The following is a 57,671-nucleotide window of genomic DNA, read 5'->3' on the forward strand; positions in this document are numbered from 1 at the left end:
GCCTTAGAAGACGGTGATCTGATTATTTCGCACCCGTTCCAGTGGCGTTATCTTGGCCAATTATGGCCGGACCTGACCAGTCAGGTTGAGGGGGTGACGTCCACCGCGCCCTGCCCGGAAGCCACCGCCGCGTTGCTGCGGGAACGCGGTCTAACGCGGCTGACGGAAGTTTATGGTTCTTCCGAATCGGGAGGTTTGGGTGCCCGCGATCAACACGGAACCGCCTACCAACTTTTTCCGTATTGGCGGCCCGCGGACGATGGCGATGACCCGTTGCTGATCCGAACCCTACCGGATGGCACAGGGATCGAAGTTGAAGCATCCGACCTCCTCGAGTGGGAAACATCGGAACGGTTTCACGTCGTAGGCCGTCGGGACGGAGCGGTCCAGGTCGGTGGGCACAATGTGTTTCCGGTGGCGGTGGCGCGCATCCTCCTGGAGCATCCCGAGGTGGCCAATTGCGCGGTTCGCTTGATGAAACCGGAGGAAGGAACGCGTCTCAAAGCCTTCATCGTTCCGGCCGAGGATCGCGATCTCAACGGCTTACCGGCCAGGCTCCATGCCTGGTGCGCAAGGGAATTGCGCGCGCCGCAACGACCGACCCACTTTCGGTTGGGACCCGCGCTCCCGCGCACGGCCATGGGTAAAGCGGCGGATTGGTCGATTGATTGAGGTGGAGGGGGGTCCGGTTGGGCATGGTGTGGAACCCGTCATTTATCAGGATAAAAGGATTTTGATGATGCGGGTGGAGCGAGCGGTCCTTGGTTACTGGATCCCGACGCGGATGAAGCCGTAACTTCGATGGATGGATTGGTGGTGACGGTTCACCAAAAAACTTCATCCCCAACCATCCAAAACAAAAATGGCCGATCTCCATCGCGGAGATCGGCGCTAAATGGGTGAGGAAAAGCATGAATCTGCTTTACGCTCTTTCCGTTCCTTTGTCTCGTCAGTTCGAATCAGCGATGTGACTCGTCCTGCTATTAGGTAAAGCGCGAAAGCGAAAGAAATCCGCCTAACTTTTTTCGATTTTTTTTGGGTGCACCATGAAAAAAGGCGCCGGATCGGCGCCTTGTGTCTTGTTTAACGATTTGGAAATGGGTTGTTTGCCTCTGCTGGGCGCGCCTTAGGGTGCGCCCGATTTTTAATTGGGCAGGGTATAGGTATAAGAGGCATCCAAGCCGAGGGGAATGCCGAGACCCCAGTAAATCAACAGGAAGATACTCCAGGTCACCATGTAACAAACGGTGAAGGGCAGCATCAGTGATACCAAGGTGCCGATACCCGTGTGTTTGACGTATTTCTGGCAGTACACAACAACCAGTGGGAAGTACGGCATGAGCGGCGTAATAATATTGGAGCAGGAATCGCCGACGCGGTAGGCTGCTTGAGCCAAGTCCGGTGAGATGCCGACGTTCATCAGGATGGGCACGAAGATCGGACCGAGCAGGGCCCATTTGGCCGAAGCCGAACCAACCGCCAAGTTAACCAGCGCGGTGAGGATGATGATACCCACGATGGTGAACTGGGGGGGGGAGGTTGAGGGCTTTGAGACCGGCCGCGCCTTTCAGTGCGAGCAAGGCGCCGATGTTGGACTGTTTGAAGGCTTCCAGGAAGAGGGCACAGAAAAAGGCCATGACAATATAGTAGGTCATGGTGTCCATCGACTTTTTCATGGCCATGATGAAATCGGTCGAGTTCTTGAACGTGCCGGCCATGAAGCCGAAAACCACGCCGGGGATGACGAAAAAGACAAAGATCAGCGGGACAATCATGCGCATCAGTGGGGCGGCGAAGTTGGTAAGGCTGCCCTCTGGATCGCGCATGACCGAGTCCTCGGGGAGCGACAGGGCGATCAGGGCGACGATGCCCAGAATCAAAGCGGCCGTGCCCGCGAAGAAGGCGGTGTTTTCTTTGCTGGAAAGGGGTTCGATTTTGGCGGGTGGTTCGGCGTCGTCGTCAATCGGCGTGTGCGAGGCCAGACGGGGTTCGATGATTTTGTCGGTCAGGAACCAGCCGACGAGGATGATCACGATGCTGCTGGCACCGGTGAAGAACCAGTTGTTGAGCGGGTTGATGGCGATGTCGGCTTCCACGATGCGGGCCGCCGATTGGGTGAAACTCTGCAGCATCGGATCAATGCCGGAGGGGATCGGGTTGGCGCTAAAACCGCCGGAAACACCGGCGAAGGCGGCCACAATTCCGGCCAGCGGGTGGCGTCCGGCGGTGTAGTAGATCACGCCGCCGAGGGGAATGACCAGTACGTAACCGGCGTCGGTGGCGGTGTGGCTGAGAATGGCGACAAAAATCAGGACGGGGGTGAGCAGACCCTTGGGGGTGAAGCTCAACAATTTTTTCAGACCGGCGTTGATGTAGCCCGAGTGTTCGGCCACGCCGACCCCGAGCATGGCGACCAACACGATGCCGAGTGGGGCAAAGCTGGTGAAGGTGGTGACCATGCCGGTCATGAAACTCACCAGCGAGGTGCTGGACAACAGGTTTTTGATTTCAAGCGGTGCTTGCGTTTGGGGGTTGATTTCGGTGAAGCTGACCCCGGAAAGCAGGAACGAGAGAATCCAGGTAATGATCAAGCTGATCAAAAAGAGGATGGCGGGATCGGGCAGTTTGTTGCCTAACCATTCGATGGTGTCGAGAAAGCGCGCGAGGGCGCCGGATTGCTGGGCTTGCTGTTGATCGTTGCTCATGGGCAAAGTGTCCCCTACATATAAAAGATGAATGGAGCGGTGCCGCGGCCTCAGGTTGGGGCACGTCGTTGAAAAGCGAGGGCGGTCGATGGTCGCTGGTGGGATCGACCGCGTCGCTCCGCGCAAAGAATCGCGGGACGCGGGAAGCTGGGCGCACGCCGAATGGATCGCTCGAGACAAGGGGCCGGTTCCAACAATCACAAGTGCTTGGGCCGGCGCCGGTCCAGACGTTACCCATTCGTAACAAAAGTCCGGTTATCGCTTGTTGCGCGCTCGTCGCGGGGTCGGGGGCCGAAATCGTCGCCCTTGCCGTGCCGCGAAACGAGGTGCAAGAAGTGAGGGTACGGTCCTGGGAAACTCGCAAGCAGGTATTGCAACGCGCGAGGGTTTTCTCGGAACCCGCTCGCCTGTAGGGGCGTTTCATCCCGCGCCGGTCTGATGCGACCAAAACACCATGCTTTACCAGAATCACCGGCACCCAGTCTAACAGAGCGTTTCGCGTTCGGGCAATCTTCGCCCTAAGTTTCGTGCATCCGAGGCGGAGAAAGTGGGCGATGCGCAAAAAAACGGCTGAAGGGGCCAAAATATTCCCTGATTTTCGCCTCCATAACGACCAAATCACGATTTCTCACAAGTTTTTTTGATTTCTTACTGAACCTTTGCGGGGGGGAGCCCGTTAGAGACTCACAGGTGGTGAAGGAACTCTGTGGAGGCAAAAGCGTGAAAAAGCTTTTTATTGGGTTAGCAGTTTTATCCCTAGTTGGTGGCGCGGCATTCATTACATTGCATCAACCGGTCAATGCCAAAGACAAGGGTGAGGGCAAAAACGACGAGAAAAAAGAAAAAAAAGAAGTGGTCTACTCGGTTGAATTCTACAACGTAGCACCACGGGACATGCGCACCTATGTAACCAGTACCGCGGCATTACAAGCCGACCGTCAGGTCGATATTTTTCCCAAGGCCGCCGGTCAAATTCAAAAGTTAAGCGTCGAAGAGGGTCAGAAGGTCCATGCCGGTGACGTTCTGGTGGGCCTCGACGGCGATGACGCCCGGCTCCAGTTGAACCAAGCGACGGTGAACCTCAAGCGCGCCAAGTCTGATTTTGAACGGATCCGCGCAACCTACGAGCGCAAGTTGGTTTCCACGGAAGAGTTTGAAGCCAAAAAGTTTGAACTGGACCGCATGGAAGCCGAATACAACTCGGCCAAACACAAGTTGGAAATCACCCAGGTGATCGCACCATTTGACGGCACCATCGTGAACCGTTTTGTCGAACTCGGCCAAACCGTTCAGCCCAGCGAAAAGCTGTTTACCCTCGCCGCCTTGGAGCCACTGGAAGCCGAGGTGTTTCTGCCCGAGCGCAAAGTGGGCGACTTGGCCGCCGGCCAAGACGTGAACTTTTCCCGCGACGATTCGTTTGAAAACCTGTTCCAGGGTCGTGTCGACCGCGTTTCCCCGGTTGTAGACCGCGAAACCGGTACGGTAAAGGTCACCCTTTCCGTTCCCAACGCGCCCAGCTTTGCGCGTCCCGGCACCTACACCCACTTGCGCATCGTGACCGCGACCAAGACGGCCGAGGCGGTAATCCCCAAGAAAGCGCTGGTTTACGACAGCCGCCAGTTGACCTACGTGTTCCTCACGTACTTGGATGAAGAAAATGCCGCACAAACGCGTGTGAAAAAGATTGTGGTCAAAACCGGCATCGAAGAAGACGGCATGGTGGAAATCATCGACGGTCTAAACGTCGGCGACCAAATCGTCTTAACCGGTAAAGATTCGTTGAAGGACGGTTTGTTGGTGCGCGATCCCTCATTGAACGCCAACGCGAGTAACTAGTCTTTTTTTACCCCCGCGGAGTCCCCTTAAGCCCGGCCTGGAGGCCCTCGCGGCCTCCACCGGCACCCGACTTCCGCCCGGTGTCTTGACACCGCGAGCCCGATCACGAATCATTGAACCAACTTCTCCCGCACACAACACAACCATCCGCACCGGTTGCGTCGCTTGCCACGGCCTTATCCGCGCGGAAGACTTGCGTCTGGAGCCCTGCCAGGATGTTTCGCGAGTGCAAAATTGCTGATCCACACCTTCGTCGGATCCCCCTTTTGCCGTCGTGAACCCTTGTTGGTTGTCGCTTCAGCGAGGATTCTCGGAGCACCCTCATGAATATCATTGGTATGTCCATTAAGCGACCGGTGACCGCTTGCATGATTACCATCGGCGTTGCCGCCTTCGGTTTGATCAGCTTGATGAAATTGCCGATTAACCTGTTGCCGGACCTTTCCTATCCCACCTTGACCTTGGAGACCCGTTACCCGGGTGCCGCGCCCGAGGAAGTGGAATACTTGATCACCCGCCCGATTGAAGAAGCGGTTGCCGTGATTCCCAACGTTAAACGGATTTCCAGTTCCTCCAAACCGGAGTTGTCCCAGGTGACCCTGGAGTTTAACTGGGGCCGCAAGATGGATTTTGCCATCTTGGATGTTTCCAAAAAGGTCGATCTGCTGCGCTTCCCGGAAGGCATCGAGAAACCGCGCATTTTGCGTTACGACCCTAACCAGGATCCGATCCTCAAAATCTCGGCAACCTCGCCGGAAATGACCCTGGCCGAGTTGCGGTATTTCTGCGAGGAAGATCTCAAAAAACGCTTGGAAGGCATCGGCGGTTTGGCCTCGGTTGAAGTGGCCGGCGGCCGCGAAGAGATTATCCAGGTTGAACTGGATGAGGCCGAGCTCAAACGTTTTGGGATTTCTATTGAAGAAGTGAAACGCCGCCTGACGGAAGAGAACGTCAACCGCGCCGGCGGTTCCTTGTACGAAAACGAGGCTCGCTTCCTGGTGCGGACCCTCAACGAATTCGGTTCCCTTGACGACATTGGCAACACCATCGTCAGCCGCAAGGACGACCGCCGCATTTACCTGCGCGAAATCGCGAAAATCACCGTGGGCCACAAGGACCTCGACCATATCGCCCGGATCGACGGCAGCGAAGGCGTTTCGCTCGCCTTTTATAAAGAAGGCGACGCCAATACCGTGACCGTCAGCCGCTCCTTGCGCAAGGCAATCGACAAAGAACAGGAGAAGTTGGGCGAAAAAGTGGCCCTGACCACCACCTTCGTCGGCGCCACCTTTATTGAACAAGCCGTTAACGAGGTCATGTCCAACGCGATCATCGGCGGCATCATCGCCATCTTCGTCCTGCTGTTTTTCCTGCGTGACGTGCGCGGTACCATCATCGTTGGTTTCTCGATTCCTGTCTCGGTCATGGCCTGTTTCTTCCTGATGATGCAGTTTGATGTCAGCATGAACATCATGAGTCTCGGCGGTTTGGCGCTCGGGATCGGGATGCTGGTGGATAACTCGATTGTTGTGCTTGAGTCGATTTTTGTACGGCGTTCCATGGGTGACGACCCCGCCCAGGCCGCCGAAAAAGGCGCCTCAATTGTGAGCGGCGCCGTTGTCGCTTCAACCCTGACCACCGTCGTGGTGTTCCTGCCGATTGTGTTTATCGAAGGGATTGGCGGCCAGTTGTTCCGCGATTTGGGCATGACCGTAACCTTCGCGCTCGTCGCCTCCTTGGTTGTGTCGCTGACCCTGATGCCGACCCTGTTCAATCTGTTCCATAAGTTTTCCAAGAAAAAACCCGCCAAAACCGATGTCAACCCCGAGGACGAGGTCGAAATCGGCATGTTCTCCGGCAACCTTTACTCCAAGTTTCTGACCGCCGCCTTGCGGTTCCGTTACCTGGTGATTATTGCCGTCATTTTGCTGATGGTACAAATCGGCGGCATCTATAAGTCTATGCGTTTCAACCTCGTACCCGAAATGAGTCAGGGCGACTACTACATTTTGGCCGAGATGGAAGAAGGCACGCCGATTAATACCACCGACCGTGTGGCCGGTTGGATCGAACAACAGATCATGCAAGAAGAAGGGGTGAAGGTCGTGTTCTCCAGCGTCGGCGAGTTCAACCAAGGCGTTGAAACCCGTACCGGCGAGAACCTGGCCCAGGTCAACTTTTCCCTGAAAGCCGACGAGCAGGTGCCCGAGGCCGTGCTCAACCGTATTCGCGAGCGTTTGGACGGCGGACCCACCTTCAAATACCAGGTCGGCACGCCCAGTTACTTCACCTTTAAAACACCGATTGAAGTTGAGCTTTACAACGAGAACCAAAAAGAACTGGAGCGCGCCAACCAGGCGATGCTCAAGGCCATGGGCGAGATTCCGCAAATCAAAGATGTGCGCACCACCGTGGCCGAGGGCAACCCCGAGGTTCGCATCGTGTTCAACCGCGACACCATGTCGAAACTGGGTCTGTCCATCGCGGAAGTCTCCAACATGATCCGCGACAAAATTCAGGGCGCCACCCCGACCCGTTTTGTGCGCAGTGGTCGCGATCTCGACATTATGGTGCGGCTGCGTGAAGCGGACCGCGAGAACCTCAGCGGCATCGATACCCTCGCGGTCGGCTATCGCGAAAACCGCCCCATTTACCTGTCCAGTGTTGCCGAGGTGATTCACGATGTCGGCCCCGCCCAAATCAAACGCATTTCCCAAAAACGGGCCGCCGTCATCTCAGCCGGTGTGACCGGCGGCGACCTGAAACGTGTCGCCGCCAACCTCGCCCCGCTGAAAGCGCAAGTTGAAGCCGCGGTGCCCGGCACCGTGATCGATATCGGCGGTCAAAACAAGGAAATGGACGAATCCTTTAAGTCGATGATGCAGATGATCGCCCTGGCCGTCTTTTTGGTGTACCTGGTTATGGCCTCTCAATTTGAATCCCTGGGTCACCCCTTCCTGATTCTCTTCACCATCCCCATCGGCATCGGCGGCGGCTTGGTCGCCCTCTACCTGGCCGATATGGAAATCAGCGTGATCGCCCTGATTGGTTTGGTGATGTTGGCCGGGATCGTGGTCAACAACGCCATCGTCCTAATCGACTACATCAACCAAATAAGGCGCAAGGGCAGCGGGGTTTACGAGGCGATTATCATCGCGGGCAACCGCCGCATGCGACCGATCTTTATGACCACCGCCACCACCGTGCTCGGTTTGATTCCCATGGCGTTGGGCCTCGGTAGCGGCGCCGAAATGCGCGCCCCGCTGGCGATTGCCGTCATCGGTGGTCTGGTCTTCTCAACCGTGCTTACCCTGGTCATCATCCCCGTGGTTTACGGCGCGGTCACGCCCGGCCTAAAGATACCGGGGCGCGCCGCGGGAAAGACTGAGCGGGAGGTTGCGGCATGAAGCTCTGGGACTTATCCGTCAAAAAACCGGTCACCGTCCTGATGGCCATCGTGTGCCTGCTGGTCCTCGGCGGCATTTCACTACAACGGCTTAAACTGGCCTTTTTGCCCAAGGTCGACTTTCCCGGCATCTGGGTGATGGCAAGTTACCCCAACTATAACCCGCTGATCCTCGAACGCGAGGTCACCAAAAAGCTTGAAGAGGGCTTGTCCACCATCAAAGGGGTGCGCAAGGTTTCCTCCTCAACCAGTGCCGACAACGTGCGGGTCCGGCTCGAATTTGACTGGGGCATGGAACTGGATCTGGTGCGCTTGGAGGTCGGTCTCAAGCTGGAGGAAATCAAACCCGAGTTGATGGAGGGTTTGCGGTTTATCGAGATCCACAGTTTTAATACCGACGAAATCCCGGTGATCCAGGGCCGGATCTCCGCGCCGGGGATTGACCTGTCCGAGAACTACGATTTGCTGGAAAAACACATTCAGCAGAAAATCGAGCGCATCCCCGGTGTCGCCAAGGTTGAATTGGGTGGGGTACTCCCCAAGGAAGTATCCATTGACCTGCGCCTCGACAAAATCAAGGAACACGATGTGGATGTCGGTGAGGTGGTGCGCAACCTCTCCCGTGACAACCTCAACCTTTCCGCCGGGAAAGTCCACGCCAACGGCCTAACCTACAACATTCGCGGTCAAGGCAAGATCGTGGATCTCGAACAGTTCGGTGAAACCCGCGTCAACGCGCAGGGGATGCGGCTCAAGGATATTGCCGAGATCTATTACGAGGAACCACCGATTGGTTACAAGCGCCACCTCGACGGTGCCGCCGCCCTTGCCATTGAAGTTTATAAAGAAAGCAACGCCAACACCGTGGACGTCTCAACCCAGGTCAACCACATCATCAATACCGAAATTGCCGAGGATCCCGTTTTGGACGGCATCACCCTGCTGGTCTGGGGTGACCAGGGCGAAGATATCACCAGTGGTTTGCAAGGTCTGACCGAGGCCGGTTATTACGGTGCCTTTTTCGCCGTGTTTGTTCTGTTTTTGTTCCTGCGCCGCCTCGATGCAACCTTGGTGGTGGCCACCGCCATTCCCATCTCCATTGTCGGTTCCTTTTTGTTCCTGTACGCCTTTGGGTTCACCCTCAACATTCTGACCATGATGGGCTTGATGTTGGCCGTGGGGATGTTGGTTGATAACGCCGTTGTGGTGTTGGAATCGATTTACCAAAAGTATATGGACGGGCTTGACCCCGTCGAAGCAACCCGTGAGGGGACCCGCGAGGTTATCGTGGCGCTGATTGCGGCGACCATGACCACCGTGATTGTGTTTTTGTCCTTGGTATTTGCCGACGACAACGAGTTGGGTGTTTGGCTTTCGTCCATCGGCTTAACCATCTGCATTACCTTGGGTTTGTCGCTGCTGGTTTCCACCACCGCGATTCCCTTGTTCGCTTCCAAGCTGTTGGGCAAACACCGCGGTAAGGAGCAGGTTAAAAACCCCTTTTTCATGAAGTACTATGCGGGGATTCTGAACTGGAGCCTTCGTCATCCCATTATGACCGCGATCGGTATGATTGTCATCATCCTCTCCGTAGGTTTTCCCGCCACCCAGCTCGACCGCTTCAAAGGGACCTCTGGTAAAACCAACCGATTGTTCTTTCGCTACGAGTACCAGGATTACTTCTTTTTGTCTGAGTCGGAAAAGGTCGTTAACCAGGTGGAGGCATTCCTCGAAACCAAACGCGAGGAATGGGAAGTGGAGTCGATTTATTCCTACATGGAAGCCAATGTTGGACAGACCACCATTAACTTCGAAGACGAGCACATGCCGGTTGAGCGGTTCCGCGAAATTCGCAAGCAGTTGCGCGAGGAACTGCCGGATATCGCCGGGGTCAAATTCCTGATTGGGGATGATGACGAGGAAGGCGGTATGGCGATTCGCGTGCAGTTGTTCGGTACCGAAACCGAAATCCTCAAGGAAACCGGTGAGCGGGTTGCCGCGCTGATGCGGGACATCGAGGGTCTAGAAGACATTCGCAACGGCGAGAAAGCCAACCAAAAAGAATTGCGTGTGACCATTGACCGCGAGAAAGCCAACGAGTTGGGGGTCACCCCGGCTCAGGTTGCCGAGACCTTTGGGTTCACCCTTCGCTACCAGTATTTGCCGCGTTTTCAGGTGGGCGAGCGCGAGACCGATGTGACCTTTGGTCTGAGTATTAAAGACCGCGCCTACATTCACCAAGTCGAGCAGATTCCCATGGGCCAAGGTGTGCGCCTGGGTTCGATTGCCAAGTTTGAGTTTGTGGATCGCCCCGATTCCATTCGACGCGTTGATCGCAAAGCCCACCACGTGGTGCGTGCGACCTACGAGGGCAAGAGTCCCCAGGAAGCTTGGGATGCGATTGAAGCCCGGCTGGACAACTTCGATTTTCCCGCCGGCGTAACTTGGTCCAAAAGCAACCGTTTGATCGAAGACGAGCAGGAAATGAATGACTTGGCCATTAACGTCCTGCTGGCGTTGTTACTGGTTTACCTGGTTATGGCCAGCTTGTTCGAGTCACTGATCCAACCGCTGATGATTTTTTCAACCATTGTTTTTAGCTTGGTGGGCGTGGGCTGGTGCCTGTTCCTGACCCAAACCGAGTTTCAGGTGATGGCGGGGATTGGGGTACTGATCCTCATCGGCATTGTGGTCAACAACGGCATCATTATGATGGACCGCATCAACCAATACACGGAAAAGGGGTGGGTGTTGAAAGAAGCGGTTCGTCAGGGCGCGCTCGACCGGATTCGTCCGATTCTGATGACCGCCTCGACCACCATCATTGGTTTGATCCCCATGGCTGTCGGTAATTCATCCCTGGGTGGCGGTTACTACTTCCCCCTGGCGCGGACGGTCATCGGCGGTTTGGCTTCGTCCACCCTGTTGACCTTGGTTGGGTTGCCGCTGATCATTCTGACCACCGCTTGGGTTTGGAAAATCACCAAACGTGCGGCCGGCCTGTTTGCCCAATTCGTCGTGCGCCAATACCGCAAATTTGTGCCTCGCAAACCCGAGTTGCCCACGCCGGCAGCCTAACCGCCGCCGACACCGAAAAAGAAAAAGGGTCCTCACACCGAGGACCCTTTTTCCTTTGAGGCGTTGTTTGAACGGTTGTGACCGAGGTTTTTCACGCCTCGGTCAGCGATGTGTTTTATTCCACCGTAACCGTGGTTGTGCGGATTTCGCCGCTGAAATACAGGGTAATGGTGGCTGTACCGCGACCGCGTGCCGTGAGCTTGCCGCGGCCATCGACCGTGACCACATTGCGGTTGGATGAAGACCACCAGGTGTTGCGATCATATTTGGCTTCGTTAAGGACGCCGTAGGAATAGCTGCTGCGCCCTCGCCGTCCCACGGCCTGAACCCTGAGGGTTTTGGTTTGCCCCAGGCTCAAGGTGGTTCGTGACAAAGAATAACCGACCAATTGGCGACTGTGGTTGGGTCGGAAACTCACCAACAGGGAGCGGCCGTTGTGTTTCCGGTTCTCACCGCGATAGGTGACGTAATGGAGGTGGGTGTTGTTGGTATTGCCGGTAGCGCCGATAAAACCGAGCCGTGTTTGTTCCGTGACGCGGTCTCCCACGCGGACGTTGAGCTGACTTGCGTGCAGGTAACCCGCCCACCATCGATCAGAGGAGGTGCCGTGTTCGATCAGCAGCGCATAGCCGTTTCTGCTAGAGGGAGATACCGTTCCGTGGTACTTCACCACCGTGCCCGCGCCCGCCGCGAAGAACGGCATGCCGGAGTCCATGTCGCGGCCGGCGTTGCGCACATTGAGGTTGATATCGACCGCATGAGTATCGTCGGCGCCGCCAATGCCTCGGCCGGGCGCGTGGTAACCGGAGCGGTGTTCCCAAAAACCCCAGGGCCCGCTGGTTTGGTTGGAGCTTCCGGTTAACAGGTTATACCGGCCCATAATCGGGGTTTTGGGAGAAGGTGTGGCGCGTTTCGCGGCCTCTTCCTGAACCAGGACCAAACCATCGGCATCCAGAGTTTGGTGACCAAGGAGGATCCGCGCCCGGTTGTGGTCAACCGCATACAGGGAAAGCTGCATGGGTTGATCGGTGTCGAGGTCATGGTGGTTAAGTTGGAGAAAGTTTTGATCGAGCTCCCAAAATGCACCCGTGTTGCTCTCGGCTTCGTAATGGGACACACAGGAATCATCGATTTGGTCGCAGGCGACCCGGTCGAAAATCAAGAGGACAGCATCGTTTTCGGCATCGTAAGCGGCCTTAAAAGGACCGGTTGCGAATAGATCGTCGGCGGGAACGATGCGCGCGTCAGCGAAAAGTTCAGGCTGGGCTTGGGTAGGAAGCGGTGCGATAAAAACGGACAGGGCAAGCGTAAGTGTCAGCATTAAATGCTCCTTAGGGTTGGTGTGTTTGGCGAGGACACCAGATCAAGGGACCGAGGACTGACCGGTCATGCCGTCATGGCCACCACTTTACGGGAAGGGCGCGAGTCGACCTATAGCCCAAAGGGGCTAAACTCCGCCGACGCCAAAAAAGAAAAGGGACCCCACGGCGAGGTCCCTCTGTTGATTTCGATTCATTGTGTTGTTCGGCGGGGCGATGGTTCGGTGACCGCCCCGCCGCGTCTCCGACCTAAGCTGGGCGCGTTATCGCGCTTTTTAGCTTTTATTCGCGCACGTAGGTGAACATGTACCCGCGATTCTTTTGGGATTGGTTCGATTCGCTCGTTTCGTCGGGTGTTTTGATCGAGGACACCGAGGAATCGTCGCGATGTTCCCAGGAACCGCTGTTGGGATTCACCGTTAAGGCCGTGTAGTGACCTGAGTTGAGCGAGGCGCCCTCGTGATTGACGACCGCTTTTAGGCTATACCAAACATTGTTGATTTGCATGCGTTGCGGCGCCTCCACCTCGTGGTCGTCCTTCTCCAGACCGTCACCGCGTCGCAAGGTAAAGGTGACCGCCGGCGGCGTACCTTGGACAGTGAGGGTTCGGTTCGCCCGTGATTCAATGACGCCCTGGTTATGATTTGCACGTACCCCGTCAATGGTTTCCTGATCTTGGAAGGCGTCGAAGGCGTCCTCTAAATCATCGATTTCGCCGTGTCGATTGCGGATCGGCAACTCAATGATCGGGTCCATTTGGTTCTGTACCATGCGGCCGTTTACCAGGTCGGTGTGGTCCACGGTATTGAGGTTTGGTTTTTGAACCGCCTGGTCGAGGTGGGGGGTGAAGTCGGTGACAATGCGTTGGTTCAACGACATGCTGTTGTTGGGATCGAACAGCGGAATCAACTTGCGGAAAATCACCTCGTTGGGATCCTGTTGTGCGGTGCGCGCGGTTTGGCCCATGCGCATCGCGGCCAAGGACGGCGCCGGCAACAGGTGGTAGCGGTCCATGGTGGCCAGTAAGTCGTTGATCGTATCGCGGTCAACGGAACGGCCCGCGCGGACGTCTTCCATGATCGCCCAGACCTTGGGACCGATATTTTGTACCGCGGCCCACTGGGTTGGTTTACCCACATAGTTGACTTGATTGAAGTTCTGGGGATTGAACAACTGACGGTAGGGTTCCACCGAGGACAACATGTTCAGCCCCGCCGCCAAATAACAGCTGTTGCCGGTGTTGTGGATACCGGTTTGGGTGACCTTGCTTGTTTTCTCCAGGGATTGGGTTTTTCCTCGGAAATGAACCCCAGATTGGTAGAACTTGGAACTCTGCGATTTCGAGCTGGATTTGGCCTGCACAATTTGCAGCTTGGCGTAGTCCTGCTCGCGCCGCGGCAGGCTGTCCAGCCGTTTTTGTGTTTCCTTGCTGATCTTGCCATTGGTGCGGAATTCCTTTTGGCCTTTGGTGATCAAGCTGTTCAGATCCTGGGAAAAGAGCCGGATCATGCCGTCAAAGGCCTGGCGGGCGGCCTTGCCGTCGAGCTTGGCGGCGGCGGTACCAAAGGTTTTGCTCAAGGCGTTCCATTTGGACAGGTTACTTGAATCAGCCATAAAGCCCTGACGCGATTTGATGCTTTTGCCGATGTCCTGCAAGGCCAAGCTGAGTTGGTCCTTCAATTCGGTTTTAGAACCCTGGATGGCGCGGTCCAAGGTGGCGATGATATCGACCAAAGCCTTGGGTGGGTTGGTTTTGGGCAGCAGCGCGGCCAAGCCGTCGCGGTAGTCCATCAGTTCCATCTGGTAACCGGGCATCGCCGTTTTGAGGTGGCTGGTTTTCCCGATTTTGAAGTTGTAATCGTTGAGGATGGTGCCGATGCGGTTCTTCATGGGGCCGAGAATGCGGCGCGCCTCTTTTTGGACGCCTTTTTTGTCTTTGAATGCCGTATCGATGTTGGCTTGCAGGTCGCGCAAGCCTTTTCGTAATTGGTAACGCTGTTCCAAAAGTTCCTGGGTCTGAAGCGATAACTTGGTTTCCTTCGGCCAGGCCCGACCGACGATGGGGAGATCCTCGTCGCGAGAAAATTCGATGAGCGGGGCTTCCCTGGGTAAACTGTCGATTTGTTCCTCGCGAAGTTCGTCGAAGTTTTCACTAATCTCCTGCGAAATCCGCGCTTGCGTGGCCCATGGACCCACGTAGTCGTTGATGAAGTCGTCCCGTGAAACCTTTTTGGGTTGGTGTTTGTTACAGAAGTTGTCGACCAGCAGTTTTCGCGATTGTTTGTTTCCCCAATCCACACCGTCCGGCAAGTACTCTTCGTTACCCGTATGGTACGCGTAGATGGTCAACAGCTCGTCGGCACGGTCTTTGTAACTGGACTTTTCAATGAAGCCGACATCTTGCAACTTGGCTTCCAACTCTTTGATGGTTTTGTCGGGTACGCCTTGGTTGCGCAAGTGTTGGGCGTCCGGCTTGTTCTTCCCACCTGAGGTGGCCCAGGGTTTGAGGAAGGCTTGCAGGTCCTTCTGTTTGATGCCCTTGAGTAGGAACTTCTCGAGCAAATCAGTCCGTTTTTTGTCGAGTTTTTTGCCTTTGGGCAGACGCTCCTTTTTGAACAATACACTTTCATCGTTGGCCAGAATCGCGTAGAGCTTGCGGGCGTCGGAAGAGGGGACCACCTCGGTGAAGATGTCGATGCCGGGGATGTTGGCGTCGGGCACACCCAGTTTCATGCGCAGGTCGGAGACCGGCACCACGTCGCCCCAGTTCTTGGGTTGCTTGTCGAGCGGGCCGTCGGTGTAGGTTTTCAGGGAGCCGGGCAGCGCGTGCTGACGCAGCTTTTCCAGCGAGCGTGGGTTGACGATGCCGTATTGGTTGGCTTCGTAGTGCTTGTCGACGCTCATGTCCTTGCCGGAACCTTTGGAGTTATGCTCGGTGATACAGTCGGCCGAAATTTCGTTGGCGATGTGGAGCGGCACCAAAAAAGAACGAATCAGCGGTTGGTTCTGGTGCCCTTTGATATTGCCCTGGCGGCTGTAGTTCTCCAGCCATTTGACCTGGCGATGCGGTCGACCCATACTGACCCAAAGCGTTCCTTCATCGTCTTTTTTGTTACCGGTATGAATCAAAATGCGGCCGTCTTCGTCTTGGCCGACGTCTTTAAAGCTTGGTTTTGATGAGGTTAAGGCGTCGCCATACACGGACATGTAGATTGGGGTGTAGGGTTCCTTGCCGATCATAACCACCTCGGCGATGCCGCGGTTCATCACGTGTTCGTCGTCATCGCCTGCCTTACTGGGCCCCAAATAACCCCAGCCGGGTGCGCCTACTTGGCGATCTTGGGTGTCGATAATGTCGTGGGCCTTTTCCCTGACGAATTTGGGGAAGTAACCCGGTAATCCATTCACCTGCTCGCGCAATTCGTTGAGGATCGCCTGGCGTTGTTTGCCCTCGTAGGGACCCAGCATTTTGTTGAGATGGTGTTCCAGTTTGCGCGGAAAGGTCTTGTCTTTGATGAGCGCAATGCGATCACGCGGGGCATTGGCGATAATTTGGCGGAATTCCTGTTTCATGGGTTTCAGAAATTCTTTGTCGGTTGCCTTGATGACCTGCTTGATGGTGGTGCTGGAAAGTGGCTGCGACTTGTTTTGGTTGAGGTGGTAGCGTTTGATGATGCGGTTGGCTAATTTATCGCCGTAGTCCTGCTTGAGGGCTTTGATGAAATCGTTGCGCACCGCGCGGTTCTGCGATTTGATGTCGCTCTGAACACCGCGGTTGTCATAAAAGCTGACGAAATACTGGCCCCAGGTACCCTTGGGTCGTGATGCTAAATTGCCGTTTTCATTGACGATACGGCTCGATGAAGTATTCATTACTTTGCGAAATGCACTCATATTGACAGTCATAGTGTGGCTCCTTCCTGTGAAATGGGTCGCGGCGATCAGGCCATGAATTTGGGATTGAACATGCCGTGGGTTTGGCTGGGAGCCGGGTTAAACGGGATGATGTCGGGGCCGGCTTCTTGGGGTGGTGACGGTTCGGAAACGGGGCTGTCTTCGCTTGCCGGGCTGTCGACCGGCTCGGCAGGTGTTCCTTCCAAGCGACCCGTCCAGTAGGTGTTGATTTCCATAAATCGCTCGAGGAAGGTGCTGAACGCCGGCGCATCCAGGTCGTGAAGGGAGACTTTGGCGGTCAACACCACCATTTGCCGGTGTTTGTCCCAGGCGAAGGCCAAATCGAGGGTTTCGGGATACAGGTTTTCGGCGAGGAGGTCGGCAAAAACCTCGGCGCGGACCTCGGGATCGACCGATCCGAGTTGGGTGGTCACCACCACTTCGCCCGCGGGGCCGCTATCGCGGTAACCGAGGTGGAGGAAATAGGTTTCGTTGAGGGCGATGGTGCAAACACCCTCCTCGTCCGCGGCCAATTGAGGGATTCCGATGACGGCGCCAAATTCGGCGATCAGACGATGGAAGTTGGTTTGAGATTCCATGAAAAACTCCTAAAAACGATGGTTCCTGTCACGCCAAAACACGGAGCCCGGCCTGGTGAGACGACCCAATGGGTTCGCTCGACCAACTGCCGGATGTTTGGGTGACAGCTTGGGTAGATGCATTCATTCCGGCCGATGGATGGTTGACGACGACGCGTTGGTTTGAACCGAACGTCAAAGAGAGCTTGCTTGCGCAAAAGGGTTTGCGCGAGACCGGGCTCATCGAAAAAGGACGAAGGTCAACCGTGAGGAAGAATCGGCTTTGATGATTGCGTTATGAGAAGGGACGAATGAAACGGGGGTTGGTCCCCCGATCATGTTTTGCCAATTTAAGGCGCGATTGTGGAGAAAGCATGTAGAACGCTGCGTAGGAGTGAAAAAGTGTGGCGCTGTATCGCTGCAAAATGAAAATGTGAGGAGCTTCACGAAAAATTGAAGACGCAAGTTGTTGGGCGTAAATAACCGACTACTTGATCACGCTTGAGGGGCGCCGGCGCTCAAATTGTTTGTATGATTCCCCTTAGGAACTGGTAATTGGGGCGTATTGTTCATCGTTGTTTGTGACTTGGTCTAAGGGGGGTGGGATTTTGTGATTAAAATCACTGCTTGGTTTTCCTTTGCTTTGCGCATTTCTGTAATATGAGTGGTCTGCTGATTTCGCAGGTTTGTTTGGATTCCTGCGGTGCGGCGGATTAACTTCAGAATTTTTCAAGAGGGTAGCCCATGACTCTTAAAGCATTTCTCCTAACTCTTTGTGTTTCTTTATGTTCATTCCAAGTTTCTGCTTCTTACAGTCCTGTGATCAACCCCGGCCTTCTTCCCATTGCCGCCTTCGGCAATTCAATTAAACCGGATAAAGACCCGGGCCCACCGGCTGACACGGGACAGCATGGCGACCATAAAGGAAACGAAGAGCTTAATCTGGTCATCGTCCAACCAAAAAAAGAATTATTTCTTTAGGTCAAACAACGAGACGCCGCGGTGTTCAAAAAACGGGTGGCCGGAACCACCCGCTTTTCTCTGCTTTGCCATAGGGTTAAGGATCGCTGCAGGTGTCGTACACGCCGATGCCGAACACCATGCCCTGCATCATTTGTGCTGCGCCTTTCCACCAGCCCGAATCATTGCCGATGTAGCCGTCCCAGAATGAAGGCAGGAAATTGGGATCATCGTAGATGGCGCGCACCGCCTCGCACATACTGATGCTGGGGTCCAGCTCGTGGGCCGTCAACAGCATCGCCGCGGTGTGGGGTCTGTTTTGTTGGTACATCCAGGCGTCGTCGACTTGGAACGGGGTGCAGTTCACCACCGCGGTACCTTCCGCGTTGAGGGTGCAGTCCATCATCGGCGCCCAATCGCCGTTGATGTTGATCGGTTGCCCCTCCTGGCCGCGCATGGTGTAGCGGAACAGGTTTCGGCCGATGTCCACCATCGCATCACCCAAGATACCTTCGATGTCGCCGTAGTTGCGGAATGAACGCATGAAGAAGCTGTACATCATGCTTGCCATCATGAAACCTTGCGGGTTCAGGCAGTTGGTGCTTGGGATGTCGTCGGCGCACATGATGCCCGCGCGCAGGTTGTCCAGCGTCAGTTCCGACAAGAGTTCCATCAAGCGGTCGTGGCAGGCGTTGCCGCCTTCGCCGGGTACGTACTCCGCGCAGTTGGCCAACATTTCGAAGTGCTGAATGACCTGACGCGAAATTTCGACGCGGTTAACGTATTGTGTCCGTTGTGCTTCCTGCGCGCGCGGGATGTCGTAGCGGTCCACGATGGTGCGGCCCGCCTGGCGGAAACGGTCGCGCATGATTGGGTTGGGCCGCAAGGCGTAAGCCAGCTTCATGCCGTCGTTGTACGAATAGTCGTCGGAGCCGCCCGCGCCGCGGTGCCAATGACCCTCGCCCGTGCCGCCGCTGGTCACCGCAAAGCCGTTGCGGTTGCCGTGGAATTGGTCGCCCGTGTTGAGGTAGGCCGTGTGCATTTGCAGCCAGGCCGCCGGCAAGGCGAAATCCCAAACCCATTTGGGATCGCCGGAACGCAGGAACTCCAACATTTCCGCGCCCTGTGGGTTCCAATAAGCGTGGGTGCCGTTCATGTCGGCCGGTGTGTCGTTGTCCACATCCCAGCGGTCGAAGGATACTTCCGGCCAGAGTTGCGAACCGTAAATCTTGCCGCGATCATACTGACCGCCCGGCAACACGTGATCGTTGTGCATCAGGTTCAAGGTGTCGAGGTAGGCGGTTTTGGGGGCAGAGGGTGCATGGGTCCCCAGGCTGGGATACACGCCGCTTGCATTGATCATGTCGAGGGTCGCGCGCGGTAACAAACCCCGTTCCAGCATGAAACGGCCGCGGTTGCGTTCGTTTTCGAGGAATGCCGCCACGGATTGGCCGGCCGCCGCCGTCGCCGTTGCGGCCAGTCCGACGCGGGCGAAGTTCCACAAGCCTTTGCCCTCACCCACGGTTAGGGATTCGCTGACGAAGTGGAGAGACAGGGTTTGGTTGGTCACCGCCAAACCTTGGGGTTCGCGGTAGCGCAGCCAAGGCATTTGACCCGTGGCGATGAAATTGGTATCGCTCAAGGCGACCATGGGGTTGCTAAAAAATTCGGCATTCTCTTGGGTTTGCCCGTTGATTTGGACTTCCGCGCGGCGTCGCCAGGGCGTGCCGCCGCCTTTGAACTGGGTGACCGTGGTGGCGCCGTTGAAACCCGCGGCCGAGGTCATCAGGTCACCGTCGCCGCCCGCGTGGACCACCGGCGTGTCGAACGTGGCGAAGGGGAAATGCCAGCTCGCATCGGTAACGGTGGCGAATTCGTCGGTCCAAGGTCCGCCGTTGGCGTCGCTGCATTCATTGCGCAGGTGGTACTGCATCAAAATGTCGCTGGAACCGCGCACGAAGGTGGCGGCAAGGGTGAAGGCAAAGCGCTCGTAACCCGCGCCCGCCGCGCAGATGCTGGTCCCGCCGGGATCGCTGAAGCGCCCGCGTAGGAGGACCACTGCTTTGAGGGGTCCGGTTTCCACAATGCTGAAGCCGTCGGGTTCGACGCGAACCTCGTTGGTGCCGGCGGTGCTCAAGCTGATTTCGGCGGCGCCGTTGCGGTAGCTCAGGCGGGGGCCCGCGCCGGCGCCGTGGGTGTAGATGGTTTCGAAGGTGCCTTGGCCGGTGCTGTCCAGGGCGATTTGTGCAAAAAGCGCCGGGTTGGCGGGGTCCAGGGTGAAGCGGGCCGTGCCGGTATCCACCACGACGGACGTGCCGTTGTCGGTAACGGTTAAGGCGTTGGGATCGGTTTGGGCCGTGCCGGCGCGGCGCACCTCATAAGCAACGATGCTCTCGGCGGCGATGCTGGTGATGGTGCTGATTTGCAACCAGCGGATCGGCAGGCTGGTGTCTTGAACCGAACCGCCCCAGCGAGAAACAATGTCGAACTGGGCGGCGACGCGGTTGCCGTTGCTGTCGATCAGCATCAAACCGGTGGTGTCGGTCAGGTTGGCGGACCGTGCGATGGGGATGCCGGACCAAGCGGGTTCACAGGTGCGGGGGCTGGCTCGGTCGTTGCGGATTTCGAGGGTGCTCACCAGGGTGGTGCCGGCGGTTGGGGCCGGTTCAATCACGGCCTCGGCGCAGGGGGCTTGTTCTCCGCCTTGGGGGCGTACGGTGACCGCGACCGTGTCGGTGCTTGTGGCTTGGGTGTTGTCGGTGACTTGTAGTTGGAAGGTGAACAGGGTGTCGGCCGTGACCGAAGGCGCGGTCCATGAAGGCGTTGCCGTGGTGGCGTTTTGCAGGGCGACCGTCGGGCCGCTCGTTTGTTGCCAGGCGTAGGTCAGGGCTGTATCGCCGGTTGAGGCGCTCCCGTCCAGTTGGACCGTGGCACCCTCGGTGACGGCTTGATCGCGACCCGCGTTTGCAATCGGCCCGGCGGCGACGGCTTGGAAGTTGGCGGTAAGGTTTTGGTTCCCGCCGCTGCTGTCAAGCGTTAGGGGATTGGTGGTGCCCGTTGCGTCACCGCTCCAGCCGGAAAAGGTGAAGCCGGTGTCGGGCGTGGCGGTGATGGTCAGGGTTTGGTCACAGGCGACGGTTTGGCTGCCGGTGGGCGTCACGGTGCCGCCTTGGCCGGCTTGAACCGTCACCGTGTAGCTGTCGCAGGTGGTGCAATTTTGCGCGTCGACCAAATCCAATACCGTGACCACGCTGTCGCGGCCCGGCATCGCGGTGGTGAACCACATCGGCAACATCGTGGTGAAGGGATTGGTGCAGGGAGTGGGGGCGTCGTTATCGATGATGGTGAGGGTGTGGGTGGTTGTGGTGCCCAGACGAAGATCCACGGGATTGCTCAGGGTGAGGATCACCGTTTCGTCGCTTTCCTGGAGGTTGTCGTCGATCAGGGTCAAGGAGAGGGTGCCCGCGCGGTCGTCTTCATTAAAGGTTAAGGTTCTGGCTGAACTGTTTTGGTAATCGCCGCCCTGGGTCGCGGTTCCGCTTATTTGGACGGTCACCGAGGCGCCGGCCGGTGCCGGCGCATCCAAGGTTAGTGAAACGGACACCGCGCCCGCGTCTTCGGCGAGGGTCGCTGACGCGGTCGTAAACGAAACCGTCGGCGGCAACACGCCTTCCGGGCCCAGCACCTGAAACTGGTCGAAATCCACCGCGCCTTCACCCGCCGCATACAAGGCCGTGTAAGCGCCGCCCGGATCATTGGCCGCGTCAACCGCGTTCGCGGCGATGATTTCGGTCTGTTGGTTCATCAGGGAAACGCTGAGGTTGCCCCCGTCGCGGGTCACCCGAAGCTGGTACCAGGTCCCAACCGTCAAGGGCTGGGGCAAGTCACCCGACGCCAAAACCGTGGTGTCCCAGGCGTTGCGGCGGCTGAGCTCGTAGGACCAAGTTCCCCATTCGTGGCCGACGCGGAAAAACCAGGCGTCGTTCGAACCTTGGAAGGGCTCGTTGGTGTCGGTTTGTGAAAGCAGCAGAACCGCGTCGGGACCACCGGAAACCGCTTCATTAAAGCGGAGGTCCACCGAATAGGTCAGCGTCTCATTCGCCGGCAACATACTTTGCTGGACGGCGGAACCCCCCGGCAAGGTGATGTTGAGGGACCCGTTTGGCGCGGCGGCCGTGCCGCGCGAAACCCAATTGGCGAGGGTCGTGTCGTCGAAAGAATCTTGAATATAAATTTGGGCGGTTAAGGGCATTACGGTCAAAACGGTCATGACCAAAACCGTGGCAAGGCGTTGCATGGTGGGTTTAAATCCAGAGCGGGCGGATTGGCAAGTTGTGTGTTCGTGAAACGGGGTGTTCCCCGAACGGTTGGTTAAGACTGCATCACCAAAAAGCAACAAGGACATACAATAACTCCTGAAGGTAGAGGGTTCACGCTTATCCCGGTTCATTAATACCCGCCGGAATTCACTAACCCGCATTTCTCACAAGGCTTTCTGCTTCTCGCGACGAATCCTTGTGAGAAATGCGGGCTAAAAACTTTCGGAAGACCGAAAAGACAGGTTCGGCGGAAAAGTGTGACGCGCGCATCATGCATCTTAATCACGAGGAAGAAGCCGCAACCGTTGTTGGGTTGAAAGCGTTCTCCCCCGAGTTGGTGGGAGGCGTCACCGCTGCGTTGCAATGTGAAACAAAAAAAGAGGCCCTGCTGTGATGCATGACCTCTTTTGGGAAAAGAATGTTTTTTAAGAAAGTGTTTTTGGTGAAAATGTGATAGGGCTAAAGGTATTTTTGAACGGTTGGTATTTTGTGTAAGATGTGCCCGGTTTTACCTAAGAGGCGCGATAAGAGCCAGGGATTTTGGCTAAAGATCTGGAGCGAAATGGTTTGGAAAAAACGGACCGGGGTCGCGCACGACGCGCACCCATGGGTGCGGTGAGTATTTTTACAGGCCGTCGCAGCCCAGAGGTTTAGCTAAAATCCCCGCGTCAGCGCTTCTTAGGTTTGAGTTAGGAAAACCGCAGTTGCGTCTCCGGCAGGAAGGGCATGAACCATTGTCTGCGTTCCGTTGCTTCCTCCGAACGCTCCGGTTTTCGCACCGGCTCCGGCGCCATATTGCCCTTGCGGTCCTGTGCGGCGGTGCGTTCAAAAAATCGGGAAACGCCGCGACTCATGGGTAAATCCTCGGGTTCGTCGCTGTTCATCTCACGCCACAAGGCGAGCACTTCTTTTTGGAGGCCCTCGTCTGAGCCACAGGCTTTTTCGATTGCCTTAATCGCCTGTTCCGGCGGCAAGTCCATAACCGCTTCAAGAATGCTGTTAACCTGGGACCATCGCGACTGTGCTTGCTTCATATTTTTTCTCCCCTGGAAAACGTCGCGGCGGTGACGTCTCCCTTGTTTGCTGGTTGGATGTGGACGGTTTTGGATGAGGGGAATCCGGGTGGTGTTGGAATCGTTGCGTCACGACGGGGTCGCGGGGGTTACGCGGGGGATTTACCATCACCGGGGACTGACGTGAGATGAAGGTCCTTTGTGAACCTTGGGTGCCCCGGCGAAGATGGGTGGGAAAAGGGTCATTCGCGGCTGAAATTATTTAACACGGATGTCACAAATCACGTTTACGATCTGGTTTCGCAAGAAAAATCTTTGTCGTGGAAATCGAAACTTCACCGCTCGGACGCGTTGACCCATCGCTCCCAACGGCGAATGCCGTTGTACCGAACGGCGAATGCCGTTGTACCGAACGGCGAATGCCGTTGTACCGAACGGCGAATGCCGTTGTATCCGAATACGCTTTGTTTTAACCTAACGCACACGGGATTTTTGGGATCTGCCAAGGGAGTTCATGGTGGCGAAAAAAGAATGTGAGCCCTGTATCTTTTTTGCCTTCCGGCGCGTCGACCGCCTCATGGGTCAAATCTACGACCCCTTTCTGGCCAAGGTCGGCCTCAAAGCGACCCAGTTCACCCTGCTACGCGCCCTCGACACCCTCGGCGAGGCCACGCTGCCGATGTTGTCGGAGGCCTTAACCATCGACCGCACCACGCTGACCCGCAACCTCCAACTCATGGAAAAACGGGGTTGGGTGGCGATTCGCGCCGGGCTCGACCGGCGCACGCGGTTCATCACGCTCACGGCGGGCGGTGAAACCAAACTGGCCGAAGCCTTGCCTTACTGGCAACAAGCACAAGACGGCATTTACGAACTGTACGGTCGGGAAAACTGGCTGGCCCTGCGCGAGAACCTCAACCAAATGGTCGCCCAAATCGCCGCTCTTCCGGCAACGATGCAAGAACGCATGCAGCGCCCGGATGACGCGGCGCGGCCTGATGAAAACCCTTAAATCGTTGGCTCGGCGCCGGTCTATCGGCGTGTGCCGCCTACGCCGACCGGGTTAGAAGTGGTCCAAAATGGTGCGCGAACGGCGGTGATCCTGCAAGTTGGGTTTGGAGCGGTAGTGGGGCACGTTGTTGTCGAAATGGGCGCGTACCGGGCCATGGTTCTGTTGCTTCATCTTCTTCAGCAAATCCTCTTGTTCGGCGTGAAGCTCCAGAGGCAGTTTGGTGGTTTCATCGATCATTGCTTGTTCCAACTGCGCGTAACTGAGGTTGCTGCAGCCACTGAGGTCGGTTTGCCGGAAATCGGCGCCTTGCAGGTCGGCGTCCTTAAAATTGCAGTCAACGAGGTGCGCGTGGTAGAACATGCAGTCCTTGAGCACCGCACCCTCAAAGGTGGCCTTTTCCAGATTGGCGCCTTCGAAACTACAGTCCTCAAGACGGGCGCCGTTAAAGATGCTCATTTCCAGATTGGTGCACATAAATTGCGCTTTTTTGCCGCAGGCCTCCCGCAAGTCGGCCATCACCATATAAACCTTGTCGAAGTTGGTGCCGTCCATGGTGACGTTTTCGAGGTAAACCCGTTCCATGATGCCGCGCTCAAAACTTGTTCTGGACACATCGCTCTGCCAGAGGAACGCATTGGTGAAATTTGCGTGGTTTAAACGCAAGTCGGTCAAGTCCCAGGATTCCATCATCGCGTTTTCCATTTCGATGCCCGACAAATCGGGGAGCTGCGCCTCGAGATTGCGCAACCGGCGCAGGATACCGACCTTGCGCCAGACGCCTTCTTCACTGCGCCAGAAGCGGAAATCTTCCAATTGTTCCAGGTAACCGCGGTTGATGTGGCGGCGGCGGCGTTTCTTTTCCAGCCAGGTCAGCAGAATGCCGAAAATGAGAATGTTCATGAAGGTGTTGTTGAGCACCAGGGCGAAATCCTGCCAAACGGTTCCTGCTTGCTTGTTAATAAAGTAGACGAGCAGGCCGGAAATCGCGAAAATCCCGATCACAATGGACAGTTGCGGATCCAATTTCAACGAGTTTTTCTTCAAAGTTCCAGCCTCCGGTGGGATACCCTTATGTTACTCGCATCTTATAACGTTCGGCCTTGTTCAGAAAGAGGCGAGCGTCGTGCGAACCCTGTTTGGTGTGATTGTTCCGCCTTTTGCTTTGGGACCTTGACAATTTTTCGGTAGATGGGGACATTTTCGAAAGAAACACGTACCGCGCTTTCAACCGCCCGATGTTCCCTTTTCGCAACGGGGCGATGCCGAACCCGCTTATTCGATCCAACTGTTTTCATTCACGAATCCCCAAGGAGCCATGATGTCCGGTCATCAACGACCCACCCTTCCCAGCGACGAAGCCATTCAACAACTGCCGGCCGACGGTGGACCCGACTACAATCGATTGATCTTTGAATCCAGCCCCTACCTGTTGCAACACGCCGCCAATCCCGTCGATTGGTTCCCCTGGGGTGAGGAAGCTTTTGCCGTCGCACGGGAACGCGATGTCCCGATTTTTTTGTCAATTGGTTACGCCACCTGCCATTGGTGCCACGTGATGGAACACGAATCTTTTGAAAACGAAGCCGCCGCCAAGCTGCTGAACGAACATTTTGTGGCCGTCAAAGTCGACAAAGAAGAACGCCCCGACATCGACGACATTTATATGACCGCCTGTTTGGCCATGAACGGGCAAGGCGGCTGGCCTTTGACCGCCTTGCTCAACCACGATCGCCAACCCTTTTTTACCGGCACCTACTTTCCGCTGACCGGCGCCGGCCGCCGTCCCGGCATGCTGGAACTGATTCCCCGGGTGGGCGAATTCTGGCAATCAAACCGGGAAGAGGTGCTCAAAAACGCACAACAACTGACCAACTACATCGCGGGACAAAGCAGTGTCGAACCGGCCGAACTCCACGAGACGCGGCTGCTGCAAAAGGCCTACGAGCAACTAAAAAACCTCTACGATCCGCGCAACGGTGGTTTCTCCGGTGCGCCCAAGTTCCCTACGCCGCACCAGTTCATGCTGTTGGTGCGTGCCGCCAAACGCTTTGAGCGGGAAGACGCCCTTACCATGTGCCGCCACACCTTGCACCACATGGCGCGCGGCGGCATTTTCGACCAAGTTGGTTTCGGGTTCCACCGATATTCCACCGATCCCTACTGGCTGTTACCGCACTTCGAAAAGATGTTGTACGACCAGGCCATGATGGCGATTGCCTTGTTGGAAACCGGCGCCCTTGCCGAGGATCCCGAACTCCACGCGGTGGCGCGCCGCGTCTTTACCTACGTCCAGCGCGACATGACCGACCCCGGCGGTGGTTTTTACTGCGCGGAAGACGCCGATTCAGAAGGTGTCGAGGGCAAGTTCTACGTGTGGAAACCGGCCGAGGTGATCGACATCCTGGGCGAAAGCGACGGCGCCTTGTACAACGCCGTCTACAACCTCACCGAGGAAGGCAATTTCCACGAGGAAGCGACCGGCCATAAAACCGGTGACAACATTCCTCACCTGATTCGACCGCTTGCCGAACTGGCCGAGGAACAGGGGCTCGGCCTCAACCTCCTGGAAATTAGGCTGCAACGTTGTCGCGAAAAACTGTTTGAAGCCCGCGAAAAGCGGATTCATCCCTTGAAAGACGACAAAATCCTGACCGATTGGAACGGCCTCATGATCGCGGCCTTCGCCCTCGGCGCCCGCATTCTCGGCGAACCCGATTACCTGGCCCAGGCGACCCGCGCGGCCGATTATATCCACGAACACCTGCGCGATGAAAACGGTCGCTTGCTCAAGCGCGCGCGACGCGGCCAAGCCGGGCTTACCGGGTTAATCGACGATTACGCCTTTATGATTTGGGGTTTGCTCGAAATCTACCGCGCCGGTTTCGATGCCGAATACCTGGCCCGCGCCGTTGCCTTGTGCGACACCGCGGTGGAACATTTCCACGATGAGGAAAGCGGCGCCTTTTACCTGACGCCCGACGACGGCGAGCCGCTGATCGTGCGCGGCCAAAAAATCTATGACGGCGCCATTCCCTCCGGCAACGCCGTGCTGGCCTGGTGCCTGATTCGTTTGGCCAGACTCACCGGCGAAACCCGCTACGAGGGTTTGGGCATCGGCGTGTGCGAAGCGTTCGGCGCGTCCCTGCGCACCCGTCCTGCCGGCCACAACATGTCGATCATCGCCTACGATTTGCACCAGCTCGGCTCGCGGGAAATCGTGGTCCACGGGGATCGCGACAGCGACGACACCCAAGCGCTGCTGGCCGAAATCAACCGCCACTACCAACCCTTCGACGAGGTGTTGCTGGTGGAAAGCGAAACGGCGCCGATCACCAAGCTGGCGTCCTACACGCGCGATCAAAAACGCATCGACGACCAGGCCACGGTTTACGTCTGCCACAACTTCACCTGCGAAAACCCGGTCACCAGCCCGGAGGCTTTGGCCGAAATCCTGAGCAAGGATTAACCAAGCGCTCGGGCGCTCCTTGCTACATGACCCATGATCACAAAAAAACGGGCCGGCATAAAAACCGGCCCGTTTTTATTGCTCTCTGTGTTTTTGTTCAGGCTGAGGTCTGTAAGCAAAGGTATCTCATCCAGATTCCAGAGTGCTGTCTCTGTTTTTGTGACGGAGACAGATTTTGTGTCTTGATTTAGGTGAAAAGAGTTAATGGGGTTGCGGTAAGATTTTTTTCGTCTTGTTGTATTAATGCAACTGTCTGGGAAACCATCTTTTAGAATCTTGGTGTGGAATTGGCGCGAACATTGCTTGAGTTGTGGTTGATCAGAAAGCCTCCGCAACCTGTTGTGGTGGAGGGGGTCTGGAATCTTAATTTCAAACTAGAAGAGGTTTATAGTTCATGGCAAAAAATACAAACAAAGGCTACAGAAAAGGTTCAGTAGACAACCGGACTCAGTTCCAAAATAAAAATGGAAACTGGGTCAAACGTGATACTGAAACAGGGCGCATTATGGATGTTAAAACTACCAACAAATCACCTTTCAAGGGGGTTGCAAAAGAGGATGATGGACGACGATCCTGATTTTGTTTAAGGAGTTAGGCGCCCGTTAGGGTGATTCCGATTATTCGCACTTGAACAATGGCCGGTCAGTGTCGCGGGCTAGCGTTCCTTTTGAATCACCAAGCGGCGGTGGCCGCGGTTTTCCGTGAGCCACCATTGGAAGCCGTTCATGAGGGCCAGGCAATCGAGGACCTCGTTCCAGGGCTGTTCTTCGTTGTGGATGTCGACCTCGACGTCCGCGAACTCCTCATCCAAAACCAACTCCATGCCAAAATTCTCCGCGATGGTTTGGAACAGGGCGCCCAGGTTTTTGTTTTTGCCATAAATGCCGATCAGCGGTTGGCTCGATGGTTCGTGCTGTTGATCTTTAGGTTGAAACACCAGGTTGTCCAAATGGCGCGTCCACTGGATCTGGTTGTGTTGGCTGACCTCATCCAGCAAGGTCCACCAATCGGTGATCACATAAACCCCGTTAACCGGTGTGTTGATCCCGGAAGGAATGTAGGAGTTGAGGCGCTCTCGGTCGCAGATGAAGGCCAGCACGTCGCCCAAATCGGCGCCGTGGAATGAGGCGTATCGCTGGAAGTTAGCCGGTTCCAAGCGCCCCTTGGGCACCAAGTTGAAACGGCGTTCGTAACCGCTGTCGTGCTCGGCCAAAATGTGTTCCGGTTCAATGGCCGCGATCAGGTAGGGGCCGACCCAGTCGCCCAGCCGGCGCCAGCGCCCGCCGACCAGCGCATATTTTACCCCGCGAAAAGCCACCGTGGCCGTGGTTCCGCGCAGCATGGTTTCGGCCGCGTTTGCTTCCAGCTTGCGATCCCCGTCGATGTCTTGTCCCGCGTTGACCACGCCGATGGCGCGAATAATGGTGCGGTGCGCGGTGCGGCGCTCGTCCTGGAGCATGCCGCGCAAGGTGGATAGCACCGCTTGTTTCTGGCCAAACACCTCGGCTCGGTAGATCAAGCGTTCCAAGTCCAAGTTGGGTTGATAGAGGCTGCCCGGCTCCTCTGAGTGGAGCGGCGACCAAGCCACGAACACGAGTGGAAGAAAAAATCGGAGCGAAGGCATGCCGGGGTTCCTTAACCGTTACAGCGCGAGTTTGTAGCCAATCCCGCGCTGACTGAGAATGATCGTGGGTCGGTCGGGGTTGCGTTCAATTTTTTTGCGGAGTTGGGCGATGTGGGTGTCCACCGTGCGTGGTCCGGCCTCGGAATCCAAACCCCAAACCTCGTCCAAAATATCGTTGCGGTGAACCGGCCGCCCCTGGTGCTGGTGCAACATACTGAGCAGCTCAAACTCACGGGTGGTGAGGTGGAGGGGATCGCCGTTGCGGGTCGCCTCGTAACGCTCGAAATCAACGCGCAGGTGTTGCAATGCCAAACAACGGCTTTCTTCCTCCGCCGGTTCTTCCGGGGTAATGCGTTGAAGCAGCGCCTCCGTGCGGGCCAGCAGCACCGTGGGTGAAAAAGGTTTGGTCACGTAATCATAGGCGCCCAGCTTGAAACCCAGTACGATATCGGCGTCGTTGGCGCGGGCGCTCAGAATCAGGACCGGGATATTTTTGGCTTCCGATTGGATTTGGCTCAATACGCGGGTGCCGTCCATGTCGGGCAGGCCCAGATCGAGAATGATCAGGTTCGGTTGAAAAGAGCGCAGGTGGCCCAATACCTGTTTGCCGCGATCACAGACCTTCGTTTGGTAACCGGCATCTTCGAATAAGTCGCTTAATCCCAGTTGCAGGCCGGGTTCGTCTTCAACTATTAGAATGTTCACTGGGTACTCCATTCGGGGGATCCTGTTTACTTTAACCCAAAACCACCAGGCCGGACAGGTGCCTCAGAGCGGGACCGGAAAAAGAAAAGGACGACCCGAGGGCCGTCCTTTTTTGAAACCAAAGGGATTTGCTTAGTTCACGCTGCCGCGAATGGGGATCACCAATTCAGGCATGGTTTCCAGGTCGGTTTTCAGCGTGATTTTGCCTTGGAACTTGCCTTCCTTGGCGGATTCGGTCAAGCGAACTTTGAGTTTCTTAACACCGTCGATGTCGTCTTGAACCTCGGTGGAAACAAAACCCACATCGGATTTGCTTTCCAACACTTTGAACTCTTGGTTCTGTTTGGGGGTCAAGGTGATGGTGGTTTCGCGCGCTTCACCTTTTTTGGAGTTAAAGAAAAAGACCGAGCGCGGGGTGGCGTGAACCGGCTGGGCGATGCGGGCGTGAACGCGGAAGAAACCTTCTTTCACTTTTTCACCGTTGGTTTTGAAGGCGATCTGCGCTTGGGCGGACTGACGGTCGGCGGGAATGTCGCTGCCTTTAACGGAAGCGATGATTTTCCACTCTTTGTCGTTCACGCGCACGCCTTCCAGCTTAACGAAGTCGTCGGTGGACTTGATCTCAGAGATTTCGAGGTTGTCCAATTGGCGCGAGCTGATTTTAACCTCGCGGGTGACCACATCGCCGTTGCGGGGTACGTCGGGGATGGACACGAAGTTGGGGCTGATGTCCAATTCGGTCGCGATGAAGGTTTTGATGCGCAACACTTTTTTGGGTTCGCTGCTGTCGTTGGAGGTGACGGTGACGGTTTTGGTGATGTTGCCGCTAAAGCGCGAGGAGTTAAAGGTCACCGGAATCACGCCGGACTCGCCTGGCTGATAAGACGCTTTATCGGGTTTCACGGTGGTACAACCGCAAGAGGCTTTCACGTCGGAAATTTCCAAAACGGCGTCGCCGCTGTTGGTGAATTTAAAGTCGTGGGTGACTTTATCGCCTTTGTCGATGGTACCGAAGTCGTGTTCCATTTTTTCAAAGGTGATGGCGGGGCCCGCGAACAGGGGCAGCAAGCAACAGAGCGTAATCAAGCAGTGTTTCAACATGGGGTGGACCTCGGAGAGTAATTAATGGTGGAAAGCTGATGCTTCGAAACCGGTATCGAAACCAACGACGTTCGTTTCGATACCGGGAGGGAAGGACCCTTTCGCGTTTGTAAGCCTAGCAAGGGCGCCTTCCCCACACGTGCCTCTACGGTTTGAACAATGTGTGAGTTTTGTCAAAGTTAATAGAAACAGATGGTTAGCGTTTGAAAAGACCGCGACTCAGCGGGTTATTTCGGCAAATCCGAGACCTGAACCACCAGTTTCCCGATATTGCGGCCGGTGAACAGGTAGTTCACCGCGGTGGGTGCTTCTTTGAGCCCTTTGACCACGTCCACCTTGTACTTCAGCTTGCCTTCCGCCAGCCAGGTCGCCATTTCGGCGATGGCGTGGGGGAATTGCGGGATGTAGTCGAGGATGATGAAACCCTCGAGGCGGGCGCGTTGCATCAGGATTTGCGCGAAGTGGTAGGGACCGGGCACCGGTTCATCGCTGTTGTAGTTGGCGATCAGGCCGCACAGGACGATGCGGGCCCGCATGTTGATTTGCGTGAGAATGGTGTCGAGAATTTTGCCGCCGACGTTTTCGAAGTTAATGTCGATGCCGTCGGGGCAGGCCTCGGCGATGGCCTTGTCGAGTTCGGTCGTTTTGTAGTTCACGGCCGCATCGAAGCCGAGGTCGTTGGTGAGCCAGTTGCATTTTTCGTCGGTGCCGGCGAGGCCGACCGCGCGACAGCCTTTAATTTTGGCGATTTGACCGACGAGGGAGCCGACCGCGCCGGCCGCGGCGGAGACAATCACGGTTTCGCCTTGCTTGGGTTGGCCGATATCGAGCAGACCGAAGTAGGCCGTCATACCGGTTGGTCCGAGCACGCTGGTCCAGGCGTCGAGCGGGACGGGCAGGTCGCTGGGGATTTTGGTCAGTTGTTGCGCGGGCAGGGTGGCGTATTCTTGCCAGCCCCACATGCCGGAGACGATGTCGCCGGGGGCAAAGTTGGCGTGTTCGGAGGTTTCCACAACGCCGATGGCGATGCCGCGCATGACGTCGCCGACCTGGACCGGTTCCATGTACTGGGGCATGTCGGTGATCCAGATACGGTTGGTGGGGTCGAGGGAGAGGTAAACCGAGCGAACCAGTACTTCGTCTTTCTCGGGTTGGCGGACCGCTTCCTCATGCCAGGAAAAGTCGTTTTCGTCGATCATACCAACCGGCCGGTTTTTCAGGCGCCATTGGCGATTGATGGGTTGAGACATACAAAAAGCTCCTCATGTTTTCGGTAGATCGGCCCTACTCTACCGCGAAATCTCCGCGTGTGGGTATGCTTTGTCACGCGGCTCGTGACCGTCAACCAATGATGCCCTATTGAAAAAGAAGGCCTTGTGCTTCTTCGACCGGGTTGGTCTTGGTGGTTGGTTTAAGCGTGACGCCTTCGTGGTTGAGGAGCCAGGATTTGCGGTCGAGGCCGCCCGCGTAACCCGTGAGCGTGCCGTTGGCGCCGATGACACGGTGGCAGGGGACGATGACGGCAATTGGGTTGCGGCCGTTGGCGGCGCCGACGGCGCGCACCGCTTTTGGATTGGCGAGGCGGTTGGCGATGTCGCCGTAGGAACAGGTTTGGCCGAAAGGGATTTGGTTGAGTTGCGACCACACCGCTTGTTGGAAGGTCGTGCCCGCGGGGGCGAGGGGTAGCGTGAATTCGCGGCGGGTGCCGTCGAAATATTCCGCGAGTTGGGTGACACCGGCTTGGGTGAGTGCGTTGGGGTTGTGGCCGGTTGGTTCAGCGAAGGTGACCGCGGTGATGCCTGCATCGTCGGCGCGGACCCTGAGTGGGCCGAGTGGGGTGTCGAAGCTTTGTTCATACATTAGTACATGCTCCAGAGTTGCATGGTGAGGTAGCTGCGCCAGGGTGCGGCGCGGTTGGGGTCGAGGTCGGGGGTGTGTTGTTGAACCACTTTTTTGACGCCGAGGTCGCCGCCGAGGAAGACATCGGGATCGCCGCGGCCGCGCAGTTTGGCGTAATTGACCGTCCAGGGGCCGATACCTTTGAGGGCGAGCCAAGCCTCGGGTTGGTCGGGTTCCGGGTGGGTCAGGTAGTGGTGGGCCAGGGTTGCCAGGGTGTTTTTACGGGATTGCGGCATTTTTAGGAAACTGAGGTCGGCCGCGGCGACGGCCCGGGGAGTTGGGAAAAAACGTTGGCTGCCTTGGGTTTCACCGAGGGTCTCGATCAGGGTACGCACCAGTTTTTTGGCCGCCACAACGGTCACCTGTTGGCCGAGCACCGCGCGCACGCCCGCCTCGAACATCGTCCACTGGCCGGGAATGCGCAGACCTTGTTTGAGCGGGAAGGGTTCGGGGAGGCATTCGCGCAGGGTGGCGAACACGGCTTCGCTGTCGACATCCAAATCGAGCAGGCGGCGGATGCGTTGGATGGTCGGGCGCAACGCCTGTAAATCGTCCAGTTCGATGCTGACCTGGAATCGGTTTTTGGTGGGCTGGTGGATCGCGTGGAAGGAACCGGTGACGCCGTCGTGTTGGAAGGTGCGGCGGTAGCTGTTTGCGTCGCAGGCATCGAGGCCTTCGATGGTGCGCGCGGCCAAAAAGGGTTGAACTTGGTCCCAGTTGTAGGGGGGCCGGTAGCTGAGATCGAGTTGGATGGTTTCGGATGCCGGGTTGGTTTGGCGGCGCACCTGGGTGGGGGTGAGTTTGAGGTTTTTTTGGAAACAGTCGTTGAAGCGGCGCACGCTGTTAAACCCGCTCGCGACCGCGACTTGGTGGATCGGGAGTTGGGTTTGGTGTAGCAGTTGTTTGGCGAACAGACACTGTTGGTAGAGCGCGTAGGTTTTGGGGGAGAGGCCGAGGTGTTTTTGAAACAGTTGGCGCAGGTAGCGGTCGCCGACACCGAGGCGCTCGGCGAATTCGGGCAAATTTTGATCCTGTAAATCGCCACGGTGGATCAGGGCGATGGCGCGGCTGAGGGTGGTGTCGACGCCGTTCCAAACGGCCGAGTTGGGCGCGCAATCGGGACGGCAACGCAGGCAGGGGCGGAAGCCGGCTTGGGCGGCCTGGGCGGCACTGGGGTAATAACGGACATTTTCTTCCTTGGGGCTGGGGGCGGGACAGATCGAGCGGCAATAAATGCCGGTGGTGAGCACGGCGGTAAAAAATTGGCCGTCGAAGCGCGCGTCGCGTGAGCGCCGGGCGCGTTGGCAGGTGTGCGGCTGAAGCATGGCTGTGTTCCTCGTTGGTGTACAGTGTCGGGGCCCGCCGACCCTTTGAACTATAAACCCGTCTTCGTCACGAGGCCGGCCATATTCGGAACTGAACCTTCCGCGCGGGTGCCCGCTCGGGCCGATTGCGGGTACAAAAGGCCGAAGAGGGCGCAAACCAAACGCAAAAGCCGGCGCGAACCAGTAGGTACCCCGCCATGGAGGGTACAACCCAACCGAAAAACTAGCGCGAATCGGAAGGGACGCCGGCGTGGACCGCGCAACCCAACCGCAAAAACCGGCGAGAACCGGAAGGGACGCCGGCGTGGACCGCGCAACCCAACCGCAAAAACCGGCGAGAACCAGAAGGTACGCCGGCGCGAAGGATACAACCCAACCGCAATAGCTGGCCCAACCAGGATGGTACGCCGGCGTGCAAACCGGTGGCACGGCAACGCCGTGCAGGATTTCAGCCCATGGTAGGGACCCGGCGCGAAGCAGGCGGGGCCCTACCATGGGTTAGCTAGAACAATTTAAGGTGCGCTGTAAGTGCACCGGAGCAGTGGACGGGGAAGATGTTCAGACAAAGCCTTGCGGATGACAGTCACCTGAAAAGCGTTGCCTGATTAGAGCCTTGCAAGTGACCGTCTTCTACAAAATATTGAGAATAAAGCGATTCCATCAATTTTTTTTGCGCCCGAAGTCTTGTGTTAGGATGTTTTCTGTCGGTGCTTTGCCGCGGTTTGTCGTTTTTCGGCTGATTTCGCCCTCAGGAGGCATGCTGTCATGCGAGACTTTGGACCCTTCCAGTTGGTCGCCTCATTCGTTTTTGCCCTCTCTTTTTTACCCCTTGCCGCCCAAGACACCGAGGTCTCGGAAGAGTTCGACGTGCTCGAAGAAATCACCGTCACCGCCCGCAAACAGGAGGTACGCCTTCAGGAAGCCGCCGTTGCCATCAGCGCCGTCGACGGCATTCAGCTCGACCAAGCCGCGGTCACCAAACTCGACGACTTCAACAGCTTCGTCCCCGGCCTGCACATCAGCAAAAACGACGGCGCCGGCCGTGTGGTCGCCATCCGCGGCGTCGGCTGGGAAACCGCCCAAAACCTCAGCACCCAACCCGGCGTCCTCATTTACATCAACGGGGTTTACCTGGCCAACCCGCTCGCGCTCGGCCTACACCTCGGTGACATCGAACGCATCGACGTCCTGCGCGGCCCGCAAGGCACCGAATACGGCCAAAGCGCCACCGGCGGCGCGATCAACATCATCACCAAAAAACCGGAGCTAGGCCAAACCAACGGCACCCTTGAACTCCAAATCGGCGATTACGCCTTAATCAATGGTCGCGGTCGGGTCAATGTCGCACTCGGTGACAAAGCCGCGCTCGCCTTCTCGCTGCAAAGCACCCAACGCGACGGTTTTGCCGAAATTAGCGGCACCGAGCTGGACGGCTACCAACTCGACGACGCCGACAGTGTCACCGGCAACCTCGCCCTTTCTTTCCAGCCCAACAGCGCGGTTTCCTTCGACCTGGTCGCCTCCTGGCAAGACTCGGATCAAAACGGCGCGGCCCAAAAACACATCGACGATCCCAACCGCGACCCACGCCGCCTCACCCAGGATTCGCCCAGCACCTTCGCCCTCGAGAACATGCACCTCTCGGCGGTGCTCGAATGGCGCACCCCCTGGCGCTTCTCCTTTAAATCGCTCACCGGTTACCAAGACCTCGAAAAGAACCAAACCCTCGACGGCGACCGCCTTACCAGCGAACTGACCTCGGTCAACCTCACCGGCTTTTTCCCCGCCAACTTCGATTACCTGCCCTACTGGGACAACAAAAGCAAAGCGGTCAGCCAAGAGTTCAACCTAACCGGCAGCGGTGAAACCCTCGATTGGGTGGTCGGCCTGTATTACCTCGACCACGAAAATGACAATGATTTCCTCGAAGCGGTCGGCCCCGGTCGCGTCGAAGACTTTAGCGAGGTGCTCGACAACCCCTCGCCCGAAAACCTGCCGCCCTTTCAAGCACCCCTCGAATTCGTCGAAACCCGTGTGCTAACTCGCGAAGACAGCGCGGCCTACGGCCAAATCACGAAACGGTACGGCGAAAAAACCGCGCTCACCCTTGGCGCGCGCTACCAACGCGATGAATCCGAGGACGTCGCCACCCAGTTCTGGTTCAACGACAGCCGGCAAGTCCTGGTCGACAAAGAATGGACCTGGAAAGTGGGCCTCGACTACCGCGTCAACGCCGATCACTTCCTCTACGGCTTGGTCTCCACCGGCTGGAAAAACGGCGGCAACAATCCCGGCGCCCTCAACGGTGCCCTCCAGGTGCCGGTCCAGTTCGCGCCCGAAACCCTGACCGCTTTTGAAATCGGCAGCAAAAATCAGTTCCTTGGCCGGCGCGCCCGGCTGAATCTGACAGCCTTCTACTACGACTACGAAGATTACCAATTCATCCAAGAAGATCCGGTACCCTTTGCCGGTGGGACCGGAAATATCCCGGCGGTGACCATCTACGGGTTCGAAAGCGAATTCAGTTGGTTGCTCAACGACCGTTGGCGGCTGGACGGCCATGTCGCCTTCCTCGACGGTGAAATCGACAGCGATTTGGTGACCCTCGATACGGTGGATTTCCTCAACTCCGGCTTCGGCCGTTTTACCGAAACCGGCGTAGCCGACCGGGCAAGCCTGAGCGTGAATCTGCGCGGCAATACCCCACCCAAGTTGGTGGAACAATCCGGCCGCCTGCGGCTGGCCTATCAGGTGCCTTACGACAACGGACGGTTCCTGCGGTTCGGCGCGGAAGGCCTTTATCGCGGCGAGTACCAGTACCGCGTGTTCAACAACCCGCTGACGGATCGGGTGCCTTCCTACAGCATCTTCAACACCTTCGCCATCGTGGAGACCGGCAAAATCGCCGCGACCCTGGCCGTAACCAATCTCGGCGACAAAGACGGCGTTAACGCGCGTTATTCCAACCCCTTCGGGTTACACACCACCAGCGATGAGTTCATCCCGCCCCGCCAAATCACCCTAAAAGTTCGCTACAACTTTTAGGGCGCTCGGCAAAGGCGGGAAGGCGTTTAGGTCGTCGGATTGGGCGTCGGCATGGGCATTGGTGTCTCGGGTGCCGGCGCGGGTTCGTTGCGGTAGACGATGGTGAACAGCGTGGGCACCACTACCAGCACCAGTACCGTCGACGCCGCCATCCCAAAGATCAAGCTGATCGCGAGTGGGATCATGATTTGCGCCTGCATGCTGGTTTCGGTCAGCAGCGGCATCAAACCGGCGATGGTGGTCAGTGAGGTTAGCAGCACGGCGCGGAAGCGATCCCGCGCCGCCCCGCGCGCGGCCTCGATGATGTCCTGTCCCTCGGCGCGTCGGTTTTTGATGAAGGTCACCAGCAGGATCGAGTCGTTGACGACGACCCCCATCAGCGAGACAAACCCCAGGGCGCTGGGCATGGTGAAGGGGTAACCCATCAAGAGGTGCCCCCAAATCGCGCCCACCAAACTCAGCGGAATCGCGCTCATCACGATCAAGGGTTCGCGGTAGCTTTCGAACTGGAAACTCAGCAGCACAAACACCGCGGTCAAACCCAAGATCATGCCGCGCATCAGCGAGCTGCCGGTATCGCCGGATTCTTCCGACTCACCTTTAATCTTCATGGTCAGGTCGGGGTAGTCCGCTTTGAATTGCGGCAGGAACGCGCTTTTAAGGGTGCGCATCAGCTCGGCCACGTTGGCTTTGTCCGTATCCACATCGCCGGTAATGGTCAAGCTACGGCGGCCGTTCATGCGGTTGATGCGGCCGTAACCGCGCCCTTCCATCGAGACCTCGGCGATGGCGGTGAGTTGGGTTTGGCGTCCGTTGGGGAGGGTGACGTAGAAGGACTCGAGATCGGTGATGCTGTTGCGGTCCTCTTGGTCGAGGCGCACGTCGATTTCATAAGTCTCTTGGTTGACCTGAATCTCGCGCGCGGTGCGGCCGAAGTAGGCGGTCCGCAGTTGTTCCGCCACCGACGCCGCGGTGATCCCCAACCCGTAAGTTCCTTCCTTTAAACGCACTTGCAGCTCGGGTTTGCCAGGCTTGAGGTCGTCTTTGAGATCGGCGACACCGACGAAAGTGTCGAGGAAGGATTGCAGTTGATGGGAGGCCGCTTTCATGCGGTCCAGGTCCTCGCCCGCGATCTGAATCTCAATCGGATTGCCCGCCGGACCCAGGTTGGGTTCCGTGTAGTTGATTTGCAGGACGTCCGCCGGTTCACCCGTTTTGGCGCGCCAGCGGTCCTTGAGTTCGTTGAGCGTGCCGACGCGGGTTTCCGCGTGGAGTAAGTCCAGGCTGACCGTGGCCACGTGGGTCCCGGAGACCCCGGCGTCCGCGTTTTGGTTGTACTGCACGTTGATGTGTTTGACCAGGTTTTGGCCGTCGGGTTGCACCGCTTTGTCTTCCTCGTTGATTGCTTTGATCGCATCAACGAGTTTGGCGACGACCGCCTCGGTTTTCTTGAGCGGCGTGCCTTGGGGCAGCAGGACGCGGGCCTCCAAAACCTCACCGTCGATGCTGGGAAAGGCTTGGAATTTGAGAATGCCGCCCGCGAACATCGCGAGGGACCCGACAAAGACCGCGATCACCAAACCCAGCGTCAGGTAACGGTAGTGAATCGCGCGGTCGACCAGGCGACCGACCACTTTTTCGCGTAGGCGCTCAAAACCCGCGTCAAAGCGTTGCCGCCAGGGTGGGACCTTGAGCGCGTTGGGATGGCTCATCGAGTGGGCCAGGTGGTTGGGCAGGATCAGGAAGGCTTCGATCAGGCTGACGAAAATGACCACGATCAACACAATCGGCATCACGCGCAGGACCTTGCCGAGGTTGCCGGAGAGCATCGTGATCGGCCCGAAAACCGCGATCGTGGTGATAAACGAGGAGATGACGCCGGCTTTGACCTCGGACACGCCGTTGATCACCGATTCCATCGCATTTTCGCCTTTGCGCAGGTGGGTCGCCACGTTTTCCGCGATCACAATCGCGTCGTCCATCAACAGGCCCAGGGCCAGCAACAGGCCGACCATGGTGATCATGTTAATCGTCATGCCGATTTGGGGGAGGATGAAGAAGGCGCCCAGGAAGGAAACCGGCAAACCCATGGTCACCCAGAAGCTGAGGCGCCAGTTGAAAAACAGCCACAGCGTGAAAAACACGAGGAGCAGGCCTTGCCACGCATTTTTGATCAGCATTTGCAGGCGGTCGCGGGAAATCGAGGTCAAATCGCGGGTGATGGTGAGCGTCACGCCGTGGGGTGCCTGGGCTTGTTCGGTCTCCACGAATTGCGTGACGCGGTCGTAAATGGTTAAGGCGTCCTGGTTGGTGGTTTTCTCGATTTTGAGCATCGCCGCGCGACGGCCGTTAAACAACACCTTGGCTTCATCCAAATCGAAGCGGTCGCTAATGGTGGCAATGTCGCCGAGGCGTACCTCGCCCCCGTCGCGGTTGCCCGCGATGACCAGGTTCCGCAATGCCTCGGGTCGGCGGCGTTCCTCCATCAGGCGCACCACCAGGTTGCGTTCGTCCGTTTCCATCGTGCCCGCGGCCATGTCGAGGCTTTGACCCGCGACGCGGTCGGCCAATTGGCTGGGGCTCAAACCCAACGACAGCAGGCGCGCCGTCGGCACCTCAATACGCAATTGGTGGTCGGAAAAACCGCTGATCGAGACCAGCGAAATGTCCGGCAGTTGTTGCAGGCGATCCTTGACCATCTCGCTGTAGGCCTTGAGGTCGGTTTCGTTGAGGTCGCCGGTCACCGCGATGGACACCACCTGTTGTTTGTCGCCCGAGGTTTCGATGATGGGTTCCTCGACCTGGTCGGGAAAATCGTTGATGGCTTCGATCTGGGTTTTGACCTCGCCCAAAAAGGCTTGGAAATCGGCGTCTTCCTCGGCTTCCACCGTGATCACACCCACCCCTTCTTGGGCTTTGGCCGTGACTTCTTTGACGTAGGCCACCCCGTCGACCGCGTCTTCAACCCGCTGGATCACCGCTTCTTCCACCTCGCCGGCCGTGGCGCCGGGGTAGGCGATGGAGATGTTCACCAGCGGGACGATGAAGTTGGGAAAGGTTTCCCGTTGCAGGGTGGGAATGGCCACCAGACCCATGATCAGGAGCATCGCCATCAAAAGGTTGGCCGCCGTGGGGTGTTTGGTAAAAAACGAAATCATGGCTGAACCCCCTGGGCCGCAACGTATTGTTGGATGCGGTCGCGGTTGTCGGTGTCCTCGCTGGGATCCAGCAGCATGCCCACCGCGGGGACCTCGATGTCGCTGAGCACGACGCGGTCGCCCTCGCTCAGGCCCGCCGCGATTTCGGTGTAGCCGTCTTGGGTTACCCCGCGTTTTACCCTGATGCGTTTGAGTTGATTGTTCGCGTCGGCCAAAAACAGTTCATTGCCGTGCAGCGCGCTTTCGGGTACCAAAAAGCCTTGGCGCGGGCGGCCTTTCACCACCACCTTGCACAACATGCCCTTGACCAAGGGCGGGCGCACGCCGGGTTTGGCGTCGCGGTAGGGTTCGTTGACCGTGACGATCACGCCGAGCATGCGGGTTTCGGGGTCCAGCGATGCGTCGAAGCGGCTGAACCGCGCGGGCCAGGTATTTTTGATGCGCCCTTCCAAGCTGACTTCCGCGCTGAGACCCAGTTGATTGAAGATTTGCGGGGACGGCGTGAAGTCGATGGGTCGGTTGCTCGCGCCGTGGGGCATCAGCCCGTGCAGTTTTTCCATCACCAACCCCGTTTTGATTTCCGCCGCCGCCAAGTTACTGACCTCGGCCAGCACGTTCCCGGCAAAAACCGCCTGACCTTCTTCGATCTTTTTGCTGTTAATGCGACCGTCAAACGGCATGCGAATTTCGGTTTGGGTGAGGCGGCGTTCGCTGTCGGCGACCTGGGCCGCGTATTGTTTTTGCTGGGCTTCCAGTTGGCGGCGCTGGGTGGGGATCGTGCTCAGTTGGTTTTCCAAATTCTGCACCGAAATGCGACCGCGCACCAATTCGCTTTCGGCTTGGTCCATCAGGGTTTCGGAGATCGAACCCTCTCCGGCGAGGGACAGGTTGCGGCGGAAGTTGCGTTCCTGCAGCGCCAAACTCTTTTTTTCCAGCTTGAGGTTGGCCTGTAAGTTCTGTTCTTCCAGGTTGAGCTGCTGCAAGTTGGCCACAATCGATTCGTATTGGGCTTGGTTGCGGGTCAGCGCGATTTCGTATTCGCTTGGGTCGATACGGAACAGAACCGTACCCTCCGCCAGGAGTGAGCCCGCTTTGACGTCGGGGTTGAGGTACACCAAACGCCCGCCGACCTCCGCCACCGCTTGCCATGATTTGTCGGGTTCCACCGTGCCGTAACCCGCCGCGGTGGGGGTGAAGGTGACCGGCGCGGCCGTGAGCACGCGAATCGCTTTGCCGACCACGTGGGTTTCTTCTTTTTGCGGCGCTTTTCTGCCGCCGACCATCCACACCAAAAGGCCGAGGGCCAGCACCACCGGCGGGAGTACCGCCCATTTAGATTGAAGACGTCTTGTTGTTTGGCTCATGGTGTGGCTCCTTGTAAGTGATTGACCGGTCCGGTCTTTTGCGAATCGGGGCCGGCGGGATCCAGCCACGCCGGTGCGCTTGGGTTGTTTTGCAGAATGGGGAAGTCGTTGACCGCCGCTTGAAGTTGGAAGAGCGCGCGCAGGTAGGCGTAATGGGCGAGCGCCGATTGGCGGCTGCCGGCCAATGCCTGTTCCTGGGCCTCGAGGAGGTCGAGCAGCGAGGCCGTGCCTTGCTCGTATTTGCCGCGTACGATGGCCAGGCTTTGGGTCGCCCGTTGCGCCGCGCGTTCGGCCGGCGCGATTTTGCGCCAGTTCGCCTGTACCTGGGCCAGGTTGTTGGCCACGCTCGTGGCCACTTGATCGCGTCGGGCCGCCAGTAACAAGTCGCCCTCGCGGACCCGCGCCCGGTTTTGCGCGAGCTGGTGGAAACGGCGCCCCCCGTTAAAGACTTGGTAACTTGCGGCCAGCGAAACCGTCCAAGTGCCCTCCGTGTTGGCGCCGAACAGGCCGCCGTTTTCACCCGCGAATTGCTGATCCAACACGTCCTGGTAGGCCGCCGAAAGGGAAATGCTCGGCATGAACAACGACTTGAGCGAGGTATCGTAGGCGACCCCGGCCAGTTTGCGTTGCAACGCCTGCTGTTCCAGGTCGGGCGATTGTTCCGCCGCGATCTGGGTCAACCGTGTCTGAAGCGCGGCGGAGACGCCCTGCTTGAGCTGCTCCGTCCAGCGGGTTTGGTAGAACAGCGTGTTTTTCCAGGGGTTGGTTTCGCCCACGATCCATTGGGTGTCGTCGGCGCCCAGCAAACGGGTTAACTCGTTGCGGGCCGTTTCGTAGGCTGAACGGGAATCGTGCATCGACGAGAGGTTTTGCGCTTCCTGCACTTCCCAGCGGAACACTTCCTCGCGGCCCGCCGCGCCCAAGCTCAACCGCGATTGGGCGGTTTGCAAATGGGAGCGGGTCAACTTGAGGTTCTCGATGTTGATTTCGTGCAGCGCTTTTTGCGAGAGCACGTTCAAATAGGCCGCGGCCACCTCGTTGATGACATTGCGCGTGGTGGCGTCGTAGCCGGCTTTGCTGAGATCCTGTTCCAGCGCCGCGCTCCGGCTTTGGTTAAAGGTCGTGACGTCCCACAGTACCTGGCGCGCCTGCACGGAGAAGTTGGTTTGTTCTTCCGCTTGGAAACCCGCCGCGACTTGGGCGTTGTCCGCGTCATTTTGCTGCCAGGAGGCGCTTGCCTCGATTTGGGGGAGCAGCGCGCTTTGGCCGATACGGCGGCCGGCCTTGGCTTGGATCACCTGTTGTTCCGCCGCGGCGACATCGTAGTTGTGGTTCAAGGCCGCGGAAACCGCCTCGTTCAGGGTCAGCGGCGTACCCGTTTCCAGGGTGTCCGGGTGCAGCACGTCGGCTTGGAGAAACCAGCGTTCGTCGCGTTTCAAGCCGAGCTTGGCCGCGGTTTGGCCGTTGAGGCGCGGTTGTTCGCGGGCTGCCACATAAGCGGGCAGGTCCTCGGGCAGGCTGCCGCTGCGCCAGTCCTCCAGGTGATCGGCCAAGCGGCGTACCGTGCGTTCTTGCGGGGAAACCAGCGCCGCGGCAAAGGCACCGGCCGTCACGTCTTCGCTACCGTAACCGGAGAACACCGCGTAACCCTCCGCGGCAAGCTTGAGGTGGAGGTTCTGCCGTTGCGCCCGGCTCAAATGGGGGAGCAGCGCGCTGTATACCGCGCGTTGGGTTGGGTCAAGTTGGGGCGGATCGGTCCCGTCGACCGGGACCACTTGGGTTTCGATGCCCAGCTTTTGGCCCGTGCGCTGAATCGCTTCGCGGAGCTTGGGTTCCTGTTGTGTCCAGGACGCGTCCACCAAAATCTGGACCTTGTCGAAACCGACCATCGTGGAGAAGGTGCGCAGGTCGCGTTCCAGCCGCGGCGCGCCGACAGCCAGGGCCAACCGCGCCTTACCGCTGCGACCCAGGTCGTTGTAGCCCACGCCGAGGAGGGCGGCATTGCCGCCCATCGCCGAGAAAACCGGTTTGGTGAGCTGCTGTTCCGGTTGGGTCACCAGGTGGGCAAAGCGGCTGCCGAGCAATACCAAGGCATCCACATCGGCGCGTTTTTCCCATTGGCGCCATTGCTTTTCCAGTGCCGCGGGGGAAACCGTCGCTGGGACCGGTTCGACCACGATTTCAAACAGCGCCGTTTGATTCGGCTGGTCGGTGGTTGGTCCGAGGAGGCCGCGTACGTCCATTTCACGACGAATCTGCGCCGCCAACGCGGCACCGTCCGCATCGACCGCGGCAATCAGCACGCGGTGCCGCGTTTCACGGGGCGGCTCGCCGGGCGGTTCACCAAAAAGGGTCCCGCTCAGGAGCACCGCGAGCAGGGCAAGGGGGGTTTTGATCATGGGTTCTCCTCCCGCGCGGGTAAGGCGAACCCGCTGAGAATCTGGTCTTCAACAAAACCAACAAACTTTTCAAAGTCGACACTGTCCTCGGGAATGGGGAAACCCGGCAATTCGCTGCCGACGTGCCGCTGCCGCGTGGGCAGGGTGAGCTGGAAAAAGGCGAAGCTGGAAACGATGTGCATGTAGGCCCAGCCCGCGAATAACTTTTTGAACAACCCCTGTTCGTGGCCTTCCTGAAGGATGCGGTTCATTTCCATCAGTGCCATGAGGGCGTGGGCGGGGGGCTTGAGATCTTCAATAAAAGCTTTGCGGCCGTCGATCAGCAGCAGTTTCGGCAGTTGTGGGAACTCGGCAATCAGCGAACCCATCGCCCGAATAAACTGCCGTAGCTGCTGATCCGGTGGATCACCGCGCACCACGGCCTGGCTAATTCGCGCGATAAAGGATTCGGAAAAGGCGTCGAGAATCGCGCGAAACAGGCGGGCTTTGCTGCCGAAGTGGTAATTGATCAGGGCTTTGTTGACCCCCGCCCGTTGGGCGATTTCGTCAACACGGGCACCCGCAAAACCGTGCTCGGCAAACACCATGCGGGCGTGGAAAAGGAGATTGGCGCGTGTCTCGGCGCTGTTGCGCGTGTCTTTGGGGGGATTCACCGGCGCCTCCGTCAAGAATTAAATCATTGTTTTAAACATATGTTTAAAACGTTTGGTTAAATTTAGGCACGCAAACCCCATCCGTCAAGCTGATGCGTGTAACGATTTGTAACTTTTCCGCTACAATGGGCTTGTTTCCCAATTCCCACACAGGAGTGCGCCATGGTCCGCGATGAACTGAAGAACCGGGGTTACGACAAAGAGGCCGAATACTTCAAACGTCAGGAGCAAGAAGCCCTGGAGAAACTGCGGCAGAAACAGGCCGAGAAAAAAGAAGAGAAGCCGGACGAGCAGCAAGCTGAATAAGGTTTGCGCGGAAGGAAATCGGTCGGCGAATGATGGTGTCGCTTTCAAAACCCAACACATTTAGACTGGGTCGCTTGCTGATCCTGATCCTGATGCTGGCATGCCCGTTTTTTGTGTGGCAGAGCTGGCGCAATCAGCAGGAGAGTTTGGCCAAAGACGCCAAGCTCCGTGCCGCCTTCCGTCAGGAATGGCAAAACCTACTGGCCGAGGTACTGTGGCGGCGTTTCGTTACCGACCGCGGCCAACGGCCCGCCAAGTTGTACCGCGCCCTGCCGGATCAGCCGTTGCAGGGTTTGCCGCCGTTTATGAGCCGCGAAGCTTTTGTTGAGAAGTTGGGCGTGGCGCCGGGCGCAACCGGTTTGCTGCCCGAGGACATGCGCCGTCTGCTGTGGTCGGATCAGCGCTTTCCCTCCGGCATGCCCCAAGCCTATGCCGGCATGGTGGAGTTGTTGCGCGGTCCGCTGCAGGGTGTTGGTGAACGCGATATCAACCGCTTGTACGCGGTGGCGCGGCGTTTTGCGACCGGGGAAGGGGTTTCGCGACCGTTTTTCACCCTGCTTTTGGAGCGCTTGCCCAAGCCGTGGCGCGAGGTGTTTGTTTTGCAGCGGCGGTTTTGTGCCTTGGAGAGCGCGGCCGAGCCGGACGTGTTCCTGGTTTCCTTTCAGCACAACGGCGGCGACTATTTGGATGCCTATTCCGCCGCGGAGGTGGATCAAATCAATCGGGCACTCAGCGCGCTCAACCTGGATCTTGCCCTATCCCTAGCACCGCGTTGGGCCCGCTACGACGACCTCTGGCTAACCCTGGCCCCGCGCCGGTTACCGGCCCACGAGCAACTGCGCCGCGCGCAAACCGTGCATCTGTTGATGGTGCTGTTTGTGGAGATCATTCTGCTCGTGATTTACCTGTTGATTGATCAATACGACAAAATCCACCGCTTCCAGCAGCAGTTGTTGGCCGCCACCAGCCACGAATTGCGCACGCCGCTGGCCGTCATCCGCCAGTTCGCCGAACTGCTGCAAAAGAAACGCGATCAGTTCCCGGCACGGGTGCAGACGTACCATCAATTTGTGCTGCGCGAGAGCATGAAGATGCAATTCATGGTGGAGAATTTGTTGCGTACCGCGCGGTTTGAGCACCTGCACCTGCGCCCAAAACCCTCGTCCTTTGCATTAGGGCCCTGGTTAACGGAATGTATCGATGTGGCGCAACAGCTCGACGCCGCCTGGACCGTTGCGGTGGGCGATTTGCCGGAATGCACCGTGTTTTGGGACGCGGGCATGATGGAACAGGTGGTGATGAACCTGCTGGACAACGCGCGGGTCCACGCCAAAACCGATGTGACCGTGCAGGTGTCGCTGACCGACAACGGGCGGGTACGGTTGGCCGTCCGTGATCGGGGCGCCGAGGTGGATGTGGTCGCCATGCGCCGCATCCAAGCGTTCAAACGTTCGGATCATCCCGACACCGGTTTGGGTTTGGGCCTCTATTTATGTGCAACCATCGTCAAAGGCCACCAGGGCACCCTGCAATTCGAGGAAGCCGACCCGGGCTTGCGCGTCACCATCGACCTACCGCAACGAATTAAGGAACGCTAACCCGCGTCGGCCGTGGTTTGGCCCGATTCGCCGGCCGCCGTCTCATCCAAAACCGTTTTGAGCTCTTCGATAAAGGTGTCGTCAACCGGGCCGAGCCAGTGTTTCAGGATGCGGCCCTCATTACAAACCGCGTAGGTGGCGATAACCTCGGGATCGCTGAGGTTTAAGCGGTTCATGTAGTCGGGGACATCGACATATTGGGTCACGATACGTTGGCGTTGGTGGGGATCCTTGATGCCGGAACGCATGCCGCGGTAAATCATGTACTTTACGAATCGGCTCACTTTTTTGACCGTCGGCAGCTCCACGTAGTCCAAGCTAGGATGCTGTTCCTTCAGCGGTTCGAGCGCCGTAACCCACTGATCCACCTGTGGCTGTTGCTCCTGTTTAAAAGCAACGAAAATAAGGGTGACCGGGCGATCCCATTCGGCGAACTGGACCTGCTCACCGTTCAAATTCTTGCCTTCGAAGTGAGGAAAAGCTTCGGGCGCGGTCGGTACCGTCATCTCACCGAGGCTCAAACAAAGTAAAAGCGAAACCAACATAAACGGCCCTCCAAGGGTGATGCGGCCTCTTCCGCGATGGGGTTGTGTGCGAAGGCCACGCTCCATGTGTACCGCGGAAAGGGATAGCTGACAAACATCGTGCTTTGCTTGGTTATTCGCGCGGCCGGCATTTTTGGATGCGCCTGGCTGAAACGGTGGTGAAGGTCACGCATTTGCAGGAGGTTATCCAGAAGGTGAAGGGTTACCAAAAGGTGAGCCGCCGGTGAAAGCGCGGGCCGGTCTGGCCGGCAATGTCGTGGATGACGCCCCTAAAAAGAGGCACTAAAACCCTATGTATTAACCCCTCTTTTTACTTTTTGAGCGCTCCTAAATAAGGGGTGTTGTTCACGCTGTTTTGTTGTTCGGCGTGCGTGGCTGTTACCTAAGAAGCGCGATAAGAGCGAGGGATTTTGGCTAAAGATCTGGAGCGAAATGGTTTGGGAAATGCGGAAGCGCACCCATTGGGTGCGGTGAGCATTTTCACAGACCGTTGCAGCCCAGAGGTTTAGCTAAAATCACCGCGAGTTATCGCGCTTCTTAGGTGTTACCGAAAGCGATGGTTCCCTTCTTTCTGCCGCGGCGTTCGCGGTGTTTGGGAGCCGTTTAAAAATGGCACGATTGAAGGTGAGCCGGCGCCGGTGGGTGTATAACCTCTTCTCGAGTTACCAAATGTTCCGTTAGGTTAATTCGAAGTAACGCGATAGGGAGATATTATGAAACGGATGATCTGCTTCGTTTTGGTGGGTTTCTTTTTAAACGGCTGTGGCGAGACGGCGACGGATCTGGCTAGAAATGGCTATCGCGCCCTTGATCAACATCAATTCCAAGAGGCGGCAAGCTACTATGAGGAAGCCTTAACCCTTGAACCCGACGACCAAGATGCGCGGCTTTGGCTCGCGTGCGCCTACATCGGCTTGGGTCGCCATGAACGCGCCTCGGCCGAAATCGCCGCCTTCAAAAAACATCGCTTCTATGACGCGATCATCCTGGCCGGATTTCTCAAGCACCAAGAATTGGCGGATCTCGAAGGTGTCTATTCTAATTCACTGATGGCGGCCGCCTACTTGCGCAGAGGGGTCGATTACACTTGTGACGCGCATTTTGATGAAGCCATGACGAACTTTGAAACAGCGCGCCGCTTCGACCCCAAGGACGGCATGATCGATTTTCAAATCGCCCGGCTCATCGTCGAAACCCAGCCGGAGGTCGCGGTTTTTTACTTAGAACGGGGATTTTCTAAGCGGCATCAAGGAAACAGTTACCTGGAGGATCATCCCCAATTCGAACAGCTTGAAGGCTATGAACCTTTTGACCAACTGCGTGTTCGTGTTTTGGGGAAACAAGCGCGACCGTAGTTTTTATTAGATGTTCGCTTTGGGGCGGCGAGGACGATAAGCATGTGAATCGTCTCTTTTCACTGCTGCATGACGCCCGATTTTTTAATGGTTTTTCAAGGGGGAGGCTATGCGCAAGCCGATAACGGACCTGGGATTGGTCCCGCGCGCACCGCGTGTGTTCAAGACCAAGGGATTGTGGCGAAGCTTTCCGGTCTCCTGGGTTGGGGGTTGGGTGTGTTTGGCGATGGGAGGCGTTTTCTTGACGGTCCTGATCACCATCCAACTGAAGAGCCGACCGGGCCACCTGTTTCCCGACGTTACCATCGACGCCGACGTCCGTTCAGCGCCGGGTCGCGTGCTTGAGATCACCAGAAAAGCGAGCGCGAAAGGGCGCCAATCCGATACCTTTCGCATTGATTTCATCTTTCGCGATGAACAACAGGTGGAACACGAGGGGTACAGTTATGCCAAACGGTTCCGGATCCCCGCGGAAGAACACGTAACGATTGAATATTCAGCCTCTGAGCCCTGGCTATCGCGCGTCAGCGGCTCGCACGCGGCTGGTATTCATGCTGCTGTTTTTATTGTTCCGGTCCTCAAACTTTGGATCGGTTTGGGGCTGCTTTGGTATGCGTTCGCAAGCATTGCCATTCGGAAAAAACTTTTGCGAGAAGGGACGCTCGCGACGGGCAACATCACCGAGGTCGACCACAACACATCGGTTAAGGTTAACGGGATGAGTCCGTGGCGAATCCGTTATGTGTTTGAGGACAAGGAAGGCGTCGCCGGCAGCGGAACCATCATGACCTTTCCCAAAACGCGGTTGTCAACCGAGCCTCCGGCCGAGATCGGCACCCCTTGCGTGGTTCTCTACGACCGAAACCAACCCGAACGGAACACCCTTGTCATGGAAGGCGATTTTCCATAATTGCAATGCCCACGTCGGAACAGGACGTTGCCTTGGTGCGGCGTTTGGCCGAGGAGAAGCCAAGCTGGGGTTACCGGCGGCTTGTCGGGGCGCTGCATCATCTCGGTGCCTCGTTGTCAAAAAACACCGTGGCGCGGATTTTGGAAGACGGCGGCTTGAGGCCGGCCCCGAAACGAACGCGATCATGGCGACGATTCTTGGAACAGCAAGGGGCGAGCATGGTGGCTGCCGACTTTTTTACCGTGGAACTGACGCGGGGTTGGGGAATACAGCGCGTGCATGTCTTGGTGATGATGCACCTGGCCTCGTAACGCATTCACATCGCCGGAATTGTGGATGAACCGACGCAGGCGTGGTTGGTTCAGGTCGCCCGCAACGAAACGGATGAAGTAGAGGGCTTCTCGAAAGAGGGCGCCTATGTGATTCATGATCGGGCGACGGTTTTCGGTGACCGATTTAAGCAAAACTTGGCGGGGGCTGAAGTGACCACGGTGAAGCTTCCGCCTCGATCACCAAACCTGAACGCACATGTGGAACGCGTGATTCGGAGCATTCGCGAAGAACGCCTGGATCGGTTTGTGATTTTCTCCAAAGGTCAGCTTGATTACCTGTTGCGTGAGTACGTCGCCTTTTACAACGAGGAGCGTCCACACCAAGGCCTAAAGAATCGGCTGGTGTCCGGCAAGCAGGGCAAATCAGAGGGAAGGATCAGGCGACGAACCCGCCTGGGCGGTCTGCTCCGTTTTTATGATCGCGTTTCAGGTTAGGATCCTCGTGGATTTGAATCGAAATCCAAGTCCGAAGTGCGTCCAAATAAAACCTTCTGAACGAAAAATAGGCCTCTCACCGACAAGATAATCGGCAATTCCCCATGAAACGAACCGTTGAATTTTTTTGCGAGAAGCGGAGTTTGGTGAAGATTGGCGGCGTGTTTATTTTTGGGACACTACGGGATTTTTGTTCGAGTAGGTGGCGTGGTAATTTTTTGTACACTACGGCTGCCGCATTGACACTACACAGTTAAAGGCTGTAAGTATTAGCGTTTAGTATATCCTTAAGTATTAAACCGAGGCTGTCAATATCGCCGTCTTCAGACTGTAATATGGAGAGATAGTCATTTTTTAGATTGACAATTAGTTCATTTCCATCTGTTGTAACTGCAAATTTGAGATATCCAAGTTTTGGGTTGTAGTTTTCTTTGCAAGTTACGTCTAGAAAGTATTGTATTTCCAGTATGAATTCAACGTTGTTAAATTTTAGTCCGATAGGAGGTGGTGCTATTGAAAATGTACCTTCTAGAAAAGTTTTTAAATCTTCTGGAATGGGTGCTCCTGTGAGAAGCTTGAGTTTATTGAAATGAATTTCCATAAAAACTCCTTTAATTATGGTTCTGGGTAGGCCGTGAAGAATTTTCCTGTGGCTGGGTCAAACCTAACTACTGCACTGTCAACATATCTCGCAGAGATAAGGTCCCCTGTTGCTGTGAGTTCTTAGGTTTTCAACGCTAATTCCAATATTCCGATTAAATTGAACTGAAATCCTCGTTGCACTGGTTCTCCGATTTTCCAAGATAGCACGTCTCAGAGTGAGGTAATGATCTTTGTGAGTCAAAAACTTGCTTGCCTTTTTTGTTGGGTTGCCTGGCAATCCTGTGCCAGGGTTAGGGTAATGGATATTTTGAACTCTTCTGTATTGGCTAAGCGCGGTGGTTTGCGCTCCATGTTTTTGCAAGGAGTGGACGTTGGAAGTTCCAAAATGTCGTTCTAGGAACGTCAGTCTTTTCAGAAAATCATTCTCTGTAAGTGTGGGAATGAGTTTTTTGTTCTACATTAGGGGCTAGTTTTTCACTAGTTATCGGTAAGGAAAGATTTGGACTCATGTTTGAATTCGGTGGTCCTGGATCAATTCGTAATGGTGCTGCTGCATCTCCAATTCCCGAACTCAAAGAGAAAGAAGAGGAGGTCGGGAATTCGTAACGACCCGTCTGAGGGTTAAACACAAGGTCTATTACTTTGTTTGAATGCTCAATTGCATCGTCTCCATGCTTCACAAAGTCATCAGCTAGCACTAATCCTTTTCCTGCTCTTCCGAAGGGGGAAACTTCAAGTCCAGCGAAAATGTAATCCAAATCGTTTACTTTTGTATCGCCTGTACGATGTGCATCGATTACTTATCTGTTGACCCAGCCAGAAATTCAGATATTACAGCAAAAACAAACAGCTTATGAGCGACAACCTTCTCGAAAAAGTTGCCACTAGCCTGCATATCGGACGCAACTTTAGATATTTTTGTTACTAATGTTTCAAGACCATTCGGATCCCAGAGCATCATTGGGTTGCCGCCGGCGAATGCGTATGGTTCGGTGAAGGTGCTGGGGTCGTAGATGTTGGGGGCGCGGAAGTCGGGGTTTAGGAAGTGCCCTAGCTCTGGGCTGTAGTAGCGGTGGTGCATATAGACGAGGCCGGTGTCTTGGTCGCGCATGTGGCCGCTTAGGCCCAGGAAGGGTTGGTCGAAGCCGTTGAAGGGAGGTTGCTCGAAACCTTGGTCGAGGTGGTAGTTTGTTGTGCGTTTGCTTGCCGGGCCGGTGTTGTCGCCGCCCGCCACTTCGAAGCGGTCCGACCAGGTTTCGCCGTAGGGGCTGGTTGGGGTGTAGAAGACCTTGCCGTCGCCGACCCGCTTGTACGCGAACGGGGTGCCCAGGTGGTCGTTGAACAGGTAGTAGCTGTTGTTTTGGTTTTCCAGGTCGACGATGAAGGCTGGGCCGAAGGGCCCGTGGGCCACCGCGTGGGTCCAGCGTTCTCCGTCACCTTCTTTGCGGCCGACCGCGATCAGTTTTGAACCTTGGTACGAGAAGATCAGCGGGGTTTGGTTGCCCTCGGTGGCGGCGCGGATGCGGCGGTGCCCGCTGTCGTAGGCGTACTCGATGCGGCTGCCGTCGGCCCGCTCGATGGCGCGCAAGCGGCGGAATCCGTCCCATTCGTAACGGCCGTGCTGCTTGTTGGTTGAGACGGCGTCGACCTGGGTCAGGTTTCCGTTCTCCGGTTGGTAGGTCCAATCGACTTGGTGCGTGGTTTCCGGGTCCGCCGGTTGAACCACCGCGCGCGGTGCCTCGCTGGTTTGTTGTGCGATACGCCCGCCCTCACCCTGGACCGTGCTTCGGCCGCGCAGTTGGATGTCCACCAGACCGCCGCTTCCCGAGGGGCTGGGTTGGTCGTGGAGGACCAGCGTCAGTTGGGTGAGCAACTGTTTGTCGCCGTTGCCGTAGCTTTCGGTGAAGGACAAGGTCTCCGGCGCTTTTTGGGGGCCGTTGCTCGTGTCCGCGATCTCGCGCGTGACGCGCACCTCGCCCAAGGTGTGGTTGGGGTTGTAGCTTGGTACCAGCGTTTCGCGCAGGTCCGGGCCGGCGCGGGTGACCCGCGTGAGTTTGGCGCCGGAATAATTCACCGCTTGGTCGCAATCCTCGCTCAAGCCGTTGCCGCCGGTTTCGTATTCGAGGCTGAGCTCGAAATTGTCGGTGCTGCTGATGCTTTTGAGCAGGCCGTTTTCCTTGGTGACGGTGAAGGCGGTGCCGTCGCCCCAGGTCATTTGCGCGGGGAACCCTTCTTGCCAGCCCTCGTAACGCGTGTGCATGTTCGCGACCGAGACCTCGGTCAGGTTGCCGGCGGGATCGTATTGGTAGTTGAGGCTCGCCCGCATTACTCACAAGGAATTCTGCTACGAAGCCGAAAACCATGCGATTACTTCGCTTACTCGGTCGAGCCGCCTTCGCCGTAGCTCTGCTACGCCTGTGCCGTCTCTCGGTCGTAACCTTCGTACTCACAAGGTTTTCAGCTTCTCGCGACGAATCCTTGTGAGTAATGCGGGCTGGGACCGCCCTCGATCTGAACGCCGGTTAAACGGTTGAGGTTGGTGCGGTAGCTTTGGGTCACGCCGTTGGCGTCGGTGAAGCTTTCTAGTCGGGTGAGCTCCTCGGATCCGGCCGGGTACACGAACTGTTCGCCGCTGCCGTCGGCGTGGGTCAGTTGCACGACCCGGCCCGTCGCATCGTAGGCCGGGGTGATGGTTTCCGAGATGGGTGTGCCGCCGGCGGGATGGACGGGCGCCTCGGCGATCAGAAAGTCGACGCGGCCGTCGCGCCAAGCGATGCGCCGCGCGGGGTGGTTGCCCTCGCTGATGACCACGGGCCGGCTTTCGGCGTCGTAGTCGGTGGTTTTGGGTGCGAGGCCGGGGTAACCCAGGGTGGTAACCCGGCCTTGGGTGTCGACCTCGGCAAATACCTGGTTGGGGAATTGCAGGACGCGGTTATCGCCCTCGGCGAAGAGGAGGTGGGTTTCGGGACCGTTGCCGGCGTCGTAGGTCAGCGATTGCGGCGCGCCCCAGGCGTTGAACTGCACCTCGGATGCGGCGCGGTGGGGCCGTTCGTGACGGATCAGGTCACCCAAGGCGTTGAAATGGAAGCGCTCCGGGTGACCGGCGCTGGGCCGCAGGGTGATGCAACGCGGCTGCCCGTTGTTGTGGTACGCAACCGCCAGGTCGGCTTGTTTTTGGGTGTCGCGTTCCACGGTTAAACGCAGCGGGCGACCGGCTTCATTGTACTCGGCGTAGTGGATGCGGCGGCCCTCGGTATCAATGATGTTGCTCAGGTTGAGGCCGTCGTACTGGAACAAGGTGGTGCGGGTCGGCGTGTAGACGGCTTGCACGCGGTTGTGGGCGTCGCGCAGGACGGCGTTTTGCACGGCGTAGCTTCCGTCGGGTTTTTGGACGGTCAGGGCCTCGAACTGACCGTCGGCGTCGTAGTAGAGGCGGCTGTTGCTGTTGTCCGGGCCGGTGATGTCGACGCGGCGGTCGGCCTCGTGCCACGCGAATTGGGTGGTTTCACCCTCGAAGTTGGTCAGCTGCTTGAGGCGTTCGGTGGCGGGATCGAGGCTAAACCGCGTTATTCTGCCATTGCGAATCAGATCGGTTTGGAAGGGGTTCTCGGTGCCGCGATGGATCGCCACCTCATCGCCCAGCCAGGATCGTTGGGTGCGGCGTGCGCTGCTGACGCCCGAGCCGCTGTTCTCGGTTTGCAACAGCAGGTTGTCCGCGTTGTTGGGGTTGCCGGCGGTGACGGTGTTGATTACCCCGCTCTCGCCTTGGTAGGCGCGGGTGAGCTTCAGACCGCGCGGGTCGGTGCTGGTTTGTAAGCGGCCTTGCGCATCGTAGCCGAGGTACAGGGTAAGGTTGTCGCCGTCCTCGGTCGCGGTGGTCGGCGCCTGGGCGGCGGGCTGTTGGGTTCCGTGGCTGAGCGCCTCGATCTGCCCCTTCGCGTTGCGGCGCAAAAACAGGTCGGCGTCCCCCGGCAGGTCCCAGCTTTGCGGGAAGCCGTCGTTTTGGGCGGGGTTGCCGGCGGTGGTCACCCGGTCACCGGTGGATTTAGCGGTGTATTGCGACGCACTAACGCCACGCCAGGTTTCGGGTGACCTCCACCTTGAGTTGTGGATAAATGACCGATCATGCAACCTAATTTAGCTGAAAGGGGCAAGCATGGCCTGGCTGAATGTTTTGTAGTTGGTATTGTTAGTGGGGAGGGTGGAGGCGCGTCAGAAGGTGGCGGTCGATTTTCTTTTGGGATTGATTCAGGTGTAACGTGAAACCATTTATTCATTAATTAATGATTGGGACAAGCGTTTGACCGACAATCAGCGGCGGTGACTTGCGATCCTTGCCCGACGACTTTTTGCAAGGCATCGCGGCGCTGAGCTACAGTCCAGACGCGTTTTTGCGCCGGCACAAGAAGCTGGTGTACCAAGAATATTATTCGGAATCGGGGCAGCGAAAAGAAGGCCGCCGACCTCGTGTGATGAGTTTGGAAGACGGCCCCTTGAGTCCGGCCCCGAAACGGACTCGATCATGGCGACGATCTTGCAACAGCAATGGTCGAGCATGGTGGCTGCCGACTTATTTACGGTGAAACTGACACAGGGTTGGGGAGTACAGCCCGTGCATGTCTTGGTGATGATGCACCTGGCCTCGCGGCACATTCATATCGCCGGGATCGTGGTTGAACCGACGCAGACGTGGCTGGTTCAGGTCTCCCTCAACGAAACGGATGAAGCAGAGGGCTTCTTGAAAGAGGGCGCCTATGTGATTCATGATCGTGCGACGGTTTTCGGTGACCGATTTACGCAAACCTTGGCGGCGGCTGAAGTGACCACGGTGAAACTTCCTCCCCGATCACCGAACCTGAACGCACGTGTGGAACGCGTGATTCGGAGCAGCCGCGAAGAATGCCTGGATCGGTTTGTGATTTTCTCCAAAGGTCAGCTTGAATACCTTTTGCGTGAGTACACCGAATTTTACAACGAGGAGCGGCCACACCAGGGTCTAAAGAAACAGCTGGTGTCCGGCAAGCAGGGTAAATCAGAGGGAAGGATCAGGCGACGAACCCGCCTGGGCGGCCTGCTCAGTTTTTATGATCGCATTTCAGGTTAGGGATGTTGTGAACTCGGTTGGCATTTGGGGGCCGAAGTGCGTCCAAATAAAACGTTTCCACAAAAAACAGCCTTCTCTCAGACAAAATAATCGGCAGTTTTCCCTGAAACCAACCGTTGGATCTCGTTGTGCGGCGCGAATTTTTGAGTGGAGTGGGGGCGTGGTTTATTTTGGGACACTACGGGACATTATGCCTTTTCGGCTAAGGTCTAGCTTACATTGACATTTCGCGGCACTCATTGATTATTCGTGTAGCTTCGCTTTTTAGAGCCGGTGAAATCATGTCAACAGCATAACTTGTTGAGGTGAAGGCTAAATCTAAAACATAATCAAAATCTTGACCAATAGAAATAGCGAGAGGCGAAGAGCTAGTGAATTCAATCAAACACATTAATTCTAAACATGTTATAACTGTTCCTTGATCTTTGTCAGATCTTACCATTAACGTGAGCTCTTCGATGAAGGATAAGACGTTTAATTCGTTTACTTTTCTAGAAAATTGACCCTGAATAGATTTGAACTCAGTATATGATACTGATTTAAGTTTTTCTGATAGATTTATTAGTTCCTGTGAAAATATTAGCCATGAGGCTAGCTCGGGTTTGCTGTTTCTCATTTGGAGATGTGAAAGATATTCACTATGAGACATCTTTGCAAACTTTTGCTTCTCAAATGGGGAGAAACAAAAATTCACACATTGTGTGTCCAGTATTTTGTTGGCCTCGATGAGTTTTTTTAAATTATTCATTTGAACACCCCCCTCGGTGATACTTTTAATTTTTAGGGACCATCCATCCTGTGAGTGACGAGCTTCCTGGTTTTCTAGGTAAGTATAATGCATAGCCAAGCTTTTCAAGCAATGCGAGTTCACGCTGGTACACACTTGGGAAAGGTGAAACTTGTCTTCTGTTGAACGATAATCGGAAGTTAATGTTTGATAAATCGCTTATCAATCTAAATGGTTTTCCTTTTTGTACGAATCCTATCATCCAGGCGTCGTTAACAGGAAGGTCCCAATATTTAGGTACATTTAACCTGTGAAATTTTTCAGGATGTAAATTTACAAAAAGTTTCACTTCACGAATGTCGCCAATAACTGGAATCTTGTTTTCATTTTTAGCTATCTGGTACCACTCGAATGCTGTCCATCTTTTCTTCCTCTGAGACATGTTCCAGATTAAATTACTTGGATCGAACCATGTCCTTGTCTCAGTTTTGAACTCTTCAAAATCATTTGTGTTTCGAATCATACCAGGTAAGGGGTTAGCAAACTCAGGAATTTGAGATGCGTCTAAGCCTTCAATTTCATTCACGCCAGCTTCATTTAGCTGATAATCCGTTAAGTCTACCATAGAATTTAGCAAAATATGAGGCAGCGAGTTTGCCCAGCCGATCTGACTTCCCAATCCCCCTGTCGCTATTCCCATACCTGCTCTTGAGCCTTGGCCAACAACAACGGCGCTTGCGCCAAAACCTGTTCCTGAACTAACTGCATCATTCAGAATGGTGGAGAAAGCAAATCCTGGTCTCCCTGCTGCCGCAAGTGTTGGTAGCTTCTGTATTGAAACAGAGTTTCTCAGGTTCACCATGGCTCCTAGACCCATGTTTGAAATGTCTCCAGCGG

At 56.8% G+C, this 57,671-nt stretch carries 39 protein-coding genes and 1 pseudogene (2 of these 40 running past the window's edge); 16 read left to right on the forward strand and 24 right to left on the reverse strand.

From position 1 onward, the window contains the following. Positions 1 to 672, forward strand: the 3' portion of a protein-coding gene (gene pcl / locus J3U88_RS24545; protein ID WP_207861642.1) for a 4-coumarate--CoA ligase. It extends 462 nt beyond the left edge of the window; the window shows 672 of its 1,134 coding nt (coding positions 463–1,134); its start codon lies off the left edge, out of view; it ends in the stop codon at positions 670 to 672. Between the two features lie 472 nt (positions 673 to 1,144). Here pcl and J3U88_RS24555 read toward each other — a convergent pair. Then, positions 1,145 to 2,705: pseudogene (locus tag J3U88_RS24555) on the reverse strand (AbgT family transporter). Between the two features lie 720 nt (positions 2,706 to 3,425). On the opposite strand from J3U88_RS24555, the gene J3U88_RS24560 reads away from it, so the two are divergent. The 3 genes from J3U88_RS24560 to J3U88_RS24570 all read left to right on the forward strand — a co-directional run bounded on the left by J3U88_RS24560 (position 3,426) and on the right by J3U88_RS24570 (position 11,025). Then, positions 3,426 to 4,541, forward strand: coding sequence for an efflux RND transporter periplasmic adaptor subunit (locus J3U88_RS24560; protein ID WP_207861645.1), 1,116 nt, complete (start codon positions 3,426 to 3,428; stop codon positions 4,539 to 4,541). Between the two features lie 323 nt (positions 4,542 to 4,864). Continuing rightward, entirely contained in the window at positions 4,865 to 7,948 is a 3,084-nt protein-coding gene (locus J3U88_RS24565; RefSeq protein WP_207861646.1) for an efflux RND transporter permease subunit, read from the forward strand. Then, positions 7,945 to 11,025, forward strand: coding sequence for an efflux RND transporter permease subunit (locus tag J3U88_RS24570; RefSeq protein WP_207861647.1), 3,081 nt, complete (start codon positions 7,945 to 7,947; stop codon positions 11,023 to 11,025). The genes J3U88_RS24565 and J3U88_RS24570 overlap by 4 nt, the downstream gene beginning before the upstream one ends. A gap of 115 nt (positions 11,026 to 11,140) precedes the next feature. On the opposite strand, the gene J3U88_RS24575 is transcribed toward J3U88_RS24570, so the two are convergent. The 3 genes from J3U88_RS24575 to J3U88_RS24585 all read right to left on the reverse strand — a co-directional run bounded on the left by J3U88_RS24575 (position 11,141) and on the right by J3U88_RS24585 (position 16,837). Continuing rightward, positions 11,141 to 12,346, reverse strand: a complete 1,206-nt coding sequence (locus J3U88_RS24575) for a peptidoglycan DD-metalloendopeptidase family protein (protein ID WP_207861648.1) — start codon at positions 12,344 to 12,346, stop codon at positions 11,141 to 11,143. A gap of 280 nt (positions 12,347 to 12,626) precedes the next feature. Beyond that, complete coding sequence (locus J3U88_RS24580) at positions 12,627 to 16,250, reverse strand: ubiquitin carboxyl-terminal hydrolase (RefSeq protein ID WP_207861649.1); 3,624 nt, start codon at positions 16,248 to 16,250, stop codon at positions 12,627 to 12,629. 35 nt (positions 16,251 to 16,285) lie between these two features. Then, positions 16,286 to 16,837, reverse strand: a complete 552-nt coding sequence (locus J3U88_RS24585; protein WP_207861650.1) for a type III secretion system chaperone — start codon at positions 16,835 to 16,837, stop codon at positions 16,286 to 16,288. A 723-nt stretch (positions 16,838 to 17,560) separates the two neighbouring features. Here J3U88_RS24585 and J3U88_RS24590 point away from each other — a divergent pair. Beyond that, positions 17,561 to 17,797, forward strand: coding sequence for a hypothetical protein (locus tag J3U88_RS24590; RefSeq protein WP_207861651.1), 237 nt, complete (start codon positions 17,561 to 17,563; stop codon positions 17,795 to 17,797). Positions 17,798 to 17,873: 76 nt separating this feature from the next. Here the strand turns inward: J3U88_RS24590 and J3U88_RS24595 are convergent, their stop codons facing one another. Together J3U88_RS24595 and J3U88_RS24600 are read right to left on the reverse strand one after the other, a co-directional pair. Further along, a complete protein-coding gene (locus tag J3U88_RS24595; RefSeq protein WP_207861652.1) occupies positions 17,874 to 22,181 on the reverse strand; it encodes a PKD domain-containing protein in 4,308 nt (1,435 codons plus the stop codon). A gap of 603 nt (positions 22,182 to 22,784) precedes the next feature. Next, positions 22,785 to 23,129 (reverse strand): hypothetical protein, encoded by a 345-nt coding sequence (locus J3U88_RS24600; RefSeq protein WP_207861653.1) that lies wholly within the window; start codon positions 23,127 to 23,129, stop codon positions 22,785 to 22,787. A 496-nt stretch (positions 23,130 to 23,625) separates the two neighbouring features. On the opposite strand from J3U88_RS24600, the gene J3U88_RS24605 reads away from it, so the two are divergent. After that, positions 23,626 to 24,120, forward strand: a complete 495-nt coding sequence (locus J3U88_RS24605; RefSeq protein ID WP_207861654.1) for a MarR family transcriptional regulator — start codon at positions 23,626 to 23,628, stop codon at positions 24,118 to 24,120. Positions 24,121 to 24,171: 51 nt separating this feature from the next. Here the strand turns inward: J3U88_RS24605 and J3U88_RS24610 are convergent, their stop codons facing one another. Further along, positions 24,172 to 25,164, reverse strand: coding sequence for a pentapeptide repeat-containing protein (locus J3U88_RS24610; RefSeq protein ID WP_207861655.1), 993 nt, complete (start codon positions 25,162 to 25,164; stop codon positions 24,172 to 24,174). A gap of 274 nt (positions 25,165 to 25,438) precedes the next feature. Between J3U88_RS24610 and J3U88_RS24615 the strand changes: the two genes are divergently transcribed. Both J3U88_RS24615 and J3U88_RS24620 read left to right on the forward strand, forming a co-directional pair. Further along, a complete protein-coding gene (locus J3U88_RS24615; RefSeq protein ID WP_207861656.1) occupies positions 25,439 to 27,586 on the forward strand; it encodes a thioredoxin domain-containing protein in 2,148 nt (715 codons plus the stop codon). Positions 27,587 to 27,980: 394 nt separating this feature from the next. Continuing rightward, the gene (locus tag J3U88_RS24620; protein ID WP_207861657.1) at positions 27,981 to 28,163 is read left to right on the forward strand and encodes a hypothetical protein; all 183 of its coding nucleotides are present in this window, start codon (positions 27,981 to 27,983) and stop codon (positions 28,161 to 28,163) included. Positions 28,164 to 28,241: 78 nt separating this feature from the next. On the opposite strand, the gene J3U88_RS24625 is transcribed toward J3U88_RS24620, so the two are convergent. From J3U88_RS24625 to J3U88_RS24650, 6 genes are all read right to left on the reverse strand, one after another. Next, complete coding sequence (locus tag J3U88_RS24625) at positions 28,242 to 29,210, reverse strand: hypothetical protein (protein WP_207861658.1); 969 nt, start codon at positions 29,208 to 29,210, stop codon at positions 28,242 to 28,244. A gap of 18 nt (positions 29,211 to 29,228) precedes the next feature. After that, the gene (locus J3U88_RS24630) at positions 29,229 to 29,915 is read right to left on the reverse strand and encodes a response regulator (protein WP_207861659.1); all 687 of its coding nucleotides are present in this window, start codon (positions 29,913 to 29,915) and stop codon (positions 29,229 to 29,231) included. Between the two features lie 132 nt (positions 29,916 to 30,047). Then, positions 30,048 to 31,016, reverse strand: a complete 969-nt coding sequence (locus tag J3U88_RS24635) for a DUF1573 domain-containing protein (RefSeq protein ID WP_207861660.1) — start codon at positions 31,014 to 31,016, stop codon at positions 30,048 to 30,050. Positions 31,017 to 31,243: 227 nt separating this feature from the next. Next, the gene (locus J3U88_RS24640) at positions 31,244 to 32,266 is read right to left on the reverse strand and encodes an NADP-dependent oxidoreductase (protein WP_207861661.1); all 1,023 of its coding nucleotides are present in this window, start codon (positions 32,264 to 32,266) and stop codon (positions 31,244 to 31,246) included. Positions 32,267 to 32,372: 106 nt separating this feature from the next. Beyond that, a complete protein-coding gene (locus J3U88_RS24645) occupies positions 32,373 to 32,876 on the reverse strand; it encodes a methylated-DNA--[protein]-cysteine S-methyltransferase (protein WP_207861662.1) in 504 nt (167 codons plus the stop codon). Continuing rightward, a complete protein-coding gene (locus tag J3U88_RS24650; protein ID WP_207861663.1) occupies positions 32,876 to 34,240 on the reverse strand; it encodes an AlkA N-terminal domain-containing protein in 1,365 nt (454 codons plus the stop codon). Before J3U88_RS24650 ends, J3U88_RS24645 begins: the two co-directional genes overlap by 1 nt. A gap of 765 nt (positions 34,241 to 35,005) precedes the next feature. Here J3U88_RS24650 and J3U88_RS24655 point away from each other — a divergent pair. Further along, the gene (locus J3U88_RS24655) at positions 35,006 to 37,285 is read left to right on the forward strand and encodes a TonB-dependent receptor (RefSeq protein ID WP_207861664.1); all 2,280 of its coding nucleotides are present in this window, start codon (positions 35,006 to 35,008) and stop codon (positions 37,283 to 37,285) included. A gap of 26 nt (positions 37,286 to 37,311) precedes the next feature. Here the strand turns inward: J3U88_RS24655 and J3U88_RS24660 are convergent, their stop codons facing one another. Genes J3U88_RS24660 through J3U88_RS24675 form a run of 4 tightly spaced genes read right to left on the reverse strand, consistent with a single transcriptional unit; the run spans position 37,312 to position 44,859 of the window. Then, a complete protein-coding gene (locus J3U88_RS24660) occupies positions 37,312 to 40,443 on the reverse strand; it encodes an efflux RND transporter permease subunit (RefSeq protein ID WP_207861665.1) in 3,132 nt (1,043 codons plus the stop codon). After that, entirely contained in the window at positions 40,440 to 41,807 is a 1,368-nt protein-coding gene (locus tag J3U88_RS24665; RefSeq protein ID WP_207861666.1) for an efflux RND transporter periplasmic adaptor subunit, read from the reverse strand. Before J3U88_RS24665 ends, J3U88_RS24660 begins: the two co-directional genes overlap by 4 nt. Continuing rightward, complete coding sequence (locus J3U88_RS24670; protein ID WP_207861667.1) at positions 41,804 to 44,206, reverse strand: TolC family protein; 2,403 nt, start codon at positions 44,204 to 44,206, stop codon at positions 41,804 to 41,806. The genes J3U88_RS24665 and J3U88_RS24670 overlap by 4 nt, the downstream gene beginning before the upstream one ends. Beyond that, positions 44,203 to 44,859, reverse strand: a complete 657-nt coding sequence (locus tag J3U88_RS24675; RefSeq protein WP_207861668.1) for a TetR family transcriptional regulator — start codon at positions 44,857 to 44,859, stop codon at positions 44,203 to 44,205. The genes J3U88_RS24670 and J3U88_RS24675 overlap by 4 nt, the downstream gene beginning before the upstream one ends. Positions 44,860 to 45,021: 162 nt before the next feature. On the opposite strand from J3U88_RS24675, the gene J3U88_RS24680 reads away from it, so the two are divergent. Beyond that, a complete protein-coding gene (locus tag J3U88_RS24680; RefSeq protein ID WP_207861669.1) occupies positions 45,022 to 45,165 on the forward strand; it encodes a hypothetical protein in 144 nt (47 codons plus the stop codon). A 29-nt stretch (positions 45,166 to 45,194) separates the two neighbouring features. Next, positions 45,195 to 46,763: a sensor histidine kinase gene (locus J3U88_RS24685; RefSeq protein WP_207861670.1), complete on the forward strand. Its 1,569-nt coding sequence runs from the start codon at positions 45,195 to 45,197 to the stop codon at positions 46,761 to 46,763. Here the strand turns inward: J3U88_RS24685 and J3U88_RS24690 are convergent. Beyond that, positions 46,760 to 47,308 carry a hypothetical protein gene (locus tag J3U88_RS24690; RefSeq protein ID WP_207861671.1) on the reverse strand — a complete coding sequence of 183 codons (549 nt, stop codon included), beginning with the start codon at positions 47,306 to 47,308 and terminating at the stop codon, positions 46,760 to 46,762. The two genes, J3U88_RS24685 and J3U88_RS24690, sit on opposite strands and share 4 nt — an antisense overlap. A 713-nt stretch (positions 47,309 to 48,021) precedes the next feature. On the opposite strand from J3U88_RS24690, the gene J3U88_RS24695 reads away from it, so the two are divergent. From J3U88_RS24695 to J3U88_RS24710, 4 genes are all read left to right on the forward strand, one after another. Beyond that, positions 48,022 to 48,663, forward strand: coding sequence for a tetratricopeptide repeat protein (locus J3U88_RS24695; RefSeq protein ID WP_207861672.1), 642 nt, complete (start codon positions 48,022 to 48,024; stop codon positions 48,661 to 48,663). 241 nt (positions 48,664 to 48,904) lie between these two features. Next, complete coding sequence (locus tag J3U88_RS24700; protein ID WP_207861673.1) at positions 48,905 to 49,573, forward strand: DUF3592 domain-containing protein; 669 nt, start codon at positions 48,905 to 48,907, stop codon at positions 49,571 to 49,573. A gap of 32 nt (positions 49,574 to 49,605) precedes the next feature. Further along, the gene (locus J3U88_RS24705; RefSeq protein WP_207861674.1) at positions 49,606 to 49,884 is read left to right on the forward strand and encodes an IS3 family transposase; all 279 of its coding nucleotides are present in this window, start codon (positions 49,606 to 49,608) and stop codon (positions 49,882 to 49,884) included. A gap of 21 nt (positions 49,885 to 49,905) precedes the next feature. Next, the gene (locus tag J3U88_RS24710; protein ID WP_207861675.1) at positions 49,906 to 50,340 is read left to right on the forward strand and encodes an integrase core domain-containing protein; all 435 of its coding nucleotides are present in this window, start codon (positions 49,906 to 49,908) and stop codon (positions 50,338 to 50,340) included. A gap of 253 nt (positions 50,341 to 50,593) precedes the next feature. Here the strand turns inward: J3U88_RS24710 and J3U88_RS24715 are convergent, their stop codons facing one another. The 4 genes from J3U88_RS24715 to J3U88_RS24730 form a co-directional block, all read right to left on the reverse strand. Beyond that, positions 50,594 to 50,941 (reverse strand): hypothetical protein, encoded by a 348-nt coding sequence (locus J3U88_RS24715; RefSeq protein ID WP_207861676.1) that lies wholly within the window; start codon positions 50,939 to 50,941, stop codon positions 50,594 to 50,596. A 421-nt stretch (positions 50,942 to 51,362) separates the two neighbouring features. Beyond that, positions 51,363 to 51,701 carry a hypothetical protein gene (locus tag J3U88_RS24720; protein WP_207861677.1) on the reverse strand — a complete coding sequence of 113 codons (339 nt, stop codon included), beginning with the start codon at positions 51,699 to 51,701 and terminating at the stop codon, positions 51,363 to 51,365. A gap of 38 nt (positions 51,702 to 51,739) precedes the next feature. Then, entirely contained in the window at positions 51,740 to 53,269 is a 1,530-nt protein-coding gene (locus tag J3U88_RS24725; protein WP_207861678.1) for an RHS repeat-associated core domain-containing protein, read from the reverse strand. A gap of 131 nt (positions 53,270 to 53,400) precedes the next feature. Continuing rightward, positions 53,401 to 54,972, reverse strand: a complete 1,572-nt coding sequence (locus J3U88_RS24730; protein ID WP_207861679.1) for an RHS repeat protein — start codon at positions 54,970 to 54,972, stop codon at positions 53,401 to 53,403. Between the two features lie 493 nt (positions 54,973 to 55,465). Between J3U88_RS24730 and J3U88_RS24735 the strand changes: the two genes are divergently transcribed. Beyond that, positions 55,466 to 56,047, forward strand: a complete 582-nt coding sequence (locus J3U88_RS24735; protein ID WP_207861680.1) for an integrase core domain-containing protein — start codon at positions 55,466 to 55,468, stop codon at positions 56,045 to 56,047. 214 nt (positions 56,048 to 56,261) lie between these two features. On the opposite strand, the gene J3U88_RS24740 is transcribed toward J3U88_RS24735, so the two are convergent. Both J3U88_RS24740 and J3U88_RS24745 read right to left on the reverse strand, forming a co-directional pair. Further along, positions 56,262 to 56,795: a hypothetical protein gene (locus J3U88_RS24740; RefSeq protein WP_207861681.1), complete on the reverse strand. Its 534-nt coding sequence runs from the start codon at positions 56,793 to 56,795 to the stop codon at positions 56,262 to 56,264. 25 nt (positions 56,796 to 56,820) lie between these two features. After that, the coding region annotated (locus tag J3U88_RS24745) for an RHS repeat-associated core domain-containing protein (protein WP_207861682.1) crosses the window boundary (this coding region is incomplete at its 5' end): on the reverse strand, positions 56,821 to 57,671 show 851 of its 3,608 nt. 2,757 nt of the annotated region lie beyond the right edge of the window.

The sequence above is a fragment of the Acanthopleuribacter pedis genome (assembly GCF_017377855.1).
In the GTDB taxonomy this organism is placed as follows: Bacteria; Acidobacteriota; Holophagae; order Acanthopleuribacterales; family Acanthopleuribacteraceae; genus Acanthopleuribacter; species Acanthopleuribacter pedis.

Bases quoted from the DNA above. Each gene is read 5' to 3' on its own strand.
- J3U88_RS24735 (WP_207861680.1), top strand. From the start codon at position 55,466: ATGGCGACGATCTTGCAACAGCAATGGTCGAGCATGGTGGCTGCCGAC.
- J3U88_RS24565 (WP_207861646.1), top strand. From the start codon at position 4,865: ATGAATATCATTGGTATGTCCATTAAGCGACCGGTGACCGCTTGCATG.
- J3U88_RS24655 (WP_207861664.1), top strand. From the start codon at position 35,006: ATGCGAGACTTTGGACCCTTCCAGTTGGTCGCCTCATTCGTTTTTGCC.
- J3U88_RS24695 (WP_207861672.1), top strand. From the start codon at position 48,022: ATGAAACGGATGATCTGCTTCGTTTTGGTGGGTTTCTTTTTAAACGGC.
- J3U88_RS24715 (WP_207861676.1), bottom strand. From the start codon at position 50,941: ATGGAAATTCATTTCAATAAACTCAAGCTTCTCACAGGAGCACCCATT.
- J3U88_RS24645 (WP_207861662.1), bottom strand. From the start codon at position 32,876: ATGTATGAACAAAGCTTCGACACCCCACTCGGCCCACTCAGGGTCCGC.
- J3U88_RS24625 (WP_207861658.1), bottom strand. From the start codon at position 29,210: ATGCCTTCGCTCCGATTTTTTCTTCCACTCGTGTTCGTGGCTTGGTCG.
- J3U88_RS24620 (WP_207861657.1), top strand. From the start codon at position 27,981: ATGGCAAAAAATACAAACAAAGGCTACAGAAAAGGTTCAGTAGACAAC.
- J3U88_RS24585 (WP_207861650.1), bottom strand. From the start codon at position 16,837: ATGGAATCTCAAACCAACTTCCATCGTCTGATCGCCGAATTTGGCGCC.
- J3U88_RS24600 (WP_207861653.1), bottom strand. From the start codon at position 23,129: ATGAAGCAAGCACAGTCGCGATGGTCCCAGGTTAACAGCATTCTTGAA.
- J3U88_RS24690 (WP_207861671.1), bottom strand. From the start codon at position 47,308: ATGTTGGTTTCGCTTTTACTTTGTTTGAGCCTCGGTGAGATGACGGTA.
- J3U88_RS24580 (WP_207861649.1), bottom strand. From the start codon at position 16,250: ATGACTGTCAATATGAGTGCATTTCGCAAAGTAATGAATACTTCATCG.
- J3U88_RS24665 (WP_207861666.1), bottom strand. From the start codon at position 41,807: ATGAGCCAAACAACAAGACGTCTTCAATCTAAATGGGCGGTACTCCCG.
- J3U88_RS24725 (WP_207861678.1), bottom strand. From the start codon at position 53,269: ATGCGGGCGAGCCTCAACTACCAATACGATCCCGCCGGCAACCTGACC.
- J3U88_RS24595 (WP_207861652.1), bottom strand. From the start codon at position 22,181: ATGTCCTTGTTGCTTTTTGGTGATGCAGTCTTAACCAACCGTTCGGGG.
- J3U88_RS24640 (WP_207861661.1), bottom strand. From the start codon at position 32,266: ATGTCTCAACCCATCAATCGCCAATGGCGCCTGAAAAACCGGCCGGTT.
- J3U88_RS24680 (WP_207861669.1), top strand. From the start codon at position 45,022: ATGGTCCGCGATGAACTGAAGAACCGGGGTTACGACAAAGAGGCCGAA.
- J3U88_RS24650 (WP_207861663.1), bottom strand. From the start codon at position 34,240: ATGCTTCAGCCGCACACCTGCCAACGCGCCCGGCGCTCACGCGACGCG.
- J3U88_RS24575 (WP_207861648.1), bottom strand. From the start codon at position 12,346: ATGCTGACACTTACGCTTGCCCTGTCCGTTTTTATCGCACCGCTTCCT.
- J3U88_RS24685 (WP_207861670.1), top strand. From the start codon at position 45,195: ATGATGGTGTCGCTTTCAAAACCCAACACATTTAGACTGGGTCGCTTG.
- J3U88_RS24740 (WP_207861681.1), bottom strand. From the start codon at position 56,795: ATGAATAATTTAAAAAAACTCATCGAGGCCAACAAAATACTGGACACA.
- J3U88_RS24670 (WP_207861667.1), bottom strand. From the start codon at position 44,206: ATGATCAAAACCCCCCTTGCCCTGCTCGCGGTGCTCCTGAGCGGGACC.
- J3U88_RS24570 (WP_207861647.1), top strand. From the start codon at position 7,945: ATGAAGCTCTGGGACTTATCCGTCAAAAAACCGGTCACCGTCCTGATG.
- J3U88_RS24590 (WP_207861651.1), top strand. From the start codon at position 17,561: ATGACTCTTAAAGCATTTCTCCTAACTCTTTGTGTTTCTTTATGTTCA.
- J3U88_RS24615 (WP_207861656.1), top strand. From the start codon at position 25,439: ATGTCCGGTCATCAACGACCCACCCTTCCCAGCGACGAAGCCATTCAA.
- J3U88_RS24635 (WP_207861660.1), bottom strand. From the start codon at position 31,016: ATGTTGAAACACTGCTTGATTACGCTCTGTTGCTTGCTGCCCCTGTTC.
- J3U88_RS24660 (WP_207861665.1), bottom strand. From the start codon at position 40,443: ATGATTTCGTTTTTTACCAAACACCCCACGGCGGCCAACCTTTTGATG.